Genomic DNA, 41,418 nt, shown 5'->3' with positions numbered 1-41,418 from the left:
GCGGACGCAGAGCGTCCATGGATGAGTTCCCACGCAGAGCGTGGGAACTATCGGTATCACTGAGGAGATCCCCATGAACGCAGCCGTAGACGTTCTGCAATCGAGCCATCAGCACATCAACCGCGATCGCCTGTGGGCCTCGCTCATGGAGCTGGCCAAACTCGGCGCGACGGTCAAGGGCGGTGTCTGTCGCCTGGCCCTGACCGATCTCGACCGCCAGGCCCGCGACCTGTTCGTGCAATGGTGCAAGGACGCCGGATGCAGCGTCACGGTCGATGCTGTCGGCAACATCTTCGCCCGTCGCCCCGGGCGCAATCCGAATCTGCCACCGGTAATGACCGGCAGCCACATCGACACCCAACCCACCGGCGGCAAGTTCGACGGTTGTTTCGGCGTGCTCGCCGGTGTCGAAGTGCTGCGCACGCTCAACGACCTCGGCGTGGAAACCGAAGCGCCGCTGGAAGTGGTGGTTTGGACCAACGAAGAAGGCTCGCGCTTCGCTCCGTGCATGATGGGTTCGGGTGTGTTCGCCGAGAAATTCACCCTCGAAGAAACCCTCGCCAAGGTCGATGCCGACGGCGTGACCGTTGGCGAAGCGCTCAACGCCATCGGCTACGCCGGCCCGCGCAAAGTCAGCGGGCATAAGGTCGGTGCCTATTTCGAGGCGCACATCGAACAAGGCCCGATCCTCGAAGACGAGCAGAAAACCATCGGCGTGGTGCTCGGCGCGTTGGGGCAGAAGTGGTTCGACCTCAAGCTGCGCGGCGTCGAAGCGCATGCCGGCCCGACGCCGATGCACCTGCGCAAAGATGCACTGGTCGGCGCCTCGGTGATCGTCGGTGCGGTCAACCGCGCCGCCCTCGGCCACCAGCCCCACGCCTGCGGCACCGTCGGTTGCCTGCAAGCCTATCCCGGCTCGCGCAACGTCATCCCCGGCGAAGTGCGCATGACCCTCGACTTCCGTCATCTGGAACCGGCGCGTCTCGACTCGATGATTGCCGAGGTTAAACAAGTCATCGAGGCCACTTGCGAAGAACACGGCCTGACCTACGAACTGACCCCGACGGCGGACTTCCCGCCGCTGTACTTCGAAAAGGGTTGCGTGGAAGCCGTGCGCGGTGCGGCGAAAGGGCTTGGTTTGTCGAATATGGACATCGTCAGCGGCGCCGGACATGACGCGATTTTCCTCGCCGAACTCGGCCCGGCCGGGATGATCTTCGTGCCGTGCGAGGGCGGCATCAGCCACAACGAAATCGAGAACGCCGCGCCGGATGATCTGGCGGCGGGATGTGCGGTGTTGTTGCGGGCGATGCTGGCGGCTTCGGCGATGGTCGCGGGAGGACAGCGCGCAGCCTGAAGATCAAAAGATCGCAGCCTTCGGCAACTCCTACAGGGAAACCATAGATCCTGTGTAGGAGCTGCCGGAGGCTGCGATCTTTTCGCGGTCACCACAACGTCATGAAAATGTGCGATTTTGCCGGCCCATGAAAATCATCACCTCCGGTGCGTCCTATCTGGACATCGACGCCTACGCCTGCTGCATCGCTTACGCAGAATTGCTCAACCTGCAAGGCATTCCCGCCCGCGCCGTCAGCAGCGCGCAACCCAACGCCAGCGTTTCGCTAACCGTACTCGGTTGGGATGCGACTTTTGACGATTACCAGCCGACACCGAGTGATGAATTTGTTTTGGTCGATGTCTCGGACTATCACCATTTCGACCCGTTGGTAGTGCGCGAACGGGTGGTGGAAGTCATCGATCATCATCCGGGGTACGAGCATTACTGGGCGCAGAAGCTTGGATCTGCTGCCGATATCCGCCCGATCGGCGCCGCAGCGACTCAGGTTTTTCAGCGCTGGCAGACGGCCGGTGTGCTGCCGCAGATCAGCGTGCAAAGTGCCGCTTTGCTGGCCACCGCGATTCTTGACAACACGCTGAACTTCACCGGACAGATGACCACGCCAGCGGACATCGAGGCTTACGCCGACCTCGCTTCACGGGCAAAACTGCCGGCAGACTGGCCCCGGCAATATTTTCTCGAATGCCAGGCCTCGATCGAATCGGACCTGGTCGCTGCATTGTCAGCCGACTCGAAATGGATGAAACCCGAAAGCAACCTGCCATGCTTTTTCGCGCAAATGACCGTGTGGGATGCTGATGCTTTGCTGCAAAAGCATCGGCCGATGATCGAGCGCTGGATGGCAGAGCAGGGCGATGACTGGCTGTTGAATGTGATCAGTATCCGCGACCGCAAAAGCTGCTTTCTGGCGCCAGACGAGGTCAGCCAGCAAAAGCTCAGTCATTTATTGCCACTCGACTGGCAGGCCGGATTGGCCGTGCGGGCGCCGTCAATGCTGCGCAAGGAACTGTTGAAATTGGGGCTGGACGCTGGCAGTCACTGCGCGCCAAACAGCATCGTCCAGTAAACCCCTTCATCACTGCGCGCCTCACTGGCAAACCCGGCACCAACCTGGGTAAACATCGGGTTCATCAGGTTGGCGCAATGCCCGGGACTGGCCAGCCATCCGGCCATGGCCTTGCCCGGTGAACTCTGCCCGGCAGCGATGTTTTCGCCAATTTGCCGACCACGATAACCCGCCGCACGGGCGCGATCGGCGGGCAGGTCGCCGTCCGGGTCGCGGTGGGCGAAATAGTTGCCGTAAGCCATGGCTTTGCTGTGTCTCTGTGCGGCGGCGCCTAGCGCGGCGTTCCAGCTCAGTGGGCGGGCGGCGGCGAAGCGCTGGCGTCCACACATCCGTGGCCGGGCGCGCGCGGCGTTGACCTCAGCGAGCAGCGCCTTGCCGACGCTGCGGTTATCGCCAACGCGGCTGTCGAGCACCGGTTGCGCCAGCACCACTTGCCATTCATTGCGCGAACGACTGACACCGATATCGGCGTAGCTCGCATCCAGCAGCGCGGCGCAGTGCTCCTCTTGCAGCAGGTCGAAGGCCTCTTCGGCGTCCTCGGCCCCGACCACACGAATACTGCGCACCGCGATGGCGGAATAACCGGACGACTTCAATGCTTCACGCATGCCCCCGGCGTAGCGATAACCGATCGGCAAAGCCAGGTTCGACTTCAGCGCCAACGGCGCCAGCCGTTGCGCCGGGCGTCGATCGCAGCGTTGTGGATGGGCGCGATAGTCATTGATGGCGGCCACCAGTTGCCGCTCCGCACCGGCATGGGCGGATTCAGCGAACAGCGGCGAAAGGATCAGCAGGCACAGCGAAACCAAGCGAGACGAACGAACGGCGTGGCGCATGAGACGGGCAGCTCTAAAGGAGGACAGCGCAAAAGTTGCGTGAACCGCAGAACGCGGCGCGGATAGGACTGGGCTTTTTGGACTTGGTTCAAGGGGCGGGGGAGGGGGTTTGTTGTCGGGCGACGACTTGCTGCTTGTTTCAGGGAAATGGGCGATGGCTGTTCAGGCCCCATCGCTGGCAAGCCAGCTCCCACAGTTTTTGCGGTGGACACGATTTTGTGAGCTACTGCGTAACCTGTGGGAGCTGGCTTGCCAGCGATGGCGCCCGCCCAGCCAACACAAAAAGCACGGTTGAATCCCCATCAGCGATTCAACACATCCCCCATCCACTGCAAATACTGCGCACGGTCGGAAATCGAGTTATGCCCCGAATCCGGCACCACCCGGAGCACCGCCACGCCTTGCGGGAAATTCTCCAGCAAACGCTGGGTGCTGGCGCGCGGTATCACCTCATCGTCACTGGCCGCCAGCAACAGCGTCGGCACGCGAATATGCGCGGCGTATTTGCCTGACTCGAAACGATCCTTGAGTAACCACTTCACCGGCACCCACGGATATTGCCGCGTCGCGATTTCTTCGAGGCTGTTGTAAGGCGTCACCAGAATCAGCTGCTGCACCGGCCGCTGACTGGCCAGACGTATCGCGACACCGGAACCGAGGCTGCGCCCGACCACGGCAACCTGCGGGTGACTGGCGTAGACCTGATCGAACAGTGCCAGCGCATCCCCGGCAATCGCCGTCTCGGACGGTGAGCCGCCGCTGCCACCGAAACCGCGATAGTTGAGCAGATACACCGCGTAATCGGGAAACGCCTCGGCAAACTCCGGCAGATTGCGCGATACATCCTCGGCATTGCCGCCGAAATAGATCAACGCCCGCGCGCCGACGCGCTCACGAGTGACCACCGAAACCTGCGCGTCCGGCATCGAGAGTGTCATCCGTGAATCAGCGGAAGTGAAGGTATTGGGCTGCGGAAAATAGATCAGCGAGCGCTGAAAAAAGAACAGCGCCGCGCACAGCACCAGGTACACGGCAACGATCAATGCGACGAGTGACATCAGGGTTCGGGACATTCGGCTACTTTTAACGGTGTGTGAAGGATCGCTGTCGCAGTGTAGTCCAGCCCTGCAACCGGGCCGCTCGCACACACAACATGCAACAGATCCACGCAGCAGGGGAACCAGCATGAGCCACACTGAGGGTTACTCCCGTCGCCGATTGCTCACGCTGGCTGCCGGGGTTTCGGCGGTCTTCACCTTTGATCGGGCGTTGGCCACAACCACCACACCCGCGACTTCCGGAGGCCACGCCATGCAGACCCGCGCCATCCCGTCCAGCTCTGAGTCGCTGCCGATCGTGGGGCTGGGCACCTATCGCGGCTTCGACGTCGCCCCGGGTGATCCGGCCTATCGACAATTGTCGGCGGTGCTGGATGAGCTGTTCACCAAGGGCGGCACGCTGATCGACAGTTCACCGATGTATGGCCGTGCCGAACAGACCACCGGCGAACTGCTGTCGATCCACGAACCACGTTCGCCAGCGTTTCTGGCCACCAAAGTGTGGACGCGCGGACGCAAGAAAGGCATCGCGCAGATGGAGCAGTCGTTCAGCCTGCTGCGCACCGAGCGCATCGACCTGATGCAGATCCATAACCTGCTCGACTGGCAAACCCACCTGCCAACCCTGCGTGAATGGAAAGCCCAGGGACGCATCCGCTACATCGGCATCACCCATTACACGCCCTCGGCTTACGAGGAAGTTGAAGCAGTGCTGAAGGCCGAGCCACTGGATTTTCTGCAAATCAATTACGCCCTCGATGACCGTGGCGTGGAGAAACGCATCCTGCCGCTGTGCCGTGAGCGCGGTGTTGCGGTGATTTGCAACCGGCCGTTTGGTGGTGGTGATCTGCTCGCGCGGCTCAAGGGTAAGCCGCTGCCAGGCTGGGTTTCCGATGTGCAGGTCAACAGCTGGCCACAATTGGCGTTGAAGTTTCTGCTTTCGCATCCAGCGGTGACTTGCGTGATACCCGGCACGGGCAATCCGCGTTACATGGCCGATAACGCCAGGGCCGGGTTCGGGCCGATGCTCACCGATGCGCAGCGCCATCAGTTGATTGCGTTGATGGGTTGATCGAACTCGCAAAACGATCGCGACTTCGCGTTGGTTCAGGGTTGTATTAATTTCGAAACGGTCTGAAAGACTGTCATATCTGACAGTTGGAAAGGGGGTTGTTTGGCGGTGAGTATGGAGATTCCTGCCTCACCGAAGAAGAGCGATCATGGACGTGCAAGGCCGCAGGTTCACCTATTGCACCGGGGTTTGTCTCTTACTCATTTTGGTCGCTGCGTACGCCCATAACGAACAGTATGTTTGTCTGGGCATGCAGCGCGGGCAGATTGCAACAGTGACTGCGAACTCTGTGTACGCGGCCGTGCAGATAGCCAAGGCGTCTTGGGGCGCTGCGGGTTGCTTTAAAAAGTGATCAGTCGGAGGACTGGGTACAAGGCGCTCAACCGCGATAGCGCAACGCCTCCAGCAACAACGCAAACGCCGGTGCTGCCTGGCGTCGGCTCGGATAGTAGAGGTGATACCCGGCAAACGTCGGGCACCAATCCTCAAGCACTTGCAGCAAACGGCCGTCGGCGAGATACGGCGCGACGACGTTTTCCGGGATGTAGCTCAGGCCGAAGCCGTCCAGCGCCGCGTCGAGCAACGGGTAAACGCCGTTCAGGGTGATCTGCCCGGACACCCGCACTTTCAGGCTTTCCCCATCCTTCTCGAATTCCCAACTGTACAGCCCGCCGTTGGTGGGCAGGCGCAGGTTGTTGCAGGCGTGCTCGGTCAGATCGCGTGGCGTTTGCGGAGCGGTGCGTTTGGCGAAATACGCGGGCGAGCCAACCACGGCCATGCGCATGTCCGGGCCGATGCGGGTGGCGATCATGCCTTGCGCGACGTCTTCGCCCAGGCGCACGCCGGCGTCGAAACCCTGGCCGGCGATGTCGACGAAACCATAATCGCAGCAGACTTCGATGGCGATGTCCGGGTACTGCGGCAGAAAATCCTTGAGCACCGGGCGTAGCAGCCAGTTCAGCGAGTGGTCGGTGGCGCTGATGCGGATCTTGCCCGCCGGGGTGTCGCGCAGGTTGCTCAGCGCCGCCAGTTCCAGTTCGATCTCTTCGAAGCGCGGGCCGATGGTTTGCAGCAGGTGTTCGCCAGCCTCGGTGGGCGAGACGCTGCGGGTGGTGCGGGTCAGCAGACGCAGGCCCAAACGGGCTTCGAGGGCGCGAATCGTATGACTCAGTGCCGATTGCGAAACGCCGAGTTTGGCAGCCGCCTTGGTGAAGCTGCGCTCGCGGGCGACGGCGAGGAAGGCGAGGAGGTCAGTGGCGTTTTCCCGAAGCATTGATGAGTGTCCTGCATAAGTTTTTTTGAATTCTAGTCGATTATCTGAAGAGTTCGGCTGGGTAAAGTGACTCAACCTCTGTAGGAGCTGCCGGAGGCTGCGATCTCTTGATCTTGCTCTAAAAATCAAAGTCTAAAGATCGCAGCCTTCGGCAGCTCCTACATTCATCTGTTCGGAGAAAGTCATGAACCCGATTGCCGCTTCTGCGTTAACCCTTTCCCTGTTGGCGGGGGAGGTGCAGGCTAATGAAAACCCGCGTGTGACGGTCACGCCCAATGGTTCGCAACCTTCGGCCAGAGGCCCGGCGGATTGGTTCACTGGCACTGTCCGTGTCGATGCGCCGTTCAAAGGCACAGACGAGGCGCGGGTCAGTGGTGCGACGGTGACGTTTGAGCCGGGTGCGCGCACCGCTTGGCATACGCATCCGTTGGGGCAGACATTGATCGTTACGGCGGGTTCCGGGTTTGTGCAGGAGTGGGGGCAGCCGGTTCGTGAGATTCGTCCTGGCGATACCGTGTGGATTGCGCCGGGGGCCAAGCATTGGCACGGTGCGGCGCCGACTACGGCGATGACGCATATTGCTATTGCTGAAGTGCTGGATGGCAAGGTGGTCGAGTGGATGGAGTAGGTGAGTGCCGAGCAGTATCCGCATTCCGAGTGAAGCGCTTCCCTCACCCCAGCCCTCTCCCGGAGGGAGAGGGAGCCGACCGAGGTGTCTGGCGTCATACATCGACCTGAGAGACCGTGTCGATTATGGATTCACAGCAGGACGTTCAAGTCGGCGCAGCTCCCGAATATCCCCCAATCGGTCCCCTCTCCCTTTGGGAGAGGGCTAGGGTGAGGGGCTTTTCAGGGTTCAGATCATCTCCGGCAACGACGACAAAATCTTGTCCAGCATAACCGGATACTCCCGCACCCGCGCCCCCGTAGCGTTGTAAATCGCATTCGCCACCGCCGCACTGACCCCGCAAATCCCCAACTCACCAACACCCTTGGCCTTCATCGGCGAAGACACCGGATCGGTCTCATCAAGAAAAATCACTTCCTGATGCGGAATATCGGCATGCACCGGCACTTCATACCCGGCCAGATCATGATTGACGAAAAACCCCAGCTTCTTGTCCACCGCCAACTCTTCCATCAACGCCGCACCAACGCCCATGGTCATCGCGCCGATGACCTGACTGCGCGCCGCTTTCGGGTTGAGAATCCGCCCGGCCGCGCACACCGCCAACATGCGGCGGACCCGCACTTCACCGGTCGCCGCATCCACCGCCACCTCAACGAAATGCGCACCAAAGGTCGACTGCTGATACTGCTCGGCAAGGTCGGCAAATTCGATGCTGTCCTCAGCCACCACAGCGCCGTTTTGCGCGGCATTGCGCAACGGCACGCTCTTGCTGCCGAGCCGCACCTGACCGTCGACAAACTCTGCCTGATCCGCCGCCATACCCAACTTGCCAGCCACCGCCTCACGCAACTTCATACACGCGGCATACACCCCAGCCGTTGAGCAGTTAGCGCCAAATTGCCCGCCGGAACCTGCGGACACCGGAAAGTTCGAATCGCCCAGATGCACGCTCACATCCTTCAAACCAACGCCCATCATCTCGGCCGCCGTCTGCGCGATGATCGTGTAACTGCCGGTGCCGATATCGGTCATGTCGGTTTCCACCGTGACCTTGCCATCGTGCTCCAGCCGCACCCGCGCACCCGACTTGACCAGCAGGTTGTTGCGGATCGCCGCCGCGACGCCCATGCCGATCAGCCAGCGACCCTCACGCCGTGCACCCGGTTGCGCATTGCGCTTGTCCCAACCGAATTTCTCCGCACCGGTTTGCAGGCATTCGATCAGGCGCCGCTGCGAAAAAGGCCGCTCGGTTTTCACCGGATCGACCTGGGTGTCGTTGAGAATTCGGAACTGGATCGGATCAAGCTTGAGCTGCTCGGCCATCTCGTCCATGGCGATTTCCAGGACCATCAGCCCCGGCGTTTCACCGGGTGCACGCATGGCGTTGCCTTCGGGCAGATCCAGCGGCGCCAAGCGCATGCTCACCCGTCGATTTTCAGCGGCGTATAACAACTGACTCGGCTGCGCCGCGACCTCGACTTTGCCTTCAGCCAAGTTGCCCGACCAGCCTTCGTGGGCGATCGCAGTGAGTTTGCCGTCCGCTGTCGCGCCCATGCGAATGCGCTGAATCGTCGCCGGGCGGTGAGTGGTGTTGTTGGCGATCTGCGGGCGGGCGAGGGCGACTTTTACCGGCCTGCCAGCCATGCGCGCACCGAGGGCGGCGAGGATTGCATCCGCGCGCACGAACAACTTGCCGCCGAAACCGCCACCAATGTACGGCGAAATCAGCCGCACCTTTTCCTTGGGCAAACCGAGCGTCGTGGCGATATCGCCGACGCTCCACGCGATCATCTGGTTCGACGTCCACAAGGTCAGTTGATCGCCTTTCCACGCCGCCAACGTGGCGTGCGGCTCCATCATTGCGTGGGACTGATCCGGCGTGGTGTAGGTCTGATCGAACTGCACCGGCGCGGCGGCGAACGCCTTGGCGAAATCACCATGGCTGACGTCGGGCAATTCGTCTTTCGGCTCGACGCCTTGGTCGCGCACGCTGGCCAGATCGAATTCGCCTTTGGCCGCGACGTAGTCGACCTTGACCATTTGCGCAGCGGCGCGCGCCTGTTCAAAGGTCTCGGCAACCACCAGCGCAACAGCCTGGTGGTAGTGCTGAATCTCCGGCCCGGCCAACAAATGCGCGGCGTTGTATTTGCCTTTGCCGAGTTTGCCGGCGTTGGCGGCGGTGACGATGGCCAGCACACCCGGCGCGGCCTTCGCCTGTTCAAGATCGATATTGTTGATGCGCCCCTTGGCGATGGCCGAGCCGACCATGACACCGTAAGCCTGATTGGCCACCGCTTCATGCTGCTCATAGGCGTAATGCGCCTGACCGCTGGTTTTCAGCGGGCCTTCGATGCGGTCGGTGGGTTGGCCGATGACCTTCAACTGGTCGATCGGGTTGGTGGTGGCGGGCGTGTCGAATTTCATGCTTCATCCCTCGCTTGCGCCAACACCGAACCGAGCGTGCGCTCGACCAGGGTCAGTTTGAATTGGTTGTCGTGGGTCGGCGTGGCACCGTCGAGCAGGCGTGCGCTGACCGCTTTGGCGCCTTGGGGCAGCAACGCTTCGGCGGCTTCAACCCGCCATGGTTTCGGCGCGATACCGCCGACGGCAACGCGACCGCTGCCGTCCTTTTGCAGGATCAGACCGACCGACACCAACGCGAACGCATAGGACGAGCGATCACGCACCTTGTGATAAACGTGGGTGCCGCCGACTGGCGCGGGCAATGTCACTGAGGTGATGAATTCGCCGGGCGTGAGGCTGGATTCGATGTTCGGCGTGGTGCCGGGCAATTGATGAAAATCAGCCATGGCGATACTGCGCGTGCTGCCGTCGGGTTTCACCGTTTCAATCTGCGCATCAAGGGCACGCATGGCAATTGCCATGTCGCTCGGGTGTGTGGCGATGCACGCGTCGCTGACGCCGATGATGCCCAACTGCCGACTGACCCCGCCGATCGCTGCGCAACCGCTGCCGGGTTGGCGTTTGTTGCAGGCCTGATTGGTGTCGTAGAAGTACGGGCAGCGCGTGCGTTGCAGCAGGTTGCCGGCGGTGCTCGCCATATTGCGCAACTGCCCGGAAGCCCCGGCCAGCAGGGCGCGGGAAAGCAGAGCGTAGTCTTTGCGAACGCGCGCATCGGCGGCCAGATCGGTGTTGCGCACCAGCGCGCCGATGCGCAAGCCGCCTTCGGGTGTGGCTTCGATCTGGTCCAGACCGAGGTGATTGACGTCAATCAGGTGCAACGGGGTCTCGATGTCGAGTTTCATCAGGTCGAGCAGATTGGTGCCGCCAGCGATAAACCGTGCGCCTTCAACCTGCGCAGCTTGTGCGGCGGCCGCGGCGGCCGCGGCGGGGGAGTCGGCACGGCTGTAATTGAACGGTCTCATGATTGCACCTGCGCGACTTCAGTGATGGCTTCGATGATGTTCGAGTACGCGCCGCAGCGGCAGATATTGCCGCTCATGCGCTCCTGAAATTCACTGGCGATCAGTTGCGGTTGCTCGGTCAGGCTGGCGCTGACGTGGCTGGGAATGCCGTCGCGGATCTCTTTGATGACCGCCACTGCCGAGCAGATCTGCCCCGGCGTGCAATAGCCGCACTGATAGCCGTCATGCTTGATGAACGCGGCTTGCATCGGGTGCAGATTTTCAGGCATGCCGAGGCCTTCGATGGTGGTGATCTCGCTGCCTTCATGCATCACCGCCAAGGTCAGGCACGAGTTGATGCGTCGGCCATCAGCGATCACCGTGCAGGCGCCACACTGGCCGTGGTCGCAGCCTTTTTTACTGCCGGTCAGGTGCAGGTGCTCGCGCAGGGCATCGAGCAGGGTGGTGCGGGTGTCGACATCAAGCGCACGCGGCTTGCCGTTGACGTTGATCGTCACTTTGCTCATGGCCGGTTGCTCCAGATTGGCCGCGTAGGCCTTGAGGCTGATAAACGGCGGCATCGCGAAGGCGGTGGCGGTCACGGCGCCGAGGATCAGAAATCCGCGTCGGGAAATCGTCATGGTTCGATTCCTTTTCTCTCTTCATCAGGGCAGCAGGGTCGTGGATGGCCCAAGCGGGCAGCCAGCGTCATCGCCGGTCTCGTTAAGGAGTGACTGCCGGAGAGAGGAAAAGGTTTTGTCGGATTTGCGCTATAGAGTTATGCGTGTGGCTCATTAATCGACGGTACGACACGATCCCCTGTAGGCCTTCGCCTGCTCGCGATGGCGTCTTGTCCGTCAACATGAGTGTTGAATGTCAGTGCCTCATCGCTGGCAAGCCAGCTCCCACAGGTTTCGATGTTGTGAACGAAATTTTGTTTACAGCATGAGTTCCTGTGGGAGCTGGCTTGCCAGCGATGGGGCCAGATCATCCAGCCTCAATGCCCGCCGACCACCATCGAGGTAAACGGCGCCACATACGCCTGCAATGTCACCAACCCGCCGACCAGGATCGCCAGCACAATCGAGTGGAAGAACACATATCGCAGAATTTCGCCCTCATGCCCGTACCAGCGGGTCGCGGTGGAGGCGACCACGATCGATTGTGCATCGACCATTTTGCCCATCACCCCACCCGAACTGTTCGCTGCCGCCATCAGCACCGGACTGATCCCGAGCTGTTCCGAGGTCACCCGCTGCAATCCACCAAACAATACGTTTGACGCCGTATCCGAACCGGTCAACGCCACACCCAGCCAACCGAGCAAGGTGCCGAACATCGGATAGAAAATTCCCGTCGCCGCAAACGCCAGACCCATGGTCGCATCGAGCCCGGAGTAGCGCGTGAGAAACCCCAGCGCCAGCATCGCCGCGATGGTAATCAGCGAAAACCGCACGACCCACAACGTGCGCAGATACTGCTTGATCAGTTGCGGAATCGAGTAGCCCATCAGCAAGCCACCAACAATCGCCGCCAGCAGAATCCCGCTGCCGGTAGCGGTGAGCCAGGTGAATTTGTACACCGCTTCTTCAGCCTTCGGTGCCGCGACCACCGGCGGGACTTTTTCGATTTGCAGGTGCAGGCTGGTGAACGTCACCGCCGGGGCGAAAATCGGGTTGGCCTCGCGCAGCGGTTTGCCGGCGGGATCAAGCTTGGCCGACTGGGTGACCGGATCAATCGCCGGCCGGGTGTCGAACATATTCTTGAAGCCCTGCGTGCCCCAGGCAAACACGAACACAGTGAGGATGATCCACGGCATCCATGCGCGCATCACCGCCGGGCGCGCCTGATCGCTGAACGCGGCGCTGGCAGTGATTTTTTCTTCATCGACCTTGGAGTTGTCTACGCGCCCCGAAAGCGCAGCGGAGGTGTGAATGGTCGCCGGTTTCCACACCTTTAAAAACAGCGTCAGACAGGCCATGGAAATCAGCGCGGCGATCACGTCCACCAGCATTGGCCCGTGGTAGTTCGACACCAGAAATTGCGGGATCGCGAAGCTGACGCCGGCCACCAGAATCGCCGGCCAGATCTCGAGCATCTTGCGCCACCCGGCGAATGCCCAGATCAACCAGAACGGCACCAGCACCGAGAAAAACGGCAACTGCCGACCGACCATCATCGACAATTCCATTTCATCCAGCCCGGTGACTTTGGCCAGTGTGATGATCGGCGTACCCAGTGCGCCAAATGCCACCGGCGCGGTGTTGGCGATCAGCGCCAGACCTGATGCCGCCAGCGGCGAAAACCCAAGTCCGATCAGAATCGCCCCGGTCACCGCCACCGGCGTGCCGAACCCGGCCGCGCCTTCGAAAAACGCACCGAAGCAGAACGCGATCAACAGCAGTTGCAAGCGTCGGTCATCGGTAATGCGCGCGAGGGAATCCTGCAGCACTTTGAACGAGCCGTTCTCGGTGGTCAGGCGATGCAGAAAAATGATGTTGAGGACGATCCAGCCGATCGGCAATAAGCCATTGGCCGCGCCAAACAACGCCGCAGAGCCGGCCATGTTCGCCGGCATGCCAAAGGCAAAAATCGAAATCAGCAGGGCGGAAGCCAATGCCAATAACGCCGCGAGATGCGCCTTGACGTGGAAAAACGCCAGCGCCGCAAGCATCACCACCACCGGCACGGCGGCCATGAGCGTGGAGATCACCGGGTTGCCGAACGGGTCGTAAATTTGCTGCCAGACCATGGTCCACCTCTGCTTGTTGTTATTGAGGGCGCAGATCCATTGCGTGGGGCTAGGTTGCAAGCAGTATAGGTGGCATTTCGCCGCCGCTCGGGCAGTGCGGGCGGGGCGACAAACGGTCGATAGTGGCCACTGAATCAACGGCGTTTTGCCCGGTCGTATCTGCGGCTGCGCGCACCGCGTCCTGATGGCGCGGGCAGCGTCGCCGACTCCGTCGTCAAGAACTTGGTTTTAGGGAAGTATTGGATGAAGCGCGCTACAACGATGCTGCTGACCGTGACCGCCGCCGTATTGCTCGGCGGTTGTGTGGCGGACTTTGATGATGACCACCGCCATGGCCGGCATTACGACCGCGATCATGGCCGTAATTACGACCACGACCGGCGCTGGGATGACCGCGATGATCGCCGCGACGGGCGTCGTTACTATCGTGATCGGGATGATGACTGATTGAACAAAAAGAGGGCGTTCCCCAAAAAGGAACGCCCTCTGTCATTAGCCCTCAATTAAAAGTGAGCGCTCGCCCGGACGCTGGATCGCGCAGGCACGGAGGCCTCGATGTCCAGCAAATGGGTGGCGAGAATGTCGCTCAGAAAGCGGAATTGATCGTTGATGCCGACCACTTCATTACTGAAATGATTAGTCGCGGCGGGCATCAGCAGATCTTCGAAATCTTCGTTGAACACCAGTGCCTGAGCTTTGTGCGACACGGCGTGCTGGTCGTAATAGTTGCTGCCGAACACCGGGAAACTCACGGAGAGTGTGACGTGGGTGTGAATCATGCTGTGAACTCCTCGTTGTGTTTCGGATGGCTTAATCGTGCCTTTCATGGACGACGGGCGGAAGGCAATCGTGGCGATGGTGAATATCGATGGCAGTGATGGTTGGGGTTTTTTGGGTGTTGCTGATGGCCTCATCGCTGGCAAGCCAGCTCCCACAGGTTCTGAGGTGATCACAAAATCTGTGGCCGTTGGAAATCCTTGTGGGAGCTGGCTTGCCAGCGATGAGGCCGGTACTTCCAACATCAGGCTCAATTGACCCACCTATACTCAAATCTGCCTCCCACACATTTGAAGGAAACCGCCACCGTGAACCCGCGTGCGCTGCTCGTCGCCGCACTGTTGTTGCTGGCCGGCTGCGCCACCTCGGCGCGGGTGCCGGTGGCAGCGCCGCAAGCCGTGTTCGTCTCGCCGCAGACCTGGCAGCAGATCGACCGGGAAATCGTCAGTGCTTCGCAGCAGTCCACCGAGCAAGTCAAAGTCTTCGCCCGTGGCTCGATGGAACATTGGCGCACTCGGGTCTATCAGCAAACTGAAGAAAATTTCATCCCGTGGTTCAGCAGCTACTGGACCCAGGAATGGCTGTCGATGAAGGTCAGTTGGTACACGATCAATGCCGGTGGCGAGCAGGATGCCTCGGCCAAGCGGCTGGCGGCGTATCTGCTTGAGCAGTATCAGGAAAGGGTGCTGGCGCCAGTGGCGGTGGAGATCGATCCGGATGCGATTCTCGGCCAGGCGACGGCTTTCTATGCACAGTTGATGGCGCAGCAGATGCCGCTCATCGCCCAGCGCCATGGTGTGCCCGTTGGTCAGCTCAATGGACGCTTGCAGAAAATCCCCGCCATCGCGCTCGGCCCGCCACCGGCGCGGGATGCTTCGCTGTTTAAGGTCATCAGTACCGAGCCGTTGAATACGCTGCCGGCCTACGCCGCGCTGATCGACAAGATTCACACTGAGGGTGGCGCCAAGGGCATTGCCTCGACGGACGCGGGCATGGCGCCGGTGGCCAAACGCGCCAGCCAACGGATGGAAGCGGAAATGGCCCCGCGCGGGGCTGCCAGTGCGGTCGCTGCCGCAGCCGGAAAACTGGCTGGCGGACTCATTTCGGTCGGTGTGGCCGGCATTCGCGCGATCATTCAGGCCAATGACCGGCCGGACAGTGAAGCGCTGATCCGCAGCAGTCTGGGCAGCACCTTCGACAAGGCCTGGATGAAACTGGTGCAGAACCCGACCACCGGCGTCATGGCCGGCACGCTGCACATGGCCGGGCAGGTCGAGCGCAATCTGGGTGGGGGCGATGAACCGTCGGTCGGTTTGGGCGTGAATGCTGTCGAATGGCAACCGCCGAAATCGACTAACCAGCAGATCGAACCCAACGTGCAAGGAGAGTGATCATGGCTTATATCGATATTTTTGTAGCGCCGGTGCCGAGCGCCAATCGTGAGCAGTACAAAAAACACTGTGAAATCGCCGCGAAACTGTTCAAGGAATACGGCGCACAGGACGTGGTTCAGTGCTGGGGCGATGACGTGCCGGAGGGCAAGGTCACGTCATTCCCGATGGCGGTAAAGCTCAAGGAAGGCGAAACAGTTTCATCTGGCTGGCTGATCTGGCCGGACAAAGCCACCCGTGATGCCGGCATGGGCAAAATGATGGAAGACCCGCGCATGCAACCGGACGTCAACCCGATGGGGTTTGACGGCCAACGGATGATCTTTGGTGGTTTCAAGAACATTCTTGAATCCTGAGGCTAACGCAAAATCTCTTGTAGGCTTTCGTCTACTCGCGATGGCGCCCGTACATTCAAAATCATCATTGCCTGACCTACCGCTATCGCTGGCAAGCCAGCTCCCACAGGTTTTGTGTGAAGCCAGCAATGGTGGGCGCACCGCACGACCCTGTGGGAGCAGGCTTGCCAGCGATGGCGTCTGCACATTCAACACCTCATTGGCAGACCTGCCGCTATCGCGAGCAGACGAAGGCCTACAGGTACTGTGTTCACTCGGATGAGGGAGTGATGCGGCAGCTTTTGCGGTTGCGAATCTGTTCGTCAGTGGGCCGCTCGCGGACGAATTCGAAGCGCGGCTCACCCTCGCTGTAATGCACCAGCCAGCCCCATTCCAGTTCGCCTTCATCCTGCCCGGGATTCGGTGGCCGAGCCCACCACGGTTCTTTGCTGAGGATCTCGCGCATGGCGGCCTCCGGTTGATGGCAATCCTTGAACTATAGCTTCCTGTCACGGGTCGTCAGATCAGGCTGTGTAGAATCCGGCGGATCACGATGAACAGGGGAGCAGGGCCATGACCGAAGAAGCGAAGCGACTGTTTTTCGCCCTCGATTGCCCAGCGGTGCAACGCAAGGCAATTGCTCAGTGGCGAGGGGAGTTGGGGTTGCGAACCGGTAAGCCCGTGCCGGCGGACAATTTTCATCTGACGCTGTTGTTTCTCGGCGCGGTGCCATTGGCGCAGATCAACGAAGTCTGCGAGGCGGCCGGGCAAGTGCGTACGCCGGGGGCGGCGTTGAAGATTTCGCTGGATCGTTTGCAGGTCTGGCATCGCGCCGGGGTCTTGTCGCTGGCGCCGGAGCAGGCTCCGCAGGCGTTGCTGCGCTTGGTCTACGCGCTGGAGCAGGCGATGTTGCCGTTTGGCTTTGAAGAGACCCCCCGCGAGTTTCGCCCGCACCTGACGTTGGCTAGAGACTACCGCGCGCCGGAGCCGGAATCCGCTACGCCACCGGAGTTTTTCCTGCGTGCCGAACGCTTCGCCCTGTTCGAATCACACAAGGGCCGCTATCGGATCCTGCAGGATTGGCCGCTGATCTGAAGGCACAAAAAAAGGCGCCCGAAGGCGCCTGAGAATTCACCTGAGCCGAGGGAGCCAGGTGAGGCCGTTCATAGCAGGGTGCAGCGGTGGTAAGGCGCTGCGTGAACGGGAAATTTTTACACTGATCGTTCCCACGCTCTGCGTGGGAACGCCTCTTGTGACGCTCCGCGTCACGCTTTGGGACGCAGAGCGTCCCGGACTGCGTTCCCACGCGGAGCGTGGGAACGATCATCGGCTCACTTACCGAGCTTCACCCGGGTCCAGCCACGGGTCATGATTCGCTGGGTGGCAATCGGCTGATCCGGCACCGCATACAACGTCGCCATCACCGCTTGCGACGGATACGAACCCGGGTCATTGCGAATCGCTTCATCCACCAATGGCGTGGCCGCCGCATTGGCGTTGCTGTAGCCGTTGCTGTTGGTGATCTCGGCGATGATGTCCGGGCGCATCAGGAAGTCCATGAACAGGTAAGCGTTCTCGACATTCGCCGCATCGCGCGGGATGGCGACCATGTCGTAGAAGCTGCCGGCGCCTTCCTTGGGAATGCTGTAGTCGATCACCACGTTGTTGCCCGATTCCACCGCGCGGGCCTTGGCCTGCAGCACGTCACCGGAGTAACCGACGGCGACGCAGATGTTGCCGTTGGCCAGATCGGAGATGTATTTCGAGGAATGGAAATAAGCCACGTTCGGGCGAATCTTCATGAACAGCGCCTCGGCTTCCTTGATGTGCGCGGTGTCCTTGTCGTTCACTGGGTAGCCCAGATAGTGCAGGGCGGCCGGGATCATTTCGGTCGGCGAGTCGAGGAAACTGATGCCGCAGGCCTTGAGCTTTTCAGCGTTTTCCGGCTTGAACAGCAAGTCCCAGGAATTGGTCGGGGCGTTGGCGCCGAGCACTTCCTTGACCTTGGCCGGGTTGAAACCGATGCCGATCGAGCCCCACATGTACGGGAACGCGTGGGCGTTGTCCGGATCACTGGCGGCGGCATTTTTCAGTAGCACCGGGTTGAGATTCTTCCAGTTTGGCAGCTTCGATTTATCCAGCGTCTGATAGACGCCGGCCTTGATCTGCTTGGCCAGGAAACTGTTCGACGGCACGACCAGGTCGTAGCCGGATTTGCCCGCCAGCAAACGCGCCTCGAGGGTTTCGTTGCTGTCGAAGACGTCGTAGGTCACGCGGATGCCGGTCTCATCTTCGAACTTCTTGACGGTGTCCGGCGCGATGTAATCGGACCAGTTGTAAACACGCAGCACCTTGTCGTTGGCCTGGGCGCCCATGACCATCGCGCCCATTAAGGACAGTGTCAGCAGAGTCCTGCCAAACATTTTCATCGGTACAACTCCATTCTTTTTATTCACGTTACGCAAAGCCCCCTCACCCTGACCCTCTCCCAGGGGGAGAGGGGACTGACCGAGGGGCTGACTACATTTGTGTAGGAGCTGTCGAGTGAAACGAGGCTGCGATCTTTTGATCTTTCACATCAAGATCAGAAGATCGCAGCGTGCCGCAGCTCCTACAGATCAAGCGGTGGCGGCTTGTTGCGGTTGCTGCCACGACTCGTTCGCCGTCTGATCCATCGCTTCCTGAATCGCTCGTTTGCGATTGGCTTCTGCCTTGCGGCCGAAGTACCAGACCAGGAAGGTCACCAACGAAACCGCCAGCAGAATCAGGCTGGCCACGGCGTTGATCTCAGGCTTCACGCCCAGACGCACCGCCGAGAACACTTCCATCGGCAACGTCGTCGAACCTGGTCCGGAAACGAAGCTGGCCAACACCAGGTCATCCAGCGACAAGGCGAACGACATCATCCCGCCCGCCGCCAGCGACGGCGCGATCATTGGAATGGTGATCAGGAAAAACACCTTGAACGGCTTCGCACCGAGATCCATCGCCGCTTCTTCGATCGACAGATCCAGTTCGCGGAGGCGGGCGGAGACTACCACCGCCACATAAGCGGCACAAAACGTGGTGTGGGCGATCCAGATCGTGACGATGCCGCGCTCCTGCGGCCAGCCAATCAACTGCGCCATGGCCACGAACAGCAGCAACAGCGACAGACCGGTGATCACCTCAGGCATCACCAACGGCGCGGTGACCAAGCCACCAAACAGCGTGCGACCCTTGAAGCGCGTCACGCGAGTCAGCACAAAAGCGGCGAGGGTGCCCAACGCAACGGCAGCAATCGCGGTGTAGCAGGCGATTTCCAGCGAGCGCACCACCGAGCCCATCAGTTGCGTGTTGTCGAGCAAACCGACGTACCACTTCACCGACCAGCCACCCCACACCGTCACCAGTTTGGAGGCGTTGAACGAGTAGATCACCAGAATCAGCATCGGCAGATAAATGAACATCAGGCCGAAGATCAGCATGAACTTGGAAAAACCGAAGCGTTTCATCCCCGTGCCTCCATCTCTTTGGCCTGGCTGCGGTTGAACAGCAGAATCGGCACAATCAGGATCAACAGCATCACCACCGCCAGCGCAGATGCCACCGGCCAGTCGCGGTTATTGAAGAACTCTTGCCACAGCACGCGACCGATCATCAGCGTCTCCGGGCCACCGAGCAGTTCCGGAATCACGAACTCGCCAACCACCGGAATGAACACCAGCATGCAACCGGCGATGATGCCGTTCTTGGCCAGTGGCACGGTGATTTTCCAGAAGTTGTTGAAGTTGCTCGAGCCCAGGTCCTGCGCGGCTTCCAGCAAGCTGCCGTCGTGCTTGACAAGGTTGGCGTACAGCGGCAACACCATGAACGGCAGGTAGGCGTAGACCACGCCGATATACACGGCCGTGTTGGTGTTGAGGATCTCGATCGGGTGATCGGTCAGCCCCGTCCACATCAGAAACGCGTTGAGCAGACCGTTGTTGCTGAGGATGCCCATCCACGCGTAAACGCGGATCAGGATCGCGGTCCAGGTCGGCATCATGATCAACAGCAGCAGGACGTTTTGCGTTTCCTTGCCAGTCTTGGTGATCGCGTAGGCCATCGGGAAACCGATCACAAGGCACATCATCGTGCTCAGCGCCGCGACTTTCAGCGAACCGAGATAGGCCGACAGGTACAGCTCGTCTTCGCCGAGCATGGTGTAGTTGCCGATGTTCAGCAGCAGCTGGAATTTCTGTTCGGCGTAGGTGTAGATCTCCGAGTACGGCGGGATCGACAGCGCGGCTTCCGAGAAACTGATCTTCATCACCAGAAAGAACGGCAGCATGAAGAACAGGAACAGCCAGATGAACGGAATGCCGATCACCAGTTTTCGCCCGCTGGGCACCAGGCGCAGGAATTTCTGATTGAAGGTTCTCATGAGCGCAGCACCACGCCGCTGTCGTCTTCCCACCACACGTAGACTTTGTCGTCCCAGGTCGGACGCGCGCCACGGCGTTCGGCGTTGGCCATGAACGACTGGACGATTTTGCCGCCGGGCAGTTCGACGTAGAACACCGAGTGGCCGCCGAGGTAGGCGATGTCATGTACCTTGCCTTCGGACCAGTTGTAGCGGAACTCGGGTTGGGTGGTGCTGACGAGCATTTTTTCCGGGCGGATCGCGTAGGTGACCGACTTGTCCTGCACCGAGGTGCTGACGCCGTGACCGACGTAAATCTTTTGCTGCAAGTCCGGGCTGTGGATTATCGCGTGACCTTCAAGGTCTTCCACCACGGTGCCGTCGAAGGCGTTCACGTTGCCGATGAATTCGCAGACCATGCGGCTGACCGGTGCTTCGTAGATGTCGATCGGGCTGCCGATCTGGGCGATCCAGCCGAGGTGCATGATCGCGATGCGCTCGGCCATGGTCATGGCTTCTTCCTGGTCGTGGGTCACCATCACGCAGGTCACGCCGACGCGTTCGATGATCTGCACCAGTTCCAGTTGCATCTGCGAACGCAGCTTTTTATCCAGCGCACCCATTGGCTCGTCGAGCAGCAACAGCTTCGGACGCTTGGCCAGCGAGCGGGCGAGGGCGACGCGCTGGCGCTGGCCGCCGGACAACTGGTGCGGGCGGCGTTTGGCGTATTGGGTCATGTGCACCAGACGCAGCATTTCATCGACACGGGCATCGATTTCGCTAGCCGGCAAACGATCTTGCTTGAGGCCGAAGGCGATGTTCTGCGCAACGGTCATGTGTGGGAACAGCGCGTAGGACTGGAACATCATGTTGATCGGCCGCTCGTACGGCGGCATGTCAGTGATGTCCACGCCGTCGAGCAGAATCCGCCCTTCAGTCGGGCGCTCGAAACCGGCGAGCATGCGCAGCAGGGTCGATTTGCCCGAACCGGAGCCACCGAGCAGAGCGAAGATTTCGCCCTGATGGATCTCCAGGGACACATCGTCCACGGCCACGGTTTCGTCGAACTTCTTGGTGACACGATCGACTTTCACCAGCACCTTTTTCGGTTGCTGATGACCTTCAAGTGCCTTCCTGTAAGTGCTGGAGGCGTTTGCCATGTGAAACTCCCAACAGGTTTCGTTCGCCTGGCCAATGTGGCCGGGCTTAAGTGGATTGCAAGCCTGTAAGCGCTGCTCCGGTCGAATCGCCGCAATACCCTGTGGGAGCTGGCTTGCCAGCGATGGCGGTGGGTCAGTCACCATTAATGTTGAAGGTGACGGCCTCATCGCTGGCAAGCCAGCTCCCACAGGGTTTTGCATTGTTCTGACAGGTATTGCACTTACCGATCCGGCTTGGTCGGCGCCGCCGTCCTGGCTGCCTGGGTCGTACTTGTTGTTATTACAGGTGTTGCTGTTCACGAATGACGGATGCGCGCAGGCACACCCGACGTCCGAGGGGGCAGTAAATCGTTGTGATCTTTGGGTTGGATCAGCGCTGGTTGCGCCGCGCCGCCCGTTGCCGGCAAGCCTCGCCGAATGCCTGGAAAATCTTCAGGTAGTTCGGGTTGTCGAGCACTTGCCATTCCGGGTGCCATTGCACGCCGAGGGCGAAAGTCGGGCTGTGCTCGACCGAGACCGCCTCGATCAAGCCGTCCGGCGCCACCGCTTCGGCACGCAGGCCGGGGGCGAGGCGGTCGATGCCCTGGCTGTGAATCGAGTTGACCTGGAACTCGCCCGGCAGCTCCAGCGCTTCGAACACGCCGCCGCCCAATACCGTCACCGCATGGGCCGGTGCGTATTGCACGGCCACATCAGGGCTGTCGGCTTCGCGGTGATCGAGCATGCCCGGCAGCTCATGCACCTTCTGGTGCAGGCTGCCGCCGAACGCCACGTTCATTTCCTGGAAGCCCCGGCAAATGCCAAGCACCGGAACGCCCGCCGCGATGGCTGCACGCAATAAAGGAAGGGTAGTGGCATCCCGCGCCGGATCGTGATCCGTGCCGGGGGCGCTGGCCGGGCCTTGATAGTGGAAAGGCTCCACGTTCGAGGGCGAACCGGTCAGCAGCAGACCGTCGAGTTGACCGAGCAGGTCTTCGATTTCGGTCAGGTTGCCAAGGGAAGGAATGACCACTGGCAGCCCGTTAGCGCCAACGCTGACAGCACGTACGTACTTGTCGCCGCTGATGTGATAGGGGTGCAGGCCAATCTGTTTGACGCACGCAGTAACGCCGATCAATGGCTTGAATGCCATTTTTATTCACCTCGAAGTTTGACACTTGAACGAGCTTTTCCGGAGCTTAGCCTCGTTGATTTTAATTAACAACTGCCATGTAAAAAATTCTAAACGCCGTTCATCAAATCTTCATGATTCTCGGGGCTGTGGCGCCTGTATTGGCACGCAAGTGTTAAAAAAAGCCCGAAAAATAAACCCTCAGCGGTCATCTGTTCGCTATTGACTTCACTTTGCCGTTCGGGTTGACTGGCTCGGCGAAACAGCAGTGAACATAATAATTAACAGCTAAATAGGTGCATCATGTCGGTCCCTCTGCGTACCGTTCAACTCAACGAAGCAAACGCATTCCTTAAGAAATATCCTGAGGTTTTGTACGTCGACCTTCTGATTGCGGATATGAACGGTGTGGTGCGCGGTAAGCGCATCGAACGCACCAGTCTTCATAAGGTTTATGAGAAAGGCATCAACCTGCCGGCCTCGCTTTTCGCCCTCGACATCAACGGCTCCACGGTGGAAAGCACCGGCCTGGGTCTGGACATCGGCGACGCTGACCGCATCTGCTACCCGATCCCCGGCACCCTGAGCATCGAGCCGTGGCAGAAGCGCCCAACTGCACAACTCTTAATGACCATGCACGAGATCGAAGGCCAGCCGTTCTTCGCTGACCCGCGTGAAGTGCTGGCCAACGTCGTGCGCAAATTCGACGACCTCGGCCTGACCATCTGCGCGGCATTCGAACTCGAGTTCTATCTGATCGACCAGGACAACGTTAATGGTCGTCCACAGTCGCCACGTTCGCCGGTGTCCGGAAAGCGTCCGGTGTCGACTCAGGTGTACCTGATCGACGACCTGGACGAATACGTCGATTGCCTGCAAGACATCCTCGAAGGCGCGAAAGAGCAGGGCATCCCGGCTGACGCGATCGTCAAGGAAAGCGCCCCGGCGCAGTTCGAAGTCAACCTGCATCACGTCTCCGACCCGATCAAGGCGTGCGACTACGCCGTCCTGCTCAAGCGTCTGGTGAAGAACATCGCCTACGACCACGAGATGGACACCACCTTTATGGCCAAGCCTTACCCGGGGCAGGCGGGCAACGGTCTGCACGTACACATTTCGATCCTGGACAAAGAAGGCAACAACATCTTCGCCAGCGAGGATCCCGAGCAGAACGCCGCACTGCGTCACGCGATCGGCGGTGTGCTGGAGACCCTGCCTGCGCAAATGGCGTTCCTCTGCCCGAACGTCAACTCGTACCGCCGCTTTGGCGCGCAGTTCTATGTACCGAACTCGCCGAGCTGGGGCATCGACAACCGCACCGTTGCGGTCCGGGTGCCAACCGGTTCGGCCGATGCTGTGCGTATCGAGCATCGCGTCGCCGGTGCCGATGCCAACCCGTACCTGTTGATGGCGTCGGTGCTGGCCGGTATTCACCACGGTCTGACCAATCAGATCGAACCGGGCGCCCCGGTGGAAGGCAACAGCTACGAGCAGAACGAGCAGAGCCTGCCGAACAACCTGCGTGATGCACTGCGTGAGCTGGACGACAGCGAAGTCATGGCCCGCTACATCGACCCGATGTACATCGACGTGTTTGTCGCGTGTAAAGAGAGCGAACTGGCCGAGTTTGAGAACTCGATCTCTGATCTTGAGTACAACTGGTATCTGCATACGGTGTGAGTGTTTGAGGGCCCCAAAAGCCAAAAGCCCCTCACCCTAACCCTCTCCCGGAGGGAGAGGGGACTGAACGGGTTGTCTTGAGATATACGGCGACCTGAACGATCCAGTCGATTATGGATTCGGCAAAGATTTTTCAGGTCGGCGGAGATTCTGAGCATCCCCCAATCGGTCCCCTCTACCCCTGGGAGAGGGCTAGGGTGAGGGCAGCCACCTCAAGCCAGACATCGCAACCAGACAGCCCCCCAATTCCCCCCTTGTCGAGCCACAACAATGACAACGACCCGCAACGACTGGGAACAACGCTTCCAGTCCCTGACCATCGAAGCCCGCGCGTTCATCAACGGTGAATACCGCCCGGCCATCAGTGGCGACACCTTCGAATGCCTGAGCCCCGTCGACGGCCGTTTCCTCGCTTCCGTGGCCAGCACCGATGAAGCCGACGCCAACCTCGCTGTTGAAGTCGCGCGCCAGTCTTTCGAGTCCGGCATCTGGGCGAAAAAAGCCCCGGCCGAGCGCAAGCGCATCCTGATCCGCTTCGCCGATCTGATCCTGCAGAACCAGGAAGAACTGGCGCTGCTGGAAACCCTCGACATGGGTAAACCGATCAGCGATTCGATGAGCATCGACATCCCGGCGACCGCCAACGCGATCCGCTGGAGCGCCGAAGCCATCGACAAGATCTACGACGAAGTCGCCGCCACACCGCACGATCAACTCGGGCTCGTCACTCGCGAGCCTTCCGGCGTGGTCGCGGCCATCGTTCCGTGGAACTTCCCGTTGATCATGGCCAGCTGGAAATTCGCTCCAGCACTGGCGGCGGGCAATTCGTTCATTCTGAAACCTTCGGAAAAATCGCCGCTGACCGCGATCCGTATCGCCCAGCTCGCGCTGGATGCCGGCATTCCGAAAGGCGTGTTCAACGTCCTGCCAGGCTTCGGCCACACCGTCGGCAAGGCGTTGGCGTTGCACATGGACGTCGACGTGCTGGCCTTCACCGGCTCCACGGCGATTGCCAAGCAACTGATGATTTATGCCGGCCAAAGCAACATGAAACGCGTCTGGCTCGAAGCCGGGGGCAAGAGCCCGAACGTGGTGTTTGCCGACGCACCGGATTTGCGCGCGGCAGCACAAGCAGCGGCCGGCGCCATTGCCTTCAACCAAGGCGAAGTGTGCACGGCGGGTTCGCGCTTGCTGGTCGAGCGTTCGATCCGCGAGCAGTTCATTCCGCTGCTGGTCGAAGCGCTCCAAGCATGGAAACCGGGTCATTCACTGGATCCAGCGACCACCGTCGGTGCCGTGGTCGATCAGCGTCAACTCGACAACGTGCTGCGCTACATCAGCATCGGTCGCGAGCAGGGCGCCGAGCTGATTGCCGGCGGCCAACGCACCCTCGAAGAAACCGGCGGCCTCTATGTGCAACCCGCGTTGTTCGACGGCGTGACCAACGCAATGACCATCGCCCAGGAAGAGATCTTTGGCCCAGTGCTGTCGCTGATCACCTTCGACACTGCGGAAGAAGCGCTGCAGATCGCCAACGACAGCATCTTCGGCCTCGCCGCCGGCGTGTGGACCAGCAATCTCAGCAAGGCGCACACCTTCGCCCGTGGCCTGCGTGCCGGCAGCGTCTGGGTCAACCAGTACGACGGCGGCGACATGACCGCACCGTTCGGTGGCTTCAAACAGTCGGGCAACGGCCGCGATAAATCGCTGCACGCGTTCGACAAGTACACCGAGCTGAAAGCGACCTGGATCAAGCTCTGAATCTATTACAGCGGTGGTCGCCGTTTATGGGCGGCCCTCGGAGAAACGTATGAAACAGCAACACGTAAACAGCTACTACGCCGCCACCCGCAACGAAGTCATCGACTTTCCGGTTCTGGAAGAGTCGGTCGAGTGCGACGTCTGCATTATCGGCGCCGGCTACACCGGCCTGTCCTCGGCGCTGTTCCTCACCGAAGCCGGCTACAAAGTGACGGTGCTGGAAGCGGCCAAAGTCGGCTACGGCGCCAGCGGCCGCAACGGCGGCCAACTGGTCAACTCCTACAGCCGTGACGTCGACGTGATCGAAGAGCGCTACGGTGACAAGACTGCAGAAATTCTCGGCAGCATGATCTTCGAAGGCGCCGACATCATCCGTTCGCGCATCAAGGAATACGACATCAAATGCGACTACCGCCCGGGCGGCATCTTCGCAGCGATGAACAAAAAGCAACTCAACGGTCTGGCTGAACAAAAGCGCAGTTGGGAGCGTTACGGCAACCGCAATCTGAAGATGCTCGACGCGGCTGACATTCGTCGCGAAGTCGGCTCCGATGCTTACGTTGGTGGTCTGCTCGACATGCAGGGCGGCCACGTTCACCCGCTGAACCTGGCCCTCGGTGAAGCAGCGGCGATTACGCGTTTGGGCGGCAAGATCTACGAGCAATCGGCGGCCGTGGAAATCAAATATGGCGAGCCCAACGTCGTGCGCACCGCCAAAGGTCAGGTCCGCGCCAAGTACCTGCTGATCGCCGGCAATGCCTACCTGCCGCAAGGTCTCGACAACCGCGTGACCGCGAAAAGCATGCCGTGCGGCTCGCAGATCGTCGTCACCGAACCGTTGACCGAAAAACAGGCGCGCAGCCTGATCACCAACAACTACTGCGTCGAAGACTGCAATTACCTGCTGGATTACTACCGCCTGACGGCCGACAACCGTCTGCTCTACGGCGGCGGCGTGGTCTACGGCGCGCGTGAACCGGACGACATCGAACAACTGATCCGCCCGAAGATCCTCAAGACCTTCCCGCAGCTCAAAGACGTGAAAATCGACTACCGCTGGACCGGCAACTTCCTGCTGACCATGTCACGCATGCCGCAATTTGGCCGCATCGAAAAGAACGCCTACTACATGCAAGGCTACAGCGGCCACGGCGTCACCTGCTCGCACCTCGCCGGCAAACTGATCTCGGAAATGATCCGCGGCGACGCCGAACGTTTCGACGCCTTCGCGTCCTTGCCGCACATGCCAATGCTCGGCGGCCGCACGTTCTCCGCGCCACTGACTGCCCTCGGCGCCGTCTACTACTCACTGCGCGACCGCTTCGGCATCTAAGTTACCTCCCCGGCGGCGGACCCCAAGACCCCGCCGGTTTTTCTTATCGCAACACTCCCTGATATCCAAATGTGGGAGCTGGCTTGCCAGCGATGAGGCCAGCAAACACAACATCAATCCGACTGAAACACTAAAGATCAAATTGTAGGAGTGAGCCTGCTCGCGATGAGGTTAGAAAAGACACCATCACTCCCGCTGACACACCACAAAACCTGTGGGAGCTGACTTGCCAGCGATGGCGGTCTTTCAGCAAAAGGGATGTTGAATGTGCCACCCAATCGCTGGCAAGCCAGCTCCCACAGGTTTTGTATTCAGCCCAGAATTACCACCGGCAGGTTCATTTCACCCACCGTCCATCGAACCTGCTGAGCAACACCGGCAAACGTGATTTAATAGCCGCCTTTCACGGTTCCGGGACACGGGAGCAACGTGATCCGCGCCCCTCGCGCGGCACCCGCCACCCACCCCCATTACCCGTGGGTCTGCGCGAGAACCGCCGAGCGGCGATCAGGCAAGGCAAAAACAGGCGAGGAAGCGGAGTGTAGGGCCCTACATGAGCATTCCGAGCCTGTTTTTAACGCAGCATGATCGTCGCGCAGGCAGTTTTCGCGCAGAGCCTAAGTACTTCTCACATAAGGCAGTCATGGATACGGGTTCTCGACTCAAACTAGTACGCGAAAGCTACAAACTCTCCCAGCGCGAGCTGGCCCGGCGTAGCGGCGTGACCAATGCCACCATCTCCCTGATCGAACAGAATCGCGTCAGCCCCTCCGTCAGCTCCCTGAAAAAGCTGCTCGAAGGCATACCGATGTCCCTGGCCGACTTCTTCACCTTCGACCAACCCCCGCGCGAACACCAATACGTCTTCCGCGCCAACGAACAACCCGACCTCGGCCGCCACGGCCTGCGCCTGCTACTGATCGGCGCCTCCGTACCCAGCCGCCAGATGCGCTTGCTGCGCGAGCAGTACGCACCGGGCGCGAGTTCCGGGGAAGAGCCGATTGTGCATGCTGAGGGTGAGGAGTGCGGGTTGGTGACTCGTGGCACGGTTGAGTTGACCGTGGATGGGTCGGTGAGTGTGTTGAATGCGGGGGATGGGTATTACTTTCCGACTACGCTGCCGCATAAGTTTCGGAATATCGGGGCGGATGAGGCTGAGATTATTAGTGCGAATACGCCGGCGAATTTCTGACGCGACAGTGTGTGGTTTAATTGCAGTTATCAGAGACGGTAGTTAGAAAAAAAACCACATTATTGCGGTTTCTTTTCGTCTGCTGTTTCTGCTGGCGTCATTTTTGTTGGCATTGACCATTGCTTTTATCGGCTTCCGCACAGTTCGTTGCATATACAGCCTTATCGCCGCGTACTGATTGTTCGGTATCTGCAATTCCAGCCATCGAAAGGCTGGCATAGCCAATCGCGCTGGCTACCAAGAGAGCTCGAATAGAGTCGCGATAGATATTCATGTTTTATTCCTTCCGGTGATTTCAGTGAGTGAGATATTGCCTAACTAAATTTATATATATCTGCGAAAAATACACCTGTTAAAGTTGACAGGTTGTTAAAACGATATGCGATAAGGCATATCACCAAAAAGTCAGGATTTTTCTGATGGTCTAATGCCTATCCTTTCTTCGGTTGTTTTTCATTCACTCTTTACAAAGCCCCTAGGCAGCAATCTCATCATCTCCAACCGACTTGTAGGACGCAAAACCGGTCGGCGAGGGAGCCGGTTTGAATGCCTTAAAATCGCGTTTCAAGGTGCAATCGACGTAATCCGATGCGTTCGAAGTCTCAGCGCAAAAAAGCTCGCCATGTCTGTGCCACTTCATCGCCCTCGACGGACGAATCCCCTCACCACACGGCGCGTTTTCCTACGCCTTTTTCAGAACTCAAATCCGCACACACCTCGATTTGGAACTTTCCTAAAAAGCGATGTCAATTTGATGGCGTGTCGCGACGCTCATTGAACAGGATCAACCAGTGCCAGGCTGTTTCCTGGCAACCCAAGGAAGTGTGTGATGAGACTATTACTCGCCATGTTGTTGATGTTCAGCAGTTACACGTTCGCCAGTTGCGGGAACATCGACGACCACGATCAGCGGGCCTATTGCAATGCGAGGGAGAGCGGCAGCAGTTGCGGCAATATCGATAATCACGATTTGCGCGCCTCGTGCAACGCCGAGTTGGGTGGCAGTTCCTGCGGCAACATCGATGACCATGATCAGCGCGCCTATTGCAACGCGAAGAAGAGCGGCAGCAGTTGCGGCAATATTGATAATCACGACTTGCGTGCGCGGTGCAATGCGGAGCAGGGCAACAGCTCCTGCGGCAACATCGATGACCATGATCAACGAGCCTATTGCAACGCCACGACCGGCGGCAGCAGTTGCGGGAATATCGACAATCATGACCTGCGCACCCGCTGCGAAGCCCTGAAACGTTGAACCTTGCAGATCAGTTCGAATTGATGGCATTACGATATCAATGATAGAGTCCCGGGCCATTTTTCCAAGGAAGACCACTGTGCTACGTAATCGTCTCTTTGTCTGTGCTGCATTACTTACTTGCAGCTTTTCCGCACAAGCCATCTCAAAAACCGAATATCTGAAAGGCTGCAAGATCCTTGAAAACGCCGCGATGGTCGTGATGCAGGCACGTCAGGATGGCGCTCCCATGGCGACGCTTTGGGACATTTCGGAAAAAAATGAGAATAAGTTGATCACCAAGATGTATCAGAGGCTCATTCAAGATGCGTATGAAGAGCCACGGCGCGAAACCGCAGAACAGCAAACGGCCGCGACCACTGAATTCCAGAACAAATACTTCTCTGCCTGCTTGGTCAGTACGCCCAAAGAATAAGTGCCGATTTAAAGATTCTGCGCAGCCAGTGTGAAGCGATGAAGCGCTGATATCCGGTTCCTGTCACCAATAGGGGAAACCGATGCCTGAACAGGCGTCGGTTTTTTTTTGCCTAAACCATGACCATTCATCCAATACACCGCACCTTCGTGCCAGCCACTCTTCCAATGCTGTAACTCACCCAGCAAAGGAAGAGCCACCATGCTGAACCATAAAATCGCGGTGTTAACCCTCGCGGCCTTGCTGTCCGGCAGTTCGCTGTACGCGATCGCGGCCGGCGAAACGCCGACCCCGACGGCTAACGACGGCAACAGCCAGACGCGTGATCCGGCGTCTCCAGCCACGAGCCGACCCGGATGCCAATTCGCTGCCCAAGGGTGGTGATGGTGGCAAGACCGACAATGGGTCGGTGCCTTCTGCCTCCAAACCCAGCCCTGCGGGTCAACCGTCCGGTAGCAGCAGTGGTGGTAACGGCGGTGGTTAACGGATATTGCGCACTAAAAAGCCCGGTCCTTTTGAGCCGGGCTTTTCTTTGTCTGTCGCAAGCATGGATATCAGTCGTTTACTTGGTTTTCCAATGCCCGCCACCATTCTCACAATCAATCCGCGCCTGGGCCGAATGCTCCACGTCGTAGTAATACGTGGTCACTTGAGCGTTGTCGGGGATGTTCAGTGCTTTGGCGTTTTTGTCTTTGCTGGTGGAGTGCGGGTTGGCCAGGGATTCCTGGGTGATCGTAGCGATGCACGTGGCCTGATAGTGATCGGCGCAGTGTGCGACTTTGGTTTTAGTGCTGTTGAGCATGTCTTTGCTTTCATTGCTGCACGACCAGTCGATGGAGTTGACCGGCATGCCTTCGTATTCATAGCAACTGTGGGTTTCCACCGCTGGCACCGAGGCGCTGGAGGATTGGGTCTGCACGTCGCAGCCTTCGGCCATGACGCAGGTGGGGATGATGGCGAAGCTGGCGAGCAGAAGCAGGAAGCGAATGTTCATCGGGGTTTCCTCTTCAGGGGCGCCGGGTCTGATCGATGATTTTGGCGCTTTAAAGTTTCGAGGCGGCGTGGAGGAGGGAGGTTCCATCGGGTTTTTGATTTGCTCCCGTGGCGTACACTGCGAAACAATCGGAAACATTCAGCGCCCAAGGATTGGAACATTGCCCATGATCGAAATCGGCAGCCGCAATAACGCGCCCCCCTCGCAGCATCCATTCCACGACATCTATCTGTTCCACATTGACCCCGCAAAGCCAGAAACACCGTTCTGTTTCGAGCAGTCGATGTCCGGCGGGCATATGGAGCATGGCGGTGCGCGGTGGTTGGCGCTGGATGAGCTGGATGCCTGGCCTGGAGAGTGGCGCGAGCATCTGAAAAAGGCTGATTGCGCGTGGGTTGCCGAGATGATCGATGCCCATCCGAAAGCCGATCAGGCTACCTTGGTGTCGTTGATTCTTCAGCGTCATTCCGGGCCTGCGAAACCAGTCGGACGATTGAAAGCAATCGGCAACTGGCTCAAACGCAACATCCATGTCGGCGGCCGCTACGGCGTCTAACCCTCGGAGACTCTCATGACCCAGACACTCGAACGTGCTATCGCCATCGCCGCCACGGCCCACGCCGGGCAGGTCGACAAGGGCGGTGCGCCGTACATTTTGCATCCGCTGAAAGTCATGTTGCGCATGAACACGCTGGAACAACGCATCGTCGCGGTACTGCACGACGTGGTCGAGGATTGCGGTGTTAGCCTCGATGATTTGCGCAAAGAAGGCTTCAGCGAAGAAGTTTTGAGCGCTATCGAATCCGTGACCAAAGTGCCGGGCGAATCCTATGAAGACTTCGTCGACCGCGCCGCACAGAACCCGATAGGTCGGGTGGTGAAGCTGGCGGATCTGGAAGAGAACAGCGACCTGTCGCGGATTGCCTCGCCGAGTTGGGAAGATCTCGAACGAGTCGAGAAATATCGCCGCGCGATTGGCCGGTTGCGCGCATAACTTGTTGCGCCCGATGTAGGAGCTGCCGAAGGCTGCGATCTTTTGACTTTATTTTTGAAGATCAAGATCAAAAGATCGCAGCCTTCGGCAGCTCCTACACGGGTTGTGGTGTGTCAGGTAAAAAGCCAGGAAGGCGACTATGAAATCCATTCTCTGTTTGTTGATTGCGGCTGGTTTCGGCGCGCTGTTGCAGTTCGAAGGCGTGCCCCATGGCCTGCTGTTGGGTTCGATTGTTGTTACCGCGTTGTTTGCCAGCAAAACTGGTATCGCGCCGGCAACACCTTATGGGCTGGGCTACATCCAGGTTACGCTGGGCATCGCCACCGGGCTGATGTTCGAAGCGTGGGACAGCGAGACGGCCTCGACGATGTTGCCGAGCCTTGGTGTGTTGCTGATTTGCCTTACGGTGCAAATCGCATTGGCCGGATGGTGGCTGACGCGCGGCGCAGGCTGGAATCGCACCGATGCACTGTTGGCGGTTTATCCCGGCGCACTGGCGGCGGTGTTCGATTTACTCGAGTCGGAAAAAGCGTCAAGCAAGGTCATCATCGTGCACTTGATGCGCTTGCTGCTCATCACGGTGTTGGTGAGCTTCTTGATTCCCGGTCAAGCCGCTGCCGTGGCGGTTGCCGATGGTGATCCATTGACCACGGGCATGGCGCTGACTACGTTTTCGGTCATCGCGCTGAGCGTACTGCTCGGACGCTTGCTGCTGGTGATCGGCGTACCGGCGCCGTTCATGCTCACGGCGATCATCATCACTGCCGTGTTTGTGAAATCGGGATGGCTGCACGGTTTTCACATGCCGGACTGGAGCCTGAATCTGGCCGCGCTGATTCTCGGCGTGCGGATCGGCTCAAGGTTTCAGGGGCTTGGCGTCGCGGAGCTGGGACGTCATGGGCGCACGGCGTTGGTCTCGGTCGGTTTGATGATTGTGGTGGCGGCGGTGTTTGCTGAAGTCGCGGCACGCTGGTTGGGCAGTGATCCGTTGTCGCTTTGGCTGGCGTACATGCCGGGGGCGATCGAGACGATTGCGATTGTCGCGTTTGGTGGAGGGCTGAATGTGGTGTTTATTCTGACTCATCATTTGAGCCGGATGGTGTTGCTGCATTTTGCCCCGGCGTTGTTGGTGCAGGTGCGGCGGGCACGCGAAGAAGCCTGACTGGAGCCTCTGATGCCAGCATGTTGCGGCGTGTCAGTTAGATCCATCCCACTCACCCCAGCCCTCCCGAAACGTCGGACCGCCCCAAAGGGGGCGAGGGGGAAGGGAGCCGATCTCGGTGGCTTTCAAAAGCTGAGTTCAACTCGAGATATCAGGTCGGTGTAGCTCGAACATCCAACACGGTCGGCTCCCTCTCCCTCCGGGAGAGGGCTGGGGTGAGGGCAATGCGGTACTAGCGGATGTGTGCGTCGAAGCCTTCGCTATCCGGCGCGATATCGCTCTTCAAGGTCAAAGCCGGAATCTCATACTCCCCGGCATTCTGCTGCCGAAACCCAATCGGCCGGGCACTCCACAACTCATCCAGCCGCCGCCCCAACTCATCGCAAGTCTCGGCATACCGCGCCGCATCCATCCGGCTAGTCCGATACACCACAAACGGTGGCACCACTTCAAAACCGGGGTAATACAAAATCCCGTGTTGAATCGGGAACAACAAATCATCCATCGGCCCGTTAATCCCACGCGGTGCGTAGTGCGATTCCCAGCCGCCGGTGGTGACCATCAACATCGCCCGTTTACCTTTCATCTTCCCTTCGCCATAACGCTCGCCCCAACGACTGTCGGAATGCTCGCCGACGCCATAGGCGAAACCATAGGCGTACACCCGATCAACCCAGCCTTTGAGAATCGCCGGCATGGTGAACCACCACAGCGGAAACTGCAGGATCAGCGCATCCGCCCACAACAGTTTTTCCTGCTCGCGAGCGATGTCGGCGGCTTGAGTGCCTTCGGCGTATGCGATTTTTGAGTCGAGCGAAGCATGGAACGGTTTAGTCGCATCGCGCTGCGGGGCGTCGTCGGCGTCGAGGGTGGCTTTCCAGTTCATCGCGTAGAGGTCGGAGACCTGCACGGTGTGGCCGGCGGCTTGCAGGCGCTGGACGCTGAAGTCGCGCAGCGAGCCGTTGAGGGAAGTCGGTTCCGGGTGTGCGTAGACGATTAAGACGTTCATGTTGAAGCTCCGTTAGCTGAGTGACTGCAGGATCAGCGTTCAACCGGTATATTGGAAATGAATGTCTGATATGTCTGGTATAGCCATGAATAATTTGAGACGGCTGGATATCAACCTGCTGCTGACCCTTGATGTGCTGCTGGCGGAGCACAACGTCACTCGCGCGGCGCAGCGCCTGAACCTGTCGCAGCCTTCGGTGAGTGTGCATCTGGCCAAGTTGCGCGACATCTTTGGTGATCCGCTGCTGTTGCCCGGGCCGCGTGGTATGCGCCCGACGGCGCGCGCCGATGAACTGCGTGAACCGTTGCGCGAGGCGTTGGAGGCATTGGAAAGGGCGGTGGCGCCGGCCAGTGCGTTCGACCCGGCGCAGGCGACGCACACCTGGAAAATCGCCGCGACGGATTACGGCGAGTCGACGGTGGTGTTGCCGGCCCTGAGCGGCTTGCGTGAACAGGCACCGGGCACGCGGCTGGCGGTGATCGATCTGACCCCGGCGCATCTGGTCAAGCAGGCCGAGCAGGGCGTGTTCGATCTGGCGCTGCACATCAGCGAAGACGCGCCGCCGGAGCTGCATCGACGTCCGCTGTTCACCGAGCGTTATGTGCTGGCCGGTAGAGTCGGGCATCCCGGTTTGATGCAGGCGCCGAGCCGCGAACAGTTCTGCGCGCTGGAGCACGTGATGGTGTCGCGCGAAGGCGGGGGCTTTTTCGGGGTGACCGACCGGGCGTTGGCCGATGTCGGGCTGATGCGCAAAGTGGTGTTGTCGGTACCGCACTTTCTGATGGCGATGTCGGTGTTGGTCAGTACCGATCTGGTGGCGATGCTGCCGTCACGTCTGGTGCGTGGCAACCCGGCCTTGCAAGTGGTCGACGCACCGCTGGAGGTGCCGGGGTACGAAATGGCGATGTTCTGGGGTGAACGTTCGCATCGCGATCCGGCGCACAAATGGCTGCGCGAGCAATTGCTGGCGTCGGTCTGAGACGCTGTCAGGCGTGGCCCAAGGCAATCGCAAACGACACGACGATCATGCACGCAAACGCAAAATTGAGATTCATGAGCTGTTCATCCTGAGCCTTTTAGAGTGGGGCCATTCTGAACAGGTTGAAAGCAAAGAAAAAATTCGCCTTGTTGATTCCAAAGATCGAAACCATTGATACCCGGTCGGTTTGTGTTTGCTCGGGGCTTTCGCTAATCTCGCGAAACCTGCAATTACAAGCACAAACAGGCACAACCATGCACGATCATTCCGCGGCTGAACTACCATCCCTGCGCCGGCAGAAAATCCTCTTGCTCCTCGAACGTGACGGCAAAGTCATGGCGTCCGAGTTGAGTCAGCACTTCGCGGTGTCCGAGGACACCATTCGCCGCGACCTCGCCGAGCTGGACAATGCCGGGCTGGTGCAGCGTGTCCACGGCGGCGCGTTGCCGCGTCCGAAAGATTCCGGCAAGGACTACTTCACCCGGCTGGACGAGACGGATGAGGTCAAGATCCGTTTGGCGCAAAGAGCGGCGCAGGAGATTGAAGACGGGCAGATTGTGCTGTTCGATTCCGGCTCGACCACGTTGCAGGTGGCGCGCTCGTTGCGTGCCGATATCAGCATCACGGCGGTGACGGCTTCACCGATGACGGCGATTGCCTTGTCCGAATTCAAGGGTGTGAAAGTGATTCTCGCTGGCGGCCAGTTGAACCCGCGAACGATGGCGGCGGGTGGGCATGAGGCGCTGCGGCTGCTGGCCGGGATCAGGGCGGATCTGGCGATTACCGGGGTGTGTGCGATTCATCCGGAAGTGGGGATTACCTCGCTGCATTTTGATGAAGTGCCGGTGAAGCAGGCGATGCTAGAGGGCGCGGCGCGGGTGATTGCGGTGACCACGGCGGATAAGTTGGGGGCGGTGGAGCCGTTTGTGGTGGCGCCGTGTTCGCGCCTGCATACGCTGATTACCGAGCGGCATGTGGCGTCGGGGAGTGTCGAGGATTACCGGCGGTTGGGGGTTGTGGTGGAGCAGTTGCCGGATTGAATTTTTGCTGGATTTGAGGGCCTCTTCGCGAGCAGGCTCGCTCCCACAATGGATCTTCAGTGAATCGATGACCCTGTAGGAGCTGCCGAAGGCTGCGATCTTTTGATTTTGATTTTTAAAAACAAGATCAAAAGATCGCAGCCTTCGGCAGCTCCTACAACTGGAGGGTGTGTCAGCGCAGGCGCTCGAGCATCTGGTAGTACCACATCCCGGCGGCCAACAACGGGTTACCGAGCAAATCCCCCATCGGCACGCGGATGTGCTGGCACTGGGCAAACGTATCGAACTGCTCCATCTGCCCGGTGATCGCGCGGCTCATGATTTCGCCCATGATGTGCGTCGTCGCGATGCCGTGCCCCGAGTAACCCTGGCAATACCAGACGTTATCCGAGAGCTTGCCCAGTTGCGGAATGCGGTTGATGACGATGCCCATCGCGCAGCTCCACTGGTAGTCGATCTGCACGCCTTTGAGCGCCGGGAAGGTCTGCTCGATGCACGGGCGCAGTTCGGCGGCGATGTCCCGTGAATCCTTGCCGCTGTAGTTGGCACCGCCACCAAACAACAGGCGGCCATCAGCGGTGAGGCGGTAGTAGTCGAGGACGAAACGGCAGTCATACACCGCAAGGTCTTCGGGGTTGATCTGTTTTGCCAGATCGCCGAGCGGTGCGGTGGTGACGATGCCGCCCATCGCCGGGAAAATTTTGCCCTTGAGCTGCCCCGGTTCGAGCTTGTGGTAGACGTCGCCGGCGAGCATCACCTGATTGGCGTCGATCTGTCCGTGAGCCGTGCGCACACCGGGCGTAGCGCCGTGAATAATCTCCAGCACTTCGCTGTTTTCGAAGATCAGCGCGCCAAGACTTTCCGCCGCCCGCGCTTCACCGATGCACAGATTGAGCGGGTGCAAATGCATGTTGCGGGTGTTCTTGATTGCGCCGTGGTAGAGGTCGCTTTGCAGCAGATCACGCACCTGACTGCGGTCGAGCAGGCCGACCTCATCGCCCAATCCGCGGTGTACGGCTTCTTCGTAATCCTTGCGCAAGTCAGTCATGTGACTGGGCTTGTACGCGGCGTGCAAGTGGCCGTGTTTGAGGTCGCATTGAATGCCGTATTTCTCGACCCGTTGCTGGATGATTTCATGCCCGCGCCAGCGCAGGTGCCAGATGAAATCATCGACGTCATCGCCGAGTTTCGCGCGCATCTGTTTGCGCATCGCGCCGTCGCCGGAGAGGCTGCCGGTGACTTGGCCGCCATTGCGCCCGGTGGCGCCCCAGCCGATCTTGTGGCTTTCGACGATGGCGACTCTCAGGCCTTTTTCGGCGAGTTCGACAGCGGTGGCAACGCCGGTGAAACCGCCGCCGATAATCACCACGTCGACCTTGTGCCGGCCTTGCAGGGTCGGGTAGTCGGTGTCTTGGTTAAGGGTGGCGGTGTAGTAGGAATTGCAGCGTTCGGTCATGTCAGTGTCCACACAAAATTCGGGAGTTGTACGCGGTCCCTTGTAGGAGTGAGCCTGCTCGCGATAGCGGTGTGTCATTCACAGATGATTTGACTGACACGACCTCATCGCGAGCAGGCTCACTCCTACAGGGAATAGTGGTGAATCTTCAGGCTTCGGTGAGATACCAGCGCCAATCCTGCTCACCCACCTCGGCCATGAACTGCCGATACTCGGCACGCTTCACCGCCAGATACACCCCGAGAAATTCCTGCCCCAACGCATCCCGCGCCCACACCGAATTTTCCAGCGCCTGCAGCGACGTCAGCCAATCCGTCGGCAGCAATTCCTTCGCCTGCGCATAACCATTGCCCTCGACCGGCGCTCCCGGGTCGAGGTCTTCACGAATGCCGCGATGAATCCCGGCAAGGATCGCCGCCGCTGCCAGATACGGGTTGGCATCGGCGCCGCAGATGCGGTGTTCGATGTGCCGGGTATTGGCCGGGCCGCCCGGTACGCGCAGGCTCACCGTGCGGTTGTCGACACCCCAGGTCGGCGCCAGCGGCGCGTAGCTGTTGGCCTGAAAGCGTCGGTACGAGTTGGCGTTCGGGCAGAACAGCAACAACGAGTCGAGTAGCGAGGCGAGCATGCCGCCAATCGCCGTGCGCAGCAGCGGGGTGCCGGCCGGGTCTTCCGAGGCGAACAAATTACGACCTTCGCCATCGGCAAGACTGACGTGCATGTGCATGCCGGTGCCGGCCAGATCATCGAACGGCTTGGCCATGAAGGTCGCCTGCATGCCGTGCTTATGGGCGATGGCTTTGACCAGACGTTTGTAACGCACGGCTTGGTCCATCGCCTCCAGCGCATCGCCGTGTTCAAGGGTAATTTCCACCTGACCCGGCGCGTATTCGGAGATCGCCGTGCGCGCTGGAATGCCGTGCAGTTTGCAGGCGCTGTAGAGGTCGGCGAGGAATGGTTCGATCTGTTCCAGCTCACGCAAACCATAAACCTGGGTGTGCCGCGGTCGACCACCGTCAGCGTCCAGTGCCGGTTGCGGGCGGCCGTTGTGATCGCGTTTGGCGTCGAGCAGATAGAACTCCAGTTCACACGCCATCACCGGGTAATAACCCTCGGCTTTGAGGCTGTCGATGACCTTGATCAGCAGGTGGCGTGGGTCGGCGATGCTGGCGGGCATGCCCTCGGTCGGGTGCATGCTCACCTGCACGGCGGCGGTCGGAATCTGCCGCCACGGCAGGCGCACCAGACTGCCCTCAAGCGGATAGGCGCGGCAGTCGATATCGCCGACGTCCCAGACCAGTCCGGAGTTCTCGACGTCTTCACCTTGCACGGTCAGGCCGAGAATAGTGCTCGGCAGCGGCCGGCCGCTTTCGTACACGGCGAGCAGTTCTTCGCGGTGCAACAGCTTGCCGCGTGGCACGCCGTTGGCGTCGAGGATGAACAACTCGATCATGTCGATATCGGGGTTCTGATCAAGGAACAGGTGTGCGTCTTCGATGGCTGCGAATTTCATAATCAATCACTCACGATGGCGCCGCACAGGCGCGCAGATTCGGGCCGGACACGACGCGGCAATAGGCGTGGCTGTCCTGGCAGAGATATCAAGGAATAGAAGGCTGTCGCGGTTTTTTAGCGGACGCGATCAGACAGACCGGGCGATATCCGGCGGGCGTGCGGAGTGACGCAGCTTGGAACGGCGCAGGGCCATGGGGAGATTGACGATACGATTCATACGCCGCCCCTGTGGGAGAGGGCGCGCAGGGCAGAGACGTTCAACGATTCTGGTTGTTGTAGTGACGTACTCATAACGCGTGTTTCCGTTGGCGGAAAACGTCGGTGGCGGGGGATGCCCGCCGACCGGTGTGCCCGGATAGTAAGGGGGAATTCCCGGGCGTGTAAACGGGAGATTCGCGGGCTGCGCTTCAGCGCATCAGGTGAAAGCCCAGCCCGGCGAGGGCGCAAACGATCAACACGCTGATCACGCCGCGCTTGAAAACGAACAAAGCCAATGCTGCCGCAACCGCCAGCATCAGCGAAAACAGATCCAGCGCCCCGGTAAAACCGTTCGGCCACAACACGTGATAAGCGAAGAAACACGCCAGATTCACAATCACCCCGACCACGGCGGCCGTGATTGCCGTCAGCGGTGCGGTGAACTTCAGTTCGTTGTGCGTCGATTCCACCAACGGCCCGCCGGCGAGGATGAACAGAAACGAGGGCAGGAAGGTGAACCAGGTCACCAGCGTTGCCGCCAGCGCCCCGGCGGCAAAGGCATGTTCGGGGCCGAACGCCGGTTGCACATAGGCACCGACGAAACCGACAAACGCCACCACCATGATCAGCGGGCCCGGGGTGGTTTCGCCGAGGGCGAGGCCGTCGATCATCTGCGTCGGCGTCAACCAGCCGTAATGCCCGACGGCGCCCTGATAGACGTAAGGCAGCACCGCGTAGGCGCCGCCAAACGTGAGCAGCGCGGCTTTGGTGAAGAACCAGGCCATTTGCGTGAACGTGCCGTCCCAGCCAAACAGCACCGTCAGTAACGCCATCGGCAAACACCAGAGCACTGCGCCGATCAACCCCAGACGCAGCAGCTTCGGCAGTCTGAAGCGAGCGTGTTCGGGCGCCGGTGTATCGTCGTCGATCAACGCGGGGCCGAAGGATTTCACGCTGTTGCGCGCACCCGCGTTGCCGAACCGCTGAGGGGCGAATCGTCCGCCCAGATAGCCGATCAGCGCGGCCCCGAGGACGATCAAGGGAAAGGGCACGTTGAAGGCGAAAATCGCCACGAACGACGCCCCGGCAATCGCCCACAGCCACGCATTCTTCAAAGCACGCGAGCCGATGCGATGCGCGGCGTGCAGCACTATCGCGGTGATCGCCGGTTTGATCCCGTAAAACACTCCGGCCACTGCCGGCACGTCACCGAAGGCAATGTACAGCCAGGACAACGCGATCAGAATGAACAACGACGGCAGCACAAACAGCGTCCCGGCAATGACACCGCCCCAGGTGCGATGCAGCAGCCAGCCGATGTAAGTCGCCAATTGCTGCGCCTCCGGGCCGGGCAGCAACATGCAGTAGTTGAGTGCGTGCAGAAAACGTTTTTCGGAGATCCAGCGCCGACGCTCGACCAGTTCTTGATGCATGATCGCGATCTGCCCGGCCGGCCCGCCGAAACCGATGCAGCCGAGTTTCAGCCAGAAGCGCCAGGCCTGGCGCAGGGTGACGGGATCGGGGCGGGGCAGGTTGTTCGGCGCTGTGCTCAAGCGAGACTCCGGAGTTGAATCCTGGCGGAGTGGTTATCTAACCAGACTTTGCACCCTCACCCCAGCCCTCTCCCAGAGGGAGAGGGGGCCGACCGAGGTGTCTGGCGTTGTTCGTCGACCTGAAAGATCGAGTCGATTATGGATTTGATGATCACCCGAAGGGGCCGACCGAGGTGTCTGGCGTTGTTCGTCGACCTGAAAGATCGAGTCGATTATGGATTTGATGATCACCCGAAGGGGCCGACCGAGGTGTCTGGCGTTGTTCGTCGACCTGAAAGATGGAGTCGATTATGGATTTGATGGTCACCCGA

The 41,418-nt window shown here is 59.8% G+C and carries 41 protein-coding genes; 20 read left to right on the top strand and 21 right to left on the bottom strand.

Annotation, left to right across the window (positions count from 1 at the left end):
- Positions 1-73 precede the first annotated feature (73 nt).
- Positions 74-1,357, top strand: coding sequence for a Zn-dependent hydrolase (locus tag M5G26_RS28480; RefSeq protein WP_150730073.1), 1,284 nt, complete (start codon positions 74-76; stop codon positions 1,355-1,357).
- A gap of 127 nt (positions 1,358-1,484) precedes the next feature.
- A complete protein-coding gene (locus tag M5G26_RS28475) occupies positions 1,485-2,426 on the top strand; it encodes a DHH family phosphoesterase (RefSeq protein ID WP_273917099.1) in 942 nt (313 codons plus the stop codon).
- On the opposite strand, the gene M5G26_RS28470 is transcribed toward M5G26_RS28475, so the two are convergent.
- Together M5G26_RS28470 and M5G26_RS28465 are read right to left on the bottom strand one after the other, a co-directional pair.
- Positions 2,396-3,262, bottom strand: coding sequence for a CAP domain-containing protein (locus M5G26_RS28470; protein WP_273917098.1), 867 nt, complete (start codon positions 3,260-3,262; stop codon positions 2,396-2,398). The two genes, M5G26_RS28475 and M5G26_RS28470, sit on opposite strands and share 31 nt — an antisense overlap.
- A 302-nt stretch (positions 3,263-3,564) precedes the next feature.
- Positions 3,565-4,335 (bottom strand): alpha/beta hydrolase, encoded by a 771-nt coding sequence (locus M5G26_RS28465; RefSeq protein WP_273917097.1) that lies wholly within the window; start codon positions 4,333-4,335, stop codon positions 3,565-3,567.
- Between the two features lie 112 nt (positions 4,336-4,447).
- On the opposite strand from M5G26_RS28465, the gene M5G26_RS28460 reads away from it, so the two are divergent.
- Complete coding sequence (locus M5G26_RS28460; RefSeq protein WP_273917096.1) at positions 4,448-5,392, top strand: aldo/keto reductase; 945 nt, start codon at positions 4,448-4,450, stop codon at positions 5,390-5,392.
- 379 nt (positions 5,393-5,771) lie between these two features.
- Here the strand turns inward: M5G26_RS28460 and M5G26_RS28455 are convergent, their stop codons facing one another.
- The gene (locus M5G26_RS28455; protein ID WP_273917095.1) at positions 5,772-6,665 is read right to left on the bottom strand and encodes a LysR family transcriptional regulator; all 894 of its coding nucleotides are present in this window, start codon (positions 6,663-6,665) and stop codon (positions 5,772-5,774) included.
- A gap of 184 nt (positions 6,666-6,849) precedes the next feature.
- Between M5G26_RS28455 and M5G26_RS28450 the strand changes: the two genes are divergently transcribed.
- A complete protein-coding gene (locus tag M5G26_RS28450; RefSeq protein WP_273917094.1) occupies positions 6,850-7,293 on the top strand; it encodes a (R)-mandelonitrile lyase in 444 nt (147 codons plus the stop codon).
- Between the two features lie 228 nt (positions 7,294-7,521).
- Here the strand turns inward: M5G26_RS28450 and paoC are convergent, their stop codons facing one another.
- From paoC to M5G26_RS28430, 4 genes are all read right to left on the bottom strand, one after another.
- Positions 7,522-9,720, bottom strand: coding sequence for an aldehyde oxidoreductase molybdenum-binding subunit PaoC (paoC, locus tag M5G26_RS28445; protein ID WP_273917093.1), 2,199 nt, complete (start codon positions 9,718-9,720; stop codon positions 7,522-7,524).
- The gene (locus tag M5G26_RS28440) at positions 9,717-10,682 is read right to left on the bottom strand and encodes an FAD binding domain-containing protein (RefSeq protein WP_273917092.1); all 966 of its coding nucleotides are present in this window, start codon (positions 10,680-10,682) and stop codon (positions 9,717-9,719) included. The genes paoC and M5G26_RS28440 overlap by 4 nt, the downstream gene beginning before the upstream one ends.
- Positions 10,679-11,302: an aldehyde dehydrogenase iron-sulfur subunit PaoA gene (gene paoA, locus M5G26_RS28435; protein WP_273917091.1), complete on the bottom strand. Its 624-nt coding sequence runs from the start codon at positions 11,300-11,302 to the stop codon at positions 10,679-10,681. The genes M5G26_RS28440 and paoA overlap by 4 nt, the downstream gene beginning before the upstream one ends.
- A 356-nt stretch (positions 11,303-11,658) precedes the next feature.
- Entirely contained in the window at positions 11,659-13,413 is a 1,755-nt protein-coding gene (locus M5G26_RS28430; RefSeq protein WP_273917090.1) for an L-lactate permease, read from the bottom strand.
- A gap of 243 nt (positions 13,414-13,656) precedes the next feature.
- Between M5G26_RS28430 and M5G26_RS28425 the strand changes: the two genes are divergently transcribed.
- Positions 13,657-13,860: a hypothetical protein gene (locus M5G26_RS28425; RefSeq protein ID WP_007918829.1), complete on the top strand. Its 204-nt coding sequence runs from the start codon at positions 13,657-13,659 to the stop codon at positions 13,858-13,860.
- Between the two features lie 56 nt (positions 13,861-13,916).
- Here the strand turns inward: M5G26_RS28425 and M5G26_RS28420 are convergent, their stop codons facing one another.
- On the bottom strand, positions 13,917-14,192 hold the full coding sequence (locus M5G26_RS28420; RefSeq protein ID WP_150750841.1) for a hypothetical protein: 276 nt from the start codon (positions 14,190-14,192) through the stop codon (positions 13,917-13,919).
- A 46-nt stretch (positions 14,193-14,238) separates the two neighbouring features.
- Here M5G26_RS28420 and M5G26_RS28415 point away from each other — a divergent pair, with 46 nt between their 5' ends.
- The 3 genes from M5G26_RS28415 to M5G26_RS28405 are packed head-to-tail and all read left to right on the top strand — an operon-like array spanning position 14,239 to position 15,937.
- Positions 14,239-14,448 (top strand): hypothetical protein, encoded by a 210-nt coding sequence (locus M5G26_RS28415; RefSeq protein WP_273917089.1) that lies wholly within the window; start codon positions 14,239-14,241, stop codon positions 14,446-14,448.
- A 50-nt stretch (positions 14,449-14,498) separates the two neighbouring features.
- Positions 14,499-15,581: a hypothetical protein gene (locus M5G26_RS28410; RefSeq protein WP_273917088.1), complete on the top strand. Its 1,083-nt coding sequence runs from the start codon at positions 14,499-14,501 to the stop codon at positions 15,579-15,581.
- 2 nt (positions 15,582-15,583) lie between these two features.
- Entirely contained in the window at positions 15,584-15,937 is a 354-nt protein-coding gene (locus M5G26_RS28405; protein ID WP_150694012.1) for a DUF1428 domain-containing protein, read from the top strand.
- A gap of 250 nt (positions 15,938-16,187) precedes the next feature.
- Here M5G26_RS28405 and M5G26_RS28400 read toward each other — a convergent pair whose 3' ends face one another.
- Complete coding sequence (locus M5G26_RS28400) at positions 16,188-16,382, bottom strand: hypothetical protein (protein ID WP_273917087.1); 195 nt, start codon at positions 16,380-16,382, stop codon at positions 16,188-16,190.
- A 107-nt stretch (positions 16,383-16,489) separates the two neighbouring features.
- Here M5G26_RS28400 and thpR point away from each other — a divergent pair, with 107 nt between their 5' ends.
- Positions 16,490-17,011: an RNA 2',3'-cyclic phosphodiesterase gene (gene thpR / locus M5G26_RS28395; protein WP_273917086.1), complete on the top strand. Its 522-nt coding sequence runs from the start codon at positions 16,490-16,492 to the stop codon at positions 17,009-17,011.
- A 236-nt stretch (positions 17,012-17,247) separates the two neighbouring features.
- Here thpR and M5G26_RS28390 read toward each other — a convergent pair whose 3' ends face one another.
- The 5 genes from M5G26_RS28390 to M5G26_RS28370 form a co-directional block, all read right to left on the bottom strand.
- Entirely contained in the window at positions 17,248-18,345 is a 1,098-nt protein-coding gene (locus M5G26_RS28390) for a polyamine ABC transporter substrate-binding protein (protein ID WP_034155530.1), read from the bottom strand.
- A 189-nt stretch (positions 18,346-18,534) separates the two neighbouring features.
- On the bottom strand, positions 18,535-19,410 hold the full coding sequence (locus tag M5G26_RS28385; protein ID WP_034155531.1) for an ABC transporter permease subunit: 876 nt from the start codon (positions 19,408-19,410) through the stop codon (positions 18,535-18,537).
- A complete protein-coding gene (locus tag M5G26_RS28380; RefSeq protein WP_273917085.1) occupies positions 19,407-20,321 on the bottom strand; it encodes an ABC transporter permease subunit in 915 nt (304 codons plus the stop codon). Before M5G26_RS28380 ends, M5G26_RS28385 begins: the two co-directional genes overlap by 4 nt.
- Complete coding sequence (locus M5G26_RS28375; RefSeq protein WP_064389315.1) at positions 20,318-21,460, bottom strand: ABC transporter ATP-binding protein; 1,143 nt, start codon at positions 21,458-21,460, stop codon at positions 20,318-20,320. Before M5G26_RS28375 ends, M5G26_RS28380 begins: the two co-directional genes overlap by 4 nt.
- Positions 21,461-21,830: 370 nt before the next feature.
- On the bottom strand, positions 21,831-22,592 hold the full coding sequence (locus M5G26_RS28370) for a gamma-glutamyl-gamma-aminobutyrate hydrolase family protein (RefSeq protein ID WP_273917084.1): 762 nt from the start codon (positions 22,590-22,592) through the stop codon (positions 21,831-21,833).
- Between the two features lie 282 nt (positions 22,593-22,874).
- Between M5G26_RS28370 and M5G26_RS28365 the strand changes: the two genes are divergently transcribed.
- From M5G26_RS28365 to M5G26_RS28350, 4 genes are all read left to right on the top strand, one after another.
- Positions 22,875-24,251: a glutamine synthetase family protein gene (locus tag M5G26_RS28365; RefSeq protein ID WP_007918694.1), complete on the top strand. Its 1,377-nt coding sequence runs from the start codon at positions 22,875-22,877 to the stop codon at positions 24,249-24,251.
- A gap of 270 nt (positions 24,252-24,521) precedes the next feature.
- Positions 24,522-26,012, top strand: coding sequence for an aldehyde dehydrogenase (locus M5G26_RS28360; protein WP_034155535.1), 1,491 nt, complete (start codon positions 24,522-24,524; stop codon positions 26,010-26,012).
- A 49-nt stretch (positions 26,013-26,061) separates the two neighbouring features.
- The gene (locus tag M5G26_RS28355) at positions 26,062-27,345 is read left to right on the top strand and encodes an NAD(P)/FAD-dependent oxidoreductase (protein WP_095113594.1); all 1,284 of its coding nucleotides are present in this window, start codon (positions 26,062-26,064) and stop codon (positions 27,343-27,345) included.
- A 643-nt stretch (positions 27,346-27,988) separates the two neighbouring features.
- Complete coding sequence (locus M5G26_RS28350) at positions 27,989-28,537, top strand: cupin domain-containing protein (protein ID WP_007950154.1); 549 nt, start codon at positions 27,989-27,991, stop codon at positions 28,535-28,537.
- Positions 28,538-28,634: 97 nt separating this feature from the next.
- On the opposite strand, the gene M5G26_RS28345 is transcribed toward M5G26_RS28350, so the two are convergent.
- Positions 28,635-28,811, bottom strand: coding sequence for a hypothetical protein (locus M5G26_RS28345; RefSeq protein WP_273917083.1), 177 nt, complete (start codon positions 28,809-28,811; stop codon positions 28,635-28,637).
- Positions 28,812-29,366: 555 nt separating this feature from the next.
- On the opposite strand from M5G26_RS28345, the gene M5G26_RS28340 reads away from it, so the two are divergent.
- Both M5G26_RS28340 and M5G26_RS28335 read left to right on the top strand, forming a co-directional pair.
- On the top strand, positions 29,367-29,792 hold the full coding sequence (locus M5G26_RS28340) for a hypothetical protein (RefSeq protein WP_007919295.1): 426 nt from the start codon (positions 29,367-29,369) through the stop codon (positions 29,790-29,792).
- Between the two features lie 79 nt (positions 29,793-29,871).
- Positions 29,872-30,207 (top strand): hypothetical protein, encoded by a 336-nt coding sequence (locus tag M5G26_RS28335; RefSeq protein WP_093440784.1) that lies wholly within the window; start codon positions 29,872-29,874, stop codon positions 30,205-30,207.
- 8 nt (positions 30,208-30,215) lie between these two features.
- On the opposite strand, the gene M5G26_RS28330 is transcribed toward M5G26_RS28335, so the two are convergent.
- Complete coding sequence (locus M5G26_RS28330) at positions 30,216-30,551, bottom strand: hypothetical protein (protein WP_273917082.1); 336 nt, start codon at positions 30,549-30,551, stop codon at positions 30,216-30,218.
- 218 nt (positions 30,552-30,769) lie between these two features.
- Positions 30,770-31,201 carry a hypothetical protein gene (locus M5G26_RS28325; protein WP_273917081.1) on the bottom strand — a complete coding sequence of 144 codons (432 nt, stop codon included), beginning with the start codon at positions 31,199-31,201 and terminating at the stop codon, positions 30,770-30,772.
- A gap of 166 nt (positions 31,202-31,367) precedes the next feature.
- Between M5G26_RS28325 and M5G26_RS28320 the strand changes: the two genes are divergently transcribed.
- The 3 genes from M5G26_RS28320 to M5G26_RS28310 all read left to right on the top strand — a co-directional run bounded on the left by M5G26_RS28320 (position 31,368) and on the right by M5G26_RS28310 (position 33,357).
- Complete coding sequence (locus tag M5G26_RS28320) at positions 31,368-31,757, top strand: hypothetical protein (protein ID WP_273917079.1); 390 nt, start codon at positions 31,368-31,370, stop codon at positions 31,755-31,757.
- A gap of 15 nt (positions 31,758-31,772) precedes the next feature.
- Positions 31,773-32,195: an HD domain-containing protein gene (locus tag M5G26_RS28315; RefSeq protein WP_273917078.1), complete on the top strand. Its 423-nt coding sequence runs from the start codon at positions 31,773-31,775 to the stop codon at positions 32,193-32,195.
- Between the two features lie 139 nt (positions 32,196-32,334).
- Positions 32,335-33,357 carry an AbrB family transcriptional regulator gene (locus M5G26_RS28310; RefSeq protein ID WP_273917077.1) on the top strand — a complete coding sequence of 341 codons (1,023 nt, stop codon included), beginning with the start codon at positions 32,335-32,337 and terminating at the stop codon, positions 33,355-33,357.
- A gap of 232 nt (positions 33,358-33,589) precedes the next feature.
- Here the strand turns inward: M5G26_RS28310 and M5G26_RS28305 are convergent, their stop codons facing one another.
- Positions 33,590-34,366: an NAD(P)H-dependent oxidoreductase gene (locus tag M5G26_RS28305; RefSeq protein ID WP_273917076.1), complete on the bottom strand. Its 777-nt coding sequence runs from the start codon at positions 34,364-34,366 to the stop codon at positions 33,590-33,592.
- A gap of 85 nt (positions 34,367-34,451) precedes the next feature.
- Here M5G26_RS28305 and M5G26_RS28300 point away from each other — a divergent pair, with 85 nt between their 5' ends.
- Together M5G26_RS28300 and M5G26_RS28295 are read left to right on the top strand one after the other, a co-directional pair.
- A complete protein-coding gene (locus M5G26_RS28300) occupies positions 34,452-35,345 on the top strand; it encodes a LysR family transcriptional regulator (protein ID WP_208867499.1) in 894 nt (297 codons plus the stop codon).
- 254 nt (positions 35,346-35,599) lie between these two features.
- Positions 35,600-36,385 (top strand): DeoR/GlpR family DNA-binding transcription regulator, encoded by a 786-nt coding sequence (locus M5G26_RS28295; protein WP_273917075.1) that lies wholly within the window; start codon positions 35,600-35,602, stop codon positions 36,383-36,385.
- Between the two features lie 172 nt (positions 36,386-36,557).
- Here the strand turns inward: M5G26_RS28295 and M5G26_RS28290 are convergent, their stop codons facing one another.
- The 3 genes from M5G26_RS28290 to chrA form a co-directional block, all read right to left on the bottom strand.
- Complete coding sequence (locus M5G26_RS28290; protein ID WP_273917074.1) at positions 36,558-37,841, bottom strand: NAD(P)/FAD-dependent oxidoreductase; 1,284 nt, start codon at positions 37,839-37,841, stop codon at positions 36,558-36,560.
- A 148-nt stretch (positions 37,842-37,989) separates the two neighbouring features.
- Positions 37,990-39,354, bottom strand: coding sequence for a glutamine synthetase family protein (locus M5G26_RS28285; RefSeq protein WP_273917073.1), 1,365 nt, complete (start codon positions 39,352-39,354; stop codon positions 37,990-37,992).
- A 409-nt stretch (positions 39,355-39,763) separates the two neighbouring features.
- On the bottom strand, positions 39,764-41,107 hold the full coding sequence (gene chrA, locus M5G26_RS28280; RefSeq protein WP_273917072.1) for a chromate efflux transporter: 1,344 nt from the start codon (positions 41,105-41,107) through the stop codon (positions 39,764-39,766).
- Positions 41,108-41,418: the final 311 nt, after the last annotated feature.

This window comes from Pseudomonas sp. TNT2022 ID642, from assembly GCF_028656995.1.
Lineage (GTDB): Bacteria > Pseudomonadota > Gammaproteobacteria > Pseudomonadales > Pseudomonadaceae > Aquipseudomonas.
Note: the sequence above shows the minus strand (reverse complement) of the source record. Positions and strands in the feature narration are given on the sequence as shown.

What these genes read in the sequence shown, in the direction of transcription:
- M5G26_RS28480 (WP_150730073.1), top strand. Translation starts at nt 74, where the DNA reads ATGAACGCAGCCGTAGACGTTCTGCAATCGAGCCATCAGCACATCAAC.
- M5G26_RS28475 (WP_273917099.1), top strand. Translation starts at nt 1,485, where the DNA reads ATGAAAATCATCACCTCCGGTGCGTCCTATCTGGACATCGACGCCTAC.
- M5G26_RS28470 (WP_273917098.1), bottom strand. Translation starts at nt 3,262, where the DNA reads ATGCGCCACGCCGTTCGTTCGTCTCGCTTGGTTTCGCTGTGCCTGCTG.
- M5G26_RS28465 (WP_273917097.1), bottom strand. Translation starts at nt 4,335, where the DNA reads ATGTCCCGAACCCTGATGTCACTCGTCGCATTGATCGTTGCCGTGTAC.
- M5G26_RS28460 (WP_273917096.1), top strand. Translation starts at nt 4,448, where the DNA reads ATGAGCCACACTGAGGGTTACTCCCGTCGCCGATTGCTCACGCTGGCT.
- M5G26_RS28455 (WP_273917095.1), bottom strand. Translation starts at nt 6,665, where the DNA reads ATGCTTCGGGAAAACGCCACTGACCTCCTCGCCTTCCTCGCCGTCGCC.
- M5G26_RS28450 (WP_273917094.1), top strand. Translation starts at nt 6,850, where the DNA reads ATGAACCCGATTGCCGCTTCTGCGTTAACCCTTTCCCTGTTGGCGGGG.
- paoC (WP_273917093.1), bottom strand. Translation starts at nt 9,720, where the DNA reads ATGAAATTCGACACGCCCGCCACCACCAACCCGATCGACCAGTTGAAG.
- M5G26_RS28440 (WP_273917092.1), bottom strand. Translation starts at nt 10,682, where the DNA reads ATGAGACCGTTCAATTACAGCCGTGCCGACTCCCCCGCCGCGGCCGCC.
- paoA (WP_273917091.1), bottom strand. Translation starts at nt 11,302, where the DNA reads ATGACGATTTCCCGACGCGGATTTCTGATCCTCGGCGCCGTGACCGCC.
- M5G26_RS28430 (WP_273917090.1), bottom strand. Translation starts at nt 13,413, where the DNA reads ATGGTCTGGCAGCAAATTTACGACCCGTTCGGCAACCCGGTGATCTCC.
- M5G26_RS28425 (WP_007918829.1), top strand. Translation starts at nt 13,657, where the DNA reads ATGAAGCGCGCTACAACGATGCTGCTGACCGTGACCGCCGCCGTATTG.
- M5G26_RS28420 (WP_150750841.1), bottom strand. Translation starts at nt 14,192, where the DNA reads ATGATTCACACCCACGTCACACTCTCCGTGAGTTTCCCGGTGTTCGGC.
- M5G26_RS28415 (WP_273917089.1), top strand. Translation starts at nt 14,239, where the DNA reads ATGGACGACGGGCGGAAGGCAATCGTGGCGATGGTGAATATCGATGGC.
- M5G26_RS28405 (WP_150694012.1), top strand. Translation starts at nt 15,584, where the DNA reads ATGGCTTATATCGATATTTTTGTAGCGCCGGTGCCGAGCGCCAATCGT.
- M5G26_RS28400 (WP_273917087.1), bottom strand. Translation starts at nt 16,382, where the DNA reads ATGCGCGAGATCCTCAGCAAAGAACCGTGGTGGGCTCGGCCACCGAAT.
- thpR (WP_273917086.1), top strand. Translation starts at nt 16,490, where the DNA reads ATGACCGAAGAAGCGAAGCGACTGTTTTTCGCCCTCGATTGCCCAGCG.
- M5G26_RS28390 (WP_034155530.1), bottom strand. Translation starts at nt 18,345, where the DNA reads ATGAAAATGTTTGGCAGGACTCTGCTGACACTGTCCTTAATGGGCGCG.
- M5G26_RS28385 (WP_034155531.1), bottom strand. Translation starts at nt 19,410, where the DNA reads ATGAAACGCTTCGGTTTTTCCAAGTTCATGCTGATCTTCGGCCTGATG.
- M5G26_RS28380 (WP_273917085.1), bottom strand. Translation starts at nt 20,321, where the DNA reads ATGAGAACCTTCAATCAGAAATTCCTGCGCCTGGTGCCCAGCGGGCGA.
- M5G26_RS28375 (WP_064389315.1), bottom strand. Translation starts at nt 21,460, where the DNA reads ATGGCAAACGCCTCCAGCACTTACAGGAAGGCACTTGAAGGTCATCAG.
- M5G26_RS28370 (WP_273917084.1), bottom strand. Translation starts at nt 22,592, where the DNA reads ATGGCATTCAAGCCATTGATCGGCGTTACTGCGTGCGTCAAACAGATT.
- M5G26_RS28365 (WP_007918694.1), top strand. Translation starts at nt 22,875, where the DNA reads ATGTCGGTCCCTCTGCGTACCGTTCAACTCAACGAAGCAAACGCATTC.
- M5G26_RS28360 (WP_034155535.1), top strand. Translation starts at nt 24,522, where the DNA reads ATGACAACGACCCGCAACGACTGGGAACAACGCTTCCAGTCCCTGACC.
- M5G26_RS28355 (WP_095113594.1), top strand. Translation starts at nt 26,062, where the DNA reads ATGAAACAGCAACACGTAAACAGCTACTACGCCGCCACCCGCAACGAA.
- M5G26_RS28350 (WP_007950154.1), top strand. Translation starts at nt 27,989, where the DNA reads ATGGATACGGGTTCTCGACTCAAACTAGTACGCGAAAGCTACAAACTC.
- M5G26_RS28345 (WP_273917083.1), bottom strand. Translation starts at nt 28,811, where the DNA reads ATGAATATCTATCGCGACTCTATTCGAGCTCTCTTGGTAGCCAGCGCG.
- M5G26_RS28340 (WP_007919295.1), top strand. Translation starts at nt 29,367, where the DNA reads ATGAGACTATTACTCGCCATGTTGTTGATGTTCAGCAGTTACACGTTC.
- M5G26_RS28325 (WP_273917081.1), bottom strand. Translation starts at nt 31,201, where the DNA reads ATGAACATTCGCTTCCTGCTTCTGCTCGCCAGCTTCGCCATCATCCCC.
- M5G26_RS28320 (WP_273917079.1), top strand. Translation starts at nt 31,368, where the DNA reads ATGATCGAAATCGGCAGCCGCAATAACGCGCCCCCCTCGCAGCATCCA.
- M5G26_RS28315 (WP_273917078.1), top strand. Translation starts at nt 31,773, where the DNA reads ATGACCCAGACACTCGAACGTGCTATCGCCATCGCCGCCACGGCCCAC.
- M5G26_RS28310 (WP_273917077.1), top strand. Translation starts at nt 32,335, where the DNA reads ATGAAATCCATTCTCTGTTTGTTGATTGCGGCTGGTTTCGGCGCGCTG.
- M5G26_RS28305 (WP_273917076.1), bottom strand. Translation starts at nt 34,366, where the DNA reads ATGAACGTCTTAATCGTCTACGCACACCCGGAACCGACTTCCCTCAAC.
- M5G26_RS28300 (WP_208867499.1), top strand. Translation starts at nt 34,452, where the DNA reads ATGAATAATTTGAGACGGCTGGATATCAACCTGCTGCTGACCCTTGAT.
- M5G26_RS28295 (WP_273917075.1), top strand. Translation starts at nt 35,600, where the DNA reads ATGCACGATCATTCCGCGGCTGAACTACCATCCCTGCGCCGGCAGAAA.
- M5G26_RS28290 (WP_273917074.1), bottom strand. Translation starts at nt 37,841, where the DNA reads ATGACCGAACGCTGCAATTCCTACTACACCGCCACCCTTAACCAAGAC.
- M5G26_RS28285 (WP_273917073.1), bottom strand. Translation starts at nt 39,354, where the DNA reads ATGAAATTCGCAGCCATCGAAGACGCACACCTGTTCCTTGATCAGAAC.